54 protein-coding genes and 1 tRNA gene (2 of these 55 only partly in view) are annotated in these 57,671 nt (G+C 57.7%); 35 read left to right on the top strand and 20 right to left on the bottom strand.

Annotated features, from left to right (window positions below):
* Positions 1-589, top strand: partial view of a hypothetical protein gene (locus tag LC334_RS00820; protein WP_085798336.1) — the 3' portion only. Its footprint begins 26 nt before the window's first position; only the last 589 of its 615 coding nucleotides appear in the window; its start codon lies beyond the left edge, outside the window; the stop codon is at positions 587-589.
* A gap of 110 nt (positions 590-699) precedes the next feature.
* On the opposite strand, the gene LC334_RS00815 is transcribed toward LC334_RS00820, so the two are convergent.
* Genes LC334_RS00815 through LC334_RS00785 form a run of 7 tightly spaced genes read right to left on the bottom strand, consistent with a single transcriptional unit; the run spans position 700 to position 8,718 of the window.
* Positions 700-1,485: a carnitinyl-CoA dehydratase gene (locus LC334_RS00815; RefSeq protein ID WP_085798335.1), complete on the bottom strand. Its 786-nt coding sequence runs from the start codon at positions 1,483-1,485 to the stop codon at positions 700-702.
* Positions 1,482-3,569: an acetate--CoA ligase family protein gene (locus tag LC334_RS00810; RefSeq protein ID WP_223412833.1), complete on the bottom strand. Its 2,088-nt coding sequence runs from the start codon at positions 3,567-3,569 to the stop codon at positions 1,482-1,484. Before LC334_RS00810 ends, LC334_RS00815 begins: the two co-directional genes overlap by 4 nt.
* On the bottom strand, positions 3,569-4,468 hold the full coding sequence (locus LC334_RS00805; protein WP_085798334.1) for an alpha/beta hydrolase fold domain-containing protein: 900 nt from the start codon (positions 4,466-4,468) through the stop codon (positions 3,569-3,571). Before LC334_RS00805 ends, LC334_RS00810 begins: the two co-directional genes overlap by 1 nt.
* Before the next feature lie 3 nt (positions 4,469-4,471).
* Positions 4,472-5,635 (bottom strand): acyl-CoA dehydrogenase family protein, encoded by a 1,164-nt coding sequence (locus LC334_RS00800; protein WP_085798333.1) that lies wholly within the window; start codon positions 5,633-5,635, stop codon positions 4,472-4,474.
* A gap of 1 nt (position 5,636) precedes the next feature.
* Positions 5,637-7,046: a carnitine 3-dehydrogenase gene (locus LC334_RS00795; RefSeq protein WP_085798332.1), complete on the bottom strand. Its 1,410-nt coding sequence runs from the start codon at positions 7,044-7,046 to the stop codon at positions 5,637-5,639.
* Positions 7,046-7,810, bottom strand: coding sequence for an SDR family oxidoreductase (locus LC334_RS00790; RefSeq protein WP_085798331.1), 765 nt, complete (start codon positions 7,808-7,810; stop codon positions 7,046-7,048). The genes LC334_RS00795 and LC334_RS00790 overlap by 1 nt, the downstream gene beginning before the upstream one ends.
* Positions 7,807-8,718, bottom strand: a complete 912-nt coding sequence (locus LC334_RS00785) for a BKACE family enzyme (protein ID WP_085798330.1) — start codon at positions 8,716-8,718, stop codon at positions 7,807-7,809. Before LC334_RS00785 ends, LC334_RS00790 begins: the two co-directional genes overlap by 4 nt.
* A 79-nt stretch (positions 8,719-8,797) precedes the next feature.
* Here LC334_RS00785 and LC334_RS00780 point away from each other — a divergent pair, with 79 nt between their 5' ends.
* Positions 8,798-9,748: a GlxA family transcriptional regulator gene (locus LC334_RS00780; RefSeq protein WP_085798329.1), complete on the top strand. Its 951-nt coding sequence runs from the start codon at positions 8,798-8,800 to the stop codon at positions 9,746-9,748.
* Positions 9,749-9,891: 143 nt separating this feature from the next.
* Positions 9,892-10,719 (top strand): bifunctional allantoicase/(S)-ureidoglycine aminohydrolase, encoded by an 828-nt coding sequence (locus tag LC334_RS00775; RefSeq protein ID WP_085798328.1) that lies wholly within the window; start codon positions 9,892-9,894, stop codon positions 10,717-10,719.
* Here LC334_RS00775 and bhcR read toward each other — a convergent pair whose 3' ends face one another.
* Positions 10,720-11,544: an HTH-type transcriptional regulator BhcR gene (bhcR, locus tag LC334_RS00770; RefSeq protein ID WP_085798758.1), complete on the bottom strand. Its 825-nt coding sequence runs from the start codon at positions 11,542-11,544 to the stop codon at positions 10,720-10,722.
* Between the two features lie 197 nt (positions 11,545-11,741).
* Between bhcR and bhcA the strand changes: the two genes are divergently transcribed.
* Genes bhcA through bhcD form a run of 4 tightly spaced genes read left to right on the top strand, consistent with a single transcriptional unit; the run spans position 11,742 to position 16,100 of the window.
* Positions 11,742-12,932, top strand: a complete 1,191-nt coding sequence (gene bhcA, locus LC334_RS00765; protein WP_085798327.1) for an L-aspartate--glyoxylate aminotransferase BhcA — start codon at positions 11,742-11,744, stop codon at positions 12,930-12,932.
* Entirely contained in the window at positions 12,932-13,900 is a 969-nt protein-coding gene (bhcB, locus tag LC334_RS00760; RefSeq protein ID WP_085798326.1) for a beta-hydroxyaspartate dehydratase BhcB, read from the top strand. The genes bhcA and bhcB overlap by 1 nt, the downstream gene beginning before the upstream one ends.
* A gap of 12 nt (positions 13,901-13,912) precedes the next feature.
* Positions 13,913-15,076, top strand: coding sequence for a 3-hydroxy-D-aspartate aldolase BhcC (bhcC, locus tag LC334_RS00755; RefSeq protein ID WP_085798325.1), 1,164 nt, complete (start codon positions 13,913-13,915; stop codon positions 15,074-15,076).
* Between the two features lie 58 nt (positions 15,077-15,134).
* Positions 15,135-16,100 (top strand): iminosuccinate reductase BhcD, encoded by a 966-nt coding sequence (gene bhcD / locus LC334_RS00750; RefSeq protein ID WP_085798324.1) that lies wholly within the window; start codon positions 15,135-15,137, stop codon positions 16,098-16,100.
* Here bhcD and LC334_RS00745 read toward each other — a convergent pair.
* Positions 16,097-17,008 (bottom strand): LysR family transcriptional regulator, encoded by a 912-nt coding sequence (locus LC334_RS00745; RefSeq protein ID WP_085798757.1) that lies wholly within the window; start codon positions 17,006-17,008, stop codon positions 16,097-16,099. The two genes, bhcD and LC334_RS00745, sit on opposite strands and share 4 nt — an antisense overlap.
* A 159-nt stretch (positions 17,009-17,167) precedes the next feature.
* On the opposite strand from LC334_RS00745, the gene xdhA reads away from it, so the two are divergent.
* The 4 genes from xdhA to LC334_RS00725 all read left to right on the top strand — a co-directional run bounded on the left by xdhA (position 17,168) and on the right by LC334_RS00725 (position 23,465).
* Positions 17,168-18,628 carry a xanthine dehydrogenase small subunit gene (gene xdhA, locus LC334_RS00740; protein WP_085798323.1) on the top strand — a complete coding sequence of 487 codons (1,461 nt, stop codon included), beginning with the start codon at positions 17,168-17,170 and terminating at the stop codon, positions 18,626-18,628.
* Positions 18,629-18,639: 11 nt separating this feature from the next.
* Positions 18,640-20,964: a xanthine dehydrogenase molybdopterin binding subunit gene (gene xdhB / locus LC334_RS00735; protein WP_085798756.1), complete on the top strand. Its 2,325-nt coding sequence runs from the start codon at positions 18,640-18,642 to the stop codon at positions 20,962-20,964.
* Positions 20,961-21,809, top strand: a complete 849-nt coding sequence (gene xdhC, locus LC334_RS00730) for a xanthine dehydrogenase accessory protein XdhC (RefSeq protein ID WP_085798322.1) — start codon at positions 20,961-20,963, stop codon at positions 21,807-21,809. Before xdhB ends, xdhC begins: the two co-directional genes overlap by 4 nt.
* Before the next feature lie 72 nt (positions 21,810-21,881).
* Positions 21,882-23,465 carry a xanthine/uracil/vitamin C permease gene (locus tag LC334_RS00725; RefSeq protein ID WP_085798321.1) on the top strand — a complete coding sequence of 528 codons (1,584 nt, stop codon included), beginning with the start codon at positions 21,882-21,884 and terminating at the stop codon, positions 23,463-23,465.
* Between the two features lie 319 nt (positions 23,466-23,784).
* On the opposite strand, the gene LC334_RS00720 is transcribed toward LC334_RS00725, so the two are convergent.
* On the bottom strand, positions 23,785-24,666 hold the full coding sequence (locus tag LC334_RS00720; protein WP_085798320.1) for a DMT family transporter: 882 nt from the start codon (positions 24,664-24,666) through the stop codon (positions 23,785-23,787).
* 148 nt (positions 24,667-24,814) lie between these two features.
* Positions 24,815-25,471 carry an EamA family transporter gene (locus tag LC334_RS00715; protein WP_223412832.1) on the bottom strand — a complete coding sequence of 219 codons (657 nt, stop codon included), beginning with the start codon at positions 25,469-25,471 and terminating at the stop codon, positions 24,815-24,817.
* A 425-nt stretch (positions 25,472-25,896) separates the two neighbouring features.
* Between LC334_RS00715 and LC334_RS00710 the strand changes: the two genes are divergently transcribed.
* A complete protein-coding gene (locus tag LC334_RS00710; protein ID WP_244900020.1) occupies positions 25,897-26,319 on the top strand; it encodes an Lrp/AsnC family transcriptional regulator in 423 nt (140 codons plus the stop codon).
* 67 nt (positions 26,320-26,386) lie between these two features.
* Here LC334_RS00710 and LC334_RS00705 read toward each other — a convergent pair whose 3' ends face one another.
* Both LC334_RS00705 and LC334_RS00700 read right to left on the bottom strand, forming a co-directional pair.
* On the bottom strand, positions 26,387-29,092 hold the full coding sequence (locus LC334_RS00705) for an HAD-IC family P-type ATPase (RefSeq protein WP_085798755.1): 2,706 nt from the start codon (positions 29,090-29,092) through the stop codon (positions 26,387-26,389).
* A 147-nt stretch (positions 29,093-29,239) separates the two neighbouring features.
* A complete protein-coding gene (locus LC334_RS00700) occupies positions 29,240-29,677 on the bottom strand; it encodes a hypothetical protein (protein ID WP_085798317.1) in 438 nt (145 codons plus the stop codon).
* A 219-nt stretch (positions 29,678-29,896) separates the two neighbouring features.
* On the opposite strand from LC334_RS00700, the gene LC334_RS00695 reads away from it, so the two are divergent.
* Complete coding sequence (locus LC334_RS00695) at positions 29,897-31,651, top strand: PHA/PHB synthase family protein (RefSeq protein ID WP_085798316.1); 1,755 nt, start codon at positions 29,897-29,899, stop codon at positions 31,649-31,651.
* 268 nt (positions 31,652-31,919) lie between these two features.
* On the opposite strand, the gene LC334_RS00690 is transcribed toward LC334_RS00695, so the two are convergent.
* Entirely contained in the window at positions 31,920-32,417 is a 498-nt protein-coding gene (locus LC334_RS00690; protein ID WP_085798315.1) for an ureidoglycolate lyase, read from the bottom strand.
* Positions 32,414-33,829 carry an allantoinase PuuE gene (gene puuE, locus LC334_RS00685; protein ID WP_085798314.1) on the bottom strand — a complete coding sequence of 472 codons (1,416 nt, stop codon included), beginning with the start codon at positions 33,827-33,829 and terminating at the stop codon, positions 32,414-32,416. The genes LC334_RS00690 and puuE overlap by 4 nt, the downstream gene beginning before the upstream one ends.
* Before the next feature lie 213 nt (positions 33,830-34,042).
* On the opposite strand from puuE, the gene uraH reads away from it, so the two are divergent.
* From uraH to LC334_RS00665, 4 genes are all read left to right on the top strand, one after another.
* Positions 34,043-34,396, top strand: coding sequence for a hydroxyisourate hydrolase (gene uraH / locus LC334_RS00680; protein WP_085798313.1), 354 nt, complete (start codon positions 34,043-34,045; stop codon positions 34,394-34,396).
* A gap of 138 nt (positions 34,397-34,534) precedes the next feature.
* Positions 34,535-35,134 (top strand): superoxide dismutase, encoded by a 600-nt coding sequence (locus LC334_RS00675; protein ID WP_085798312.1) that lies wholly within the window; start codon positions 34,535-34,537, stop codon positions 35,132-35,134.
* A 141-nt stretch (positions 35,135-35,275) separates the two neighbouring features.
* A complete protein-coding gene (locus LC334_RS00670) occupies positions 35,276-36,256 on the top strand; it encodes an Ldh family oxidoreductase (protein WP_085798311.1) in 981 nt (326 codons plus the stop codon).
* A 79-nt stretch (positions 36,257-36,335) separates the two neighbouring features.
* Positions 36,336-36,554: a hypothetical protein gene (locus LC334_RS00665; protein ID WP_223412831.1), complete on the top strand. Its 219-nt coding sequence runs from the start codon at positions 36,336-36,338 to the stop codon at positions 36,552-36,554.
* A gap of 134 nt (positions 36,555-36,688) precedes the next feature.
* Here LC334_RS00665 and LC334_RS00660 read toward each other — a convergent pair whose 3' ends face one another.
* Positions 36,689-37,132: a DMT family transporter gene (locus LC334_RS00660; RefSeq protein ID WP_085798754.1), complete on the bottom strand. Its 444-nt coding sequence runs from the start codon at positions 37,130-37,132 to the stop codon at positions 36,689-36,691.
* A gap of 189 nt (positions 37,133-37,321) precedes the next feature.
* Between LC334_RS00660 and LC334_RS00655 the strand changes: the two genes are divergently transcribed.
* Both LC334_RS00655 and LC334_RS00650 read left to right on the top strand, forming a co-directional pair.
* The gene (locus LC334_RS00655; RefSeq protein ID WP_223412830.1) at positions 37,322-37,669 is read left to right on the top strand and encodes a c-type cytochrome; all 348 of its coding nucleotides are present in this window, start codon (positions 37,322-37,324) and stop codon (positions 37,667-37,669) included.
* 56 nt (positions 37,670-37,725) lie between these two features.
* Complete coding sequence (locus LC334_RS00650; RefSeq protein ID WP_085798308.1) at positions 37,726-38,127, top strand: DUF4864 domain-containing protein; 402 nt, start codon at positions 37,726-37,728, stop codon at positions 38,125-38,127.
* Positions 38,128-38,146: 19 nt separating this feature from the next.
* Here the strand turns inward: LC334_RS00650 and LC334_RS00645 are convergent, their stop codons facing one another.
* Positions 38,147-38,749 (bottom strand): hypothetical protein, encoded by a 603-nt coding sequence (locus LC334_RS00645; protein WP_085798307.1) that lies wholly within the window; start codon positions 38,747-38,749, stop codon positions 38,147-38,149.
* Between the two features lie 187 nt (positions 38,750-38,936).
* Here LC334_RS00645 and LC334_RS00640 point away from each other — a divergent pair, with 187 nt between their 5' ends.
* The 3 genes from LC334_RS00640 (at position 38,937) to LC334_RS00630 (ending at position 40,536) form a co-directional block, all read left to right on the top strand.
* Positions 38,937-39,257 carry an antibiotic biosynthesis monooxygenase family protein gene (locus LC334_RS00640; RefSeq protein ID WP_085798306.1) on the top strand — a complete coding sequence of 107 codons (321 nt, stop codon included), beginning with the start codon at positions 38,937-38,939 and terminating at the stop codon, positions 39,255-39,257.
* A 67-nt stretch (positions 39,258-39,324) separates the two neighbouring features.
* Positions 39,325-39,732, top strand: a complete 408-nt coding sequence (locus LC334_RS00635; RefSeq protein WP_085798305.1) for a universal stress protein — start codon at positions 39,325-39,327, stop codon at positions 39,730-39,732.
* Between the two features lie 45 nt (positions 39,733-39,777).
* Positions 39,778-40,536 carry a sulfotransferase-like domain-containing protein gene (locus LC334_RS00630; RefSeq protein ID WP_085798304.1) on the top strand — a complete coding sequence of 253 codons (759 nt, stop codon included), beginning with the start codon at positions 39,778-39,780 and terminating at the stop codon, positions 40,534-40,536.
* 5 nt (positions 40,537-40,541) lie between these two features.
* On the opposite strand, the gene LC334_RS00625 is transcribed toward LC334_RS00630, so the two are convergent.
* Both LC334_RS00625 and LC334_RS00620 read right to left on the bottom strand, forming a co-directional pair.
* Positions 40,542-40,877 (bottom strand): hypothetical protein, encoded by a 336-nt coding sequence (locus tag LC334_RS00625; protein WP_085798303.1) that lies wholly within the window; start codon positions 40,875-40,877, stop codon positions 40,542-40,544.
* Between the two features lie 217 nt (positions 40,878-41,094).
* Complete coding sequence (locus LC334_RS00620) at positions 41,095-43,140, bottom strand: putative bifunctional diguanylate cyclase/phosphodiesterase (RefSeq protein WP_085798302.1); 2,046 nt, start codon at positions 43,138-43,140, stop codon at positions 41,095-41,097.
* A 633-nt stretch (positions 43,141-43,773) separates the two neighbouring features.
* Between LC334_RS00620 and LC334_RS00615 the strand changes: the two genes are divergently transcribed.
* From LC334_RS00615 to LC334_RS00580, 8 genes are all read left to right on the top strand, one after another.
* Positions 43,774-44,994: a tyrosine-type recombinase/integrase gene (locus LC334_RS00615; protein ID WP_085798301.1), complete on the top strand. Its 1,221-nt coding sequence runs from the start codon at positions 43,774-43,776 to the stop codon at positions 44,992-44,994.
* Positions 44,991-45,656: a hypothetical protein gene (locus LC334_RS00610; RefSeq protein ID WP_085798300.1), complete on the top strand. Its 666-nt coding sequence runs from the start codon at positions 44,991-44,993 to the stop codon at positions 45,654-45,656. The genes LC334_RS00615 and LC334_RS00610 overlap by 4 nt, the downstream gene beginning before the upstream one ends.
* Before the next feature lie 134 nt (positions 45,657-45,790).
* Positions 45,791-45,976 carry a helix-turn-helix domain-containing protein gene (locus tag LC334_RS00605; protein WP_085798299.1) on the top strand — a complete coding sequence of 62 codons (186 nt, stop codon included), beginning with the start codon at positions 45,791-45,793 and terminating at the stop codon, positions 45,974-45,976.
* Between the two features lie 559 nt (positions 45,977-46,535).
* The gene (locus tag LC334_RS00600) at positions 46,536-47,663 is read left to right on the top strand and encodes a bifunctional DNA primase/polymerase (protein WP_085798298.1); all 1,128 of its coding nucleotides are present in this window, start codon (positions 46,536-46,538) and stop codon (positions 47,661-47,663) included.
* A 253-nt stretch (positions 47,664-47,916) separates the two neighbouring features.
* Positions 47,917-48,303 (top strand): hypothetical protein, encoded by a 387-nt coding sequence (locus LC334_RS00595; RefSeq protein ID WP_085798297.1) that lies wholly within the window; start codon positions 47,917-47,919, stop codon positions 48,301-48,303.
* 239 nt (positions 48,304-48,542) lie between these two features.
* A complete protein-coding gene (locus LC334_RS00590; RefSeq protein ID WP_085798296.1) occupies positions 48,543-49,112 on the top strand; it encodes a terminase small subunit in 570 nt (189 codons plus the stop codon).
* Positions 49,113-49,463: 351 nt separating this feature from the next.
* Complete coding sequence (locus LC334_RS00585) at positions 49,464-51,086, top strand: DUF262 domain-containing protein (protein WP_085798295.1); 1,623 nt, start codon at positions 49,464-49,466, stop codon at positions 51,084-51,086.
* Positions 51,043-51,903, top strand: coding sequence for a PIN-like domain-containing protein (locus LC334_RS00580; protein WP_176237586.1), 861 nt, complete (start codon positions 51,043-51,045; stop codon positions 51,901-51,903). Before LC334_RS00585 ends, LC334_RS00580 begins: the two co-directional genes overlap by 44 nt.
* A 331-nt stretch (positions 51,904-52,234) precedes the next feature.
* Here the strand turns inward: LC334_RS00580 and LC334_RS00575 are convergent, their stop codons facing one another.
* On the bottom strand, positions 52,235-53,158 hold the full coding sequence (locus LC334_RS00575; protein ID WP_176237585.1) for a LysR substrate-binding domain-containing protein: 924 nt from the start codon (positions 53,156-53,158) through the stop codon (positions 52,235-52,237).
* A 133-nt stretch (positions 53,159-53,291) separates the two neighbouring features.
* Here LC334_RS00575 and gcvH point away from each other — a divergent pair, with 133 nt between their 5' ends.
* The 5 genes from gcvH to selD form a co-directional block, all read left to right on the top strand.
* A complete protein-coding gene (gcvH, locus tag LC334_RS00570) occupies positions 53,292-53,651 on the top strand; it encodes a glycine cleavage system protein GcvH (protein WP_085798753.1) in 360 nt (119 codons plus the stop codon).
* A 36-nt stretch (positions 53,652-53,687) separates the two neighbouring features.
* Entirely contained in the window at positions 53,688-55,082 is a 1,395-nt protein-coding gene (gene selA / locus LC334_RS00565; RefSeq protein ID WP_176237584.1) for an L-seryl-tRNA(Sec) selenium transferase, read from the top strand.
* On the top strand, positions 55,079-57,016 hold the full coding sequence (selB, locus tag LC334_RS00560; RefSeq protein WP_085798292.1) for a selenocysteine-specific translation elongation factor: 1,938 nt from the start codon (positions 55,079-55,081) through the stop codon (positions 57,014-57,016). Before selA ends, selB begins: the two co-directional genes overlap by 4 nt.
* 3 nt (positions 57,017-57,019) lie before the next feature.
* Positions 57,020-57,115: transfer RNA gene (locus tag LC334_RS00555), tRNA-Sec, on the top strand.
* Between the two features lie 33 nt (positions 57,116-57,148).
* Positions 57,149-57,671 carry the 5' portion of a selenide, water dikinase SelD gene (selD, locus tag LC334_RS00550; RefSeq protein ID WP_085798291.1) on the top strand. The gene runs 1,694 nt beyond the window's last position, so 523 of the gene's 2,217 nt are visible here — the first part of the coding sequence; its start codon is at positions 57,149-57,151; its stop codon lies beyond the right edge, outside the window.

Genomic DNA, 57,671 nt, shown 5'->3' with positions numbered 1-57,671 from the left:
TCTGCTGACCTTCATTTTTAATGCAAATGCCGTTCTGGCGCGGTCAGGTCCTCCTGCACCCGGAACAGAGCAGGACATGGCGGTATTGGCACAGGCTATTCTGGCACTCGGCCCCGAGGTGAGTCCGGAAGAGGCCATGCGTGCGGCGCGCGTGACTTATTCCTATACCTATCAGCTGGCGCAGGAATACGAGATCACTGACCATCCGCTTGTTCACAATACCAAGGTGAACATGGGCAAGAAGAAACGTGGATTGTGCTGGCACTGGGCGCATGACATCGAAGCCCGCCTGAAACAGGAAAATTTCCAGACACTCGATCTGCATCGGGCGATCGCCAATTCGTTTAACATCCGGTTGGAGCACAGCACGGCCATTATCAGTCGCAAGGGCGACACTTTCCAGCACGGCATTGTGCTGGACCCGTGGCGCAAGGGGGGGGTGCTCTTCTGGTCGCCAACTCTTGAAGATCGGCGTTATACATGGCTGCCCCGCAAAGAGGTGTTGGTAAAAAAGCGTGAGCTGAAGCGCAACAAGGTAAAGAGCGCCGGTAACACTCGCACCGGTGGGCTGCAAAGTAGTAATAGATAAATGCCTCAGTATCACCTTTGATTTTAGAAGCATAATCAGTGCGCTAACGGCTCAACTTAATGCAATGTGCGGGCGAAGACAATCGCCGATTTTCGCACAATCGCCTTAGCTTATTTTCCCTTCCATACAGGGTCGCGTTTTTCAGCAAATGCGCGGGCGCCTTCCATTTGATCCTCGGACGCATAGAGCGCATCAACCGTGCCGAATTGCCGCTGGGTGATCCGGTTCATCGCGTCCTGAAACGTCATCGCCTCGGCCTCGCGGACGATTTCCTTGATCGCGGCATAAACCAGTGGCGGACCCGAGGCGAGGTGATCTGCCAGCGCGCGGGTTTCGTCCATCAGTTGCGGCCCGGGAATAATGCGGTTGATCATCCCCCAGCGAGCAGCTTCTTCGGCGTTGATCCACCGGCCCGTCAGCAGCATCTCCATCGCGACATGATAGGGAATGCGCTTCGGCAATTTGACCGAAGCCGCATCTGCCACGGTGCCCGAGCGGATTTCGGGCAGGGCGAAGCTGGCATGATCTGCCGCCAGAATGATATCGGCGCTGAGCGCCAGTTCCAGCCCGCCGCCACAGCAGATCCCATTGACGGCGGCAATGATCGGTTTGTTCATCGCCCGCATTTCCTGAATGCCGCCAAAACCGCCGACGCCATAATCGCCGTCTACTGCGTCCCCATCGGCGGCGGCTTTCAGATCCCAGCCCGGGCAAAAGAACTTCTCTCCGCCACCGGTAATGATCGCAACGCGCAACTCGGGATCGTCGCGGAATTCCTGAAAGACATCCCCCATGATCCGGCTGGTCTTCAGGTCGATCGCATTGGCCTTGGGCCGGTCAAGCGTTACTTCAAAAACAGCACCGCGCCGGGTGGTCTTAATGGGGTTGTCTGTCATGTGTTGTCTCCGATCCTGATCAGGGCATCTGCGGCCACTGCCGACGTGGGCGTACAGATAAGAGGGTTAATTTCCACCTCGTCGAGCACCGAGGCATTGGCAGTAACATAGGCCTGTACCGCCAGCACCACAGCAACTATCGCCGGCCGATCTGCGGCGGGTTTGCCGCGATAACCCGCGAGCAGCGGCGCGATGCGCAGCGTGTCGAGAGCCGCCAGGATATCGGCCTCGGTCACCGGCAACAAAAGCGAGGTGTTGTCGCGCAAAATCTCGGTCAGTGTGCCGCCTGCGGCCAGTGTCAGGACAAAACCATGCGCCGGGTCACGCACCACACCGACCAGTAATTCGACGACCCCTTCGGCGATCATTTCCTCCACCAGAAAGCTTCGGGCTTTCATTGCACGGGCCGCGTCGATCACCGCGTTGATACTCTCCAAGTCAAGGGCGACGCCCCCGGCTTCGGTCTTGTGGGCCAAACCCTCGGCCTTCAGCACGACGGGCAGGGCTAGGCCGCCTAGGGCCTGGGCAATATCCTCGGGCGATGCCGCACGCGCCGACGCAGGAACCGGGATACCAAATCCCGCTAAAGCTTTCTTGGCCTGTGCTTCGCTCAACACATTGGTTGTGCGCGGCTCTCCAGCGATCAAAACCGGGGCAACCGGGGGGGATCCCTGTCCCAGAAATGCTGCGGCCTCGATGGCCGTCAGCGTATCGTCAAGCCCGTGCATCGGGATCAGGCCCGCCTTAGCGATGCGGGTGGCCATCGCCTCGGAAAGCGCCTCGGGCAGGGTGGAGACAATCGCGAGTGGTTTGCCTGCGGACGCGCTGGCGCGTGCCCCGGCCGTGATGGTGCAATCCCAGAAGGATGTGTCGCAACGATCTTCGCGCGGGTAGTCGGTGATCAGGCAACCAAGAGAGATATCGCCCGACAGCGCGGCAGCAAAAGTGTCAGCCATAGCCTCGGTGTCGTTCCAGATAAAAGTGTGATAATCCAACGGATTAGCCAGTGCTACCATCGGTCCCAGGGTGGATCTCAAGCCCTGATGCTGAGCCTCGGAGAGCGGGGGAAAGCTGACCTTTCGACCCAGGGCGCTATCGGCCATCAGGCTTGCCTCGCCGCCCGAACAGGACATTGATACGATCCGGGATGAGGGCAACGGCCCCGCGAAATGCAACAGTTTGAGCGTCTCGAGAAGCGCGGTCAGACTGTCAACCTGTGCAATGCCGAGCCGCGCAAAAAGTGCCCTGGCGCCCGCGTCACTGCCCGATAACGATGCCGTGTGAGAGATCGCCGCCGCGCGCGCCTGTGCGGATTTTCCGGCCTTCAGTGCGACCAACGGTTTGCCAAGGCGCCGGGCGTCATCGGCAAACGCCTCGAACGCCCGCAGATCGCCCACTCCCTCGATATGCATACCAAGGGCAGTGACGCGGTCGTCCGCCAAGAGGGCGCGACCGATCTGCGAGAGTCCGATTTGCGCCTGGTTGCCCGCAGTGACGACATAGGCCAGCGGCAAGCCTCGCGCCTGCATGGTCAGGTTAATCGCCATGTTCGAGCTTTGCGTCAGGATCGCGACACCCTGCGCGCTGCGTACGCCACCGTGTTGATCCGGCCAGAGAAGCGCACCATCGAGATAGTTGATGAAACCATAGCAATTAGGTCCAATGATCGGCATCTCGCCCGCGGCTTCAAGCAGGGTGGCTTGCAGGCTATTGCCATCGCCGGTCTCGGCCTGCGCTTCGCGAAAACCGCTGGCGAAACAAACGGCGCCCCCGGCGCCCATCTCGCGAAGGGTGCGTACGGTTTCGATCGTCAGGTGGCGATTGACGCCGATGAACGTGGCGTCGGGTACGCCGGGTAGATCGGCCAGCGCTGGATACGTCGCGACGCCTCCCACCTCCGACCGTTTGGGGTGCACCGGCCAGACCGGGCCGTCAAATCCCATCTTTTGGCATTGGGTGACCACTGAGTTACACCACGCGCCGCCGCCAATCACCGCGATCGATCGTGGACTAAGAAGGCGCGACAATCTGGGCGTTGCGGTCCCTGCCTGTGTGGTGACGTCATGTTCATTCATCTGGTTCATTAGCAGGTTCCGACATGCGCATTGAGAAAATCTGCTATTTCCGCCAGCGACGCCGCCGCCTCGGGAATGGCCTCGTAATATTCAAACACATGCCACATCCCGTCCCAAAGGCGCAGATCTGCATAACCGCCAGACGCGCGCATCGCACGAGCCAGTTGGGCGCAGATCCCGACAAACCTGTCGCGCGTACCTGTCGTAATCAGGCAGGGCGGCCATTCGGGACCAAAACTGCCATAGAGCGGGGACAGCCGTGGATCGAAAGGATCGGTGCCCGGCGCATAGATGCCCGGCATTTCCTCTACCAGTGGAATGTGCAGCGTGGGATCGTCCGGTGCGTCACTCGGGTCAAATTGGGGCGACATGTCAGCGGCTGGTGACAACAAGGCAACCCCCCTCAAGTCGATGCCTTTTGCCAGCAGCTCCCGCGTGACCGACAGCGCCAGATTTCCGCCTGCGGATTCCCCCGCTATGGCGCATGGACGGAGTGCCAGCGCGACCGAGAGCGCATTATTCAGACCAGCCGGAAAGGGGTATTCGGGAGCGAGCGCATAGGCGGGCGAAACCACCTGCAGGCCGGTTCGAGCCGCCAGAGTGGAACTGATGAACAGATCTTCCAGCGGGCTGCCCATAATGAAACTGCCGCCATAGAGATAAAGTAGCTGTGCTTTGCCATCCCAGCTTTCTGGCGTAATCAACAAGCTACGAATCCCAGCTACATCTTCCCAGTCCAGCGTCACACCGTGTCTCGCCGCCAGGGCCGGGGCACATGCTTCGGCTTCGGTCAGCGCATCGGCCCGCATTGTTGGCAATTCGGATGCGTTGAATTCCCAGCAATTGCGATTGGCCGGATCGGCCAGAAACGCGCGTGCTTCGGCGCTAGGCGAAAGCGGGACGGGCATGGGTCAGGCCCCGTGAGGCCGCAGCATCTCGCGGCTAATGATGTGGCGCTGGATTTCCGATGTGCCTTCCCAGATGCGTTCGACGCGGGCGTCGCGCCATATCCGTTCCAGCGGTAGTTCATCCATCAGTCCCATGCCACCGTGGATCTGAATGGCCTCGTCCGCGACCATCGCCAGCATCTCGGTCGCCTTCAGCTTGGCCATCGACATGTCGGTTTCCGTAACCGTGCCCTGATCGAATTTCCAGCCGCCATGCCAGGTCAGCAGCTCCGCCGCCTTCAGCTCGGTCGCCATATCGGCCAGTTTGAACGAAATGCCTTGGAATTTTCCAATCAACTGGCCGAACTGTTTGCGCTCGGCCGCGTATCCCACCGCATGTTGCAATGCCCGTTCCGCCCGGCCCAGACAGGTGGCGGCCACCTGCAACCGGGTTGCGCCCAGCCAGTCGTTGGCCACCTGAAACCCCTTGTGCACCTCGCCCAGCACCGCCGATTTCGGCAGGCGGCAATCATCAAATTCCAGCACGGCGTTGGTGTACCCGCGATGGCTGACATTGCGATAGCCCTCGCGCACGGTAAAACCTGGCGTTCCCTTATCAACGAAAAACGCTGTGATCAGTTTCTTGGGGCCCCGCGGTGTCTCCTCTTCGCCGGTCGCCATGAACACGATCGAAAAGTTTGCGATATCGGCATGGCTGATGAAATGCTTGGTGCCGTTGAGGATGAAATCGTCGCCGTCCTCGCGGGCTGTCGCCCGCATACCGCGCAGATCCGACCCGGCACCCGGCTCAGTCATCGCCAGGCAATCCCATTTCTCGCCCCGGATACAAGGATAAAGGTATTTCTCCTTCTGCTCGTCCGTTCCTGCCAGCAGGATATTCGAGGGCCGCGCGACGCAGGTCCAGTGCAGTGCGTAATTGGCGCGGCCCAGTTCCTTTTCGTACATCAGCCAGGTCAGCGTATCGAGGCCCGCGCCGCCGACCTCTTCAGGCATGTTGGCGGCGTAAAGCCCGGCCTCGATCGCCTTGGCCTGCACCTCCTTGATGATCTCCATCGGTAGATGGCCAGTGCGCTCGACTTCCAATTCATGCGGATAAAGCTCGTTCTCGACAAAGCTGCGCACGGTCGACGTGATCATTTCCTGTTCTTCGGTCAGCCCGAACTGCATCTCAATTCTCCTCATGAAGCGCGGCCAGCGCCTCGACTTTCTGGCGTACGTGGTCTGCAGGCTCACAGGTGCGGCGGGTTTCCAGGCTCACATGCAGCATGAACTGGTCGCAGGTCGCCATCAACTCACCATCGCTGGCGCGTTTCATCTCGTGGAAACAACGCAGTTTCTTGCCCTTACCCTCGGTGATGCGGGTATGCACCTCAATCTCTTCACCGGCATGCGTTTCGGCCAGATATTTCACCGTGGTTTCAACGGTAAAGTAGCTGAGACCATTGGCGATATAGTCATCATCCGCGCCTACATGGGCCATGATCTCTTCAGCCGCGTCCGAGAAAAGTTGACCGTAGCGCCCTTCATTCATATGACCATTCACGTCGGTCCAGTCCACGGGCACTGTGCGGCGCATAGAGACAATCGGATTGGCATCGGTGAGCACTGGACGCAGAGATTTCTGGTGGTCCTTGATCAACTGCCCCGCCGCATTGCCCTGCTGCTTCAGCGCCCGCATCATCGCAATCAGGTTATTGTCGCGCTTGCGTTCCAGCTCGCGGATACTCAGATGGCCGGACTGATCATCCGATTGCCCGGCGATCAGATCGACCAGCTCATCGGTGAACTCGGGCACGTCCATTAGTTTGGTCCAAGGCCATTTCAGGGCGGGACCGAACTGTGCCATGAAGTGTTTCATGCCCGCTTCACCCCCGGCCACGCGGTAGGTTTCAAAGAGGCCCATCTGCGCCCAACGGATACCAAATCCATAGCGGATCGCGTTGTCGATCTCTTCGGTGGTGGCAATGCCGTCCTTGACCAGCCACAGGGCCTCGCGCCAGACCGCCTCAAGAAAACGGTCGGCGATGTGGGCGTCGATCTCCTTGCGGACAAGTAGCGGATAGAGACCAAGGACGGACAGTATTTCCTTTGTTCTATCAATCGTTTCCGGCGTGTTCTTGTCGGTGGGGACAACTTCGATCAGGGGCAGCAAATAAACCGGGTTGAATGGGTGGGTCACCAGGATTTGCCCGGGCTGAGTTGCGCCGTCCTGAAGCTCTGATGGTTTAAACCCCGAGGTGGAAGACCCGATGACAGAAGAAGTTGAGCAGTGCGCCTGAACTTCCTGAAATACCTTGTGTTTTATCTCAAGCCGTTCCGGCACACTTTCCTGAATCCACGCAGCCCCTGCCACGGCGTCTTCGATCGTGTCATGAAAGCTCAACGCACCTTCATCCGGCAGTGCGTAATCGTAAAGCATGGGCAGGGCGTGGCGGGCATTGACCATGACTTCGTTGATTTTGCGTTCGGCTTCGGGATCAGGGTCATAAACCCGCACGTTCCAGCCATTCAGCAGGAACCGCGCGGCCCATCCGCCGCCGATCACGCCACCGCCAATGATAGTTGCAGTATTGGTCATCAGTTGATGCTCTCCGTATGTCCGTCCACGGCCAGAATCTGGCCCGAAACTTTGCTGGCTGCGGGTGAGGCGAGGAAAAGCGCCATATCCGCCAGATCATCGACGCTGACCCAGCTTTTGAGCGACGTGCAATCGACATAGGCCGCGCGCAGGTCTTCGATGGGTGTGCCGGTGGCGGCGCTTTCATTGGCCAGCACCCGCTCCATCCGGTCGCCTTCGACCGCGCCGGGGCAGATGCAATTGACCCGCACATTTGCGCCGCCCAACTCCATTGCCAGCGTTTTGGTCAACCCCACAATACCCCATTTGGCGGCGGCATAAGGGGAGCGTAGCGGATAGCCGAACAGCCCTGCGGTGGATGAGGTAAGGATAATCAGACCTGACTTTTGCGCCCGCATTACCCGTGCCGCCCAGCGGCAGGTCAGGAAGGCACCAAAGAGGTTCACGCCCACGCAATCGCGCCAGGCACCATAATCCAGATCCTCGATCCGGCCTGCTGGGCCGCCAATGCCTGCATTGGCACAGACCACATCGACCCCGCCCCATACGTCCTCAACCTGGGCCAGAAAGGCGTCCATCTGCGCTTCGTCTGTCACATCGGCGTGGTGGGCGATGAAATCGGGGTGACCTGCTTTGACCTGAGCGATTGCATCGCCATCTGCGTCGCAGATGGCCAGTTGGTCGCCTTCGGCGGCAAATCGTTTGGCCAATCCCAGCCCGATGCCCGAGGCGCCAGCCGTGATTAGTACCCGGCGACCGCTCATCCCCGTGCGGCCTGTTTGGTCAGCCGTAGTTTCTGGCGCACTTCGTCGGGACCGATGACCCGTGCGCCGAGGCGTTCGATGATCTCGCGGGCGCGCTCCACCAGTTGCCAGTTCTCGGCCAGAACGCCACGATCCAGCATCAGGTTATCTTCAAGCCCCACGCGCACATTGCCGCCCGCCAGCACCGAGGTCGCTACATAGGCCATCTGATCGCGACCCAGTGAAAAGGCCGACCAGTTCCAATCAAAGGGCACATTATTGACCATCGCCATGAAGGTATTGAGATCATTCGGTGCCCCCCACGGCACCCCCATACAAAGCTGCACCAGCGCGTCGGGTTCCAGTACGCCGTCGCTAACCAATTGTTTTGCATACCAGAGATGGCCAGTGTCGAACGCCTCGATCTCGGGTTTCACGCCCAGATCGGTCATCATCTTGCCCATCGCGGTCAGCATGCCGGGCGTGTTGGTCATCACGTAATCTGCTTCGGCAAAGTTCATCGTGCCGCAATCAAGCGTGCAGATTTCCGGCAGGCACTCAGCGATATGGACCATCCGTTCGGTGGCACCGACCATGTCAGTGCCGTCCACGGGGGGCAGAGGGGTTTCGACGCCGCCAAAGACCATGTCGCCGCCCATCCCGGCGGTCAGGTTCAGAACCACATCAATTTCGGCGTCACGCACGCGGTCGGTCAGTTCACGATACAGCTTGGGATCACGCGAGGGTTCGCCGGTTTCCGGATTGCGTACATGGCAATGCACCACGGCGGCCCCGGCCTTGGCGGCGGCGATGGCGCTGTCGGCGATCTGTTGTGGTGAGCGCGGCACATGCGGGCTTCGATCCTGGGTGGAGCCCGAGCCGGTCACGGCGCAGGTGATAAAAACCTCTCGGTTCATGGCAAGCGGCATCTGAATCTCCCGGTTTGTAGGTTTGCGAAATCGTATCGCCGTGCTAGGGAAATAGAGTTTGCAGGAATGGACAAAAAGAATGCCGAAATGGACAAAAACGCCTGCGTCGCCTGTTCGCATCGCATTTCTGCTGTTTGATCAGTTTTCGAACCTCTGTCTGGCCAATTGTCTGGAGCCGTTGCGGGCGGCGAATACCCAGACAACGTTACAACATTTCGAGTGGCAGATATTCACGCCCGACGGTGCGCCGGTTCTGTCGTCGAGCGGGATGCAGATTTTGCCGCATGCGCCGCTGAAGGATTTGGGGCGCTGCGATTATCTTTTTGTCACCGCTAGTTATCATCATGAAAGGCACAACACGTCCGAGAAGCGTCGGGCCTTGCGACGTGCTGCGGGGCTGGCCCGCGTTACTGTCGGGCTGGATGCCGGGCCTTGGCTCATGGCGTCGGCGGGCTTGCTGGATCGCAAGCGGGCAACCGTGCACTGGGATCTGCTTGATGCCTTTACCGAACAGTTTTTGGAAGTTGAGGCCGAACAGGCGCGGGTTGTCCGAGATGGCAACCTGATGACCTGCGCCGGGGCGATGTCGGCGCTGGATCTCACGCTTGACCTGATCAGCGATCATTTGGGCATTGCTGCGCGGCTTGCGGTTGAGGCGCTTTTTATCCACCGCGACCCGCCCATCGGGGCCGACCGCGACCGCAATGCAGATCGCGACCCGCTTGTCAGTCGCGCTCTGGGGCTGATGCGCGAAAACCTGGAAGGGCCATTGCCGCTCGAGGTTCTGGCGCGTCGGTTATCATGTCAGCCCCGCACCCTGGATCGGAGGTTTCGGGCCCGTCTTGGCGCGCCGCCGGGGACCGTCTACCGGCATCTGCGGTTGGCATCGGCGCGCAAGTTGCTGGAAGGTACACCGCTCGGGGTGGCTGAAATCGCGGTGCGCTGCGGGTACGAGTCCCCGGCGGCGCTGACCCGAGCAATCCGCAAGCAGTTTGGCGTCACGCCAACCGATCTCAGAGCGGCGGGCTAGCCCGAGGTTTTCCTGAAATTTCTTAGGGTTTTCAAAAATTCCCATAGAAACCTTCAGTCAATGCAAGTCATGAATTCGGTTGGAAGACGGCACAAGCTGGGGTCTGATGGGCGTAGCAACAGAAACTTGAGACGGGCCGCCCAATGAGCAAGAAGAGTTACTACGCACCGCAAGGCGGTTTGCCGCCCCAGACGCAGCTATTGACCGACCGGGCGGTTTTCACCGAGGCTTATGCGGTAATCCCCAAGGGGACGCTAAGCGACATCGTGACCAGCTACCTGCCGTTCTGGAAAGGCGCGCGGTTTTGGGTGCTGTCGCGACCGTTGTCGGGCTTTGCTGAGACCTTTTCGCAATATATCGCCGAGGTGCAACCGGGCGGCGGCAGCGACACGCCAGAGGCTGAACCAGATGTCGAGGCGGTACTGTTTGTGGTTGAAGGGGAGGTAAGCCTGACGGTCGACGGGGACGAACACGTTTTGACATCCGGCGGTTATGCCTACTTGCCGCCAGAGACCCGGTGGATCTTGCATAACCATGGGCCGGAAGCCGCGAAGTTCCACTGGATTCGCAAGAAATATCATAGGGTTGAAGGGCTTGACGCGCCAGACTTAATGATCGCGAACGAAAACGACGTCGCGCCCACCCCGATGCCGGATACCGACGGCGTCTGGGCAACGACGCGGTTTGTCGATCCCGAGGACCTGCGGCACGACATGCACGTGACCATCGTGACCTTTCAGCCTGGCGGGGTGATCCCCTTTGCCGAAACCCATGTCATGGAACACGGGCTTTACGTGCTGGAGGGCAAGGCGGTTTACCGGCTCAATCAGGATTGGGTCGAGGTCGAGGCGGGCGACTATATGTGGCTGCGCGCCTTCTGCCCGCAGGCCTGCTACGCGGGCGGGCCGGGACCTTTCCGCTACCTGCTTTACAAGGATGTGAACCGGCATATGGTGTTGGGCGCCCGGTAATCAGCAGGTGGGAGCCTCGGGCGCGCCCATCCCGCGCGAAATCTCCAGCGCGGCGGCCCGGACCAGTGTGCCGATGCCGCCGATCCGGTCCGTGCCCAAGCGATGAGTCGGACCCGAAACTGAAATGCCCGCAATGGCGTCACCATAGATATCCAGGATCGGGGCGGCGACACAGCGCATGCCGGTTGTCTTTTCCTCGTCGTCAAAGGCCCAGCCTTGCTGCCTTGCAAGGCGCAGGTCCTCCTTCAGCGCCCCCGGCGAGGTAACCGTTTTTTCAGTAAAGCTCTCCAATGTCCGTCCGGTCAGAAATTGCGTCATGCGATCCTCTGCGTAATGGCTCAGCAGCGCTTTGCCGATACCGGATGCATGCATCGGTGAAATCGTGCCCGGCGGGAAAAACGCGCGAATGGTCTCGCTGGTCTCGATCTGGCTGATGAACATCACGTTGCCATGCATTTCGATCCCGAGGTTCGAGGTCTCGCCGGTTTGTTCCATCAGCCTGCGCATCGCCGGGCGGCTGCGTTCGACCACACCGCTACGGTGCAAAAAGGCTGATCCCAAGCGATAGGCCGCGGCACCGATATGCCAGCTTTGGGTCTGGGCATCCATCTCGACCACATCGCGCGCTTCAAGGGTGGCCAGAACGCGGTGCATGGTTGCCGGGGACTGGTCAAGTTTCGTTGCGATCTCGGACAGGGTCAGCCCGGTATGGGCCGCCAGCAGGTCGAGCACGTCCAGAGCGCGGTCCAGTGACTGGATCGTGGATTGTGCGGGCTTTGAATAGAAGCTTTTCGGGCGCCCTTTGCGGCGGGGTTGCTGGGCCAAATCTGCGTGCTCCGGGAAATTCGAAAACACTTACTGAATACTATTGAAAATATATTTTGACCACTGAAAAAATACAAACTACTGAAACAAATATATTAAACGTGAAAACTTTGAAAATGAAAAACGTTTTCAAAAAAATTTAATGCTCACCTTCCTTGGTTTATGGTTCCATCGACTCGCCACAGGAGCGCACGACCATGAGCTTTCAGAACCCCGTTTTCATTCCCGGTCCGACCAACATGCCCGAGGAGCTGCGCAAAGCGGTCTACATGCCGACGATCGACCACCGTTCGCCGGTTTTCGGCGACATCCTGCACCCTGCGCTGGCGGGCGTGAAGGAGATATTGAAAAGCACGAGCGCCGAGGTTTTCGTCTTTCCGTCCACCGGTACAGGCGGGTGGGAAACCGCCCTGACCAACACGCTCAGCCTCGGTGACACGGTGCTGGCCGCGCGCAATGGTATGTTCTCGCACCGCTGGATCGACATGTGCCAGCGCCACGGGCTGGATGTGCAGATCGTCGAAACCGCGTGGGGGCAGGGCATTCTGGCGGATCGCTACGAAGAGATCCTGACAGCGGACACGTCGCACAAGATCAAGGTGGTTCTGGCCACTCATAACGAGACCGCCACGGGCGTGAAATCCGATATCGCCGCCGTGCGCCTCGCGCTGGATGCGGCCGGTCATCCGGCGCTTCTGTTCGTCGATGGGGTTTCCTCCATCGCGTCGATGGATTTCCGCATGGACGAATGGGGTGTCGATATCGCCGTGACCGGCAGCCAGAAGGGCTTCATGCTGCCCGCGGGCCTGGCCATTGTCGGCGTCTCGCCCAAGGCGATGGCGGCGGTCGAGACCGCGCAACTGCCGCGCACCTTCTTCGATATCCGCGATATGGCCAACGGTTATGCCAACAATGCCTATCCCTACACGCCCGCTGTCGGCCTGCTGAACGGGCTGAAACTGGCGACCGAGATGTTGCTGGCGGAGGGGCTGGAAAATGTCTTTGCCCGCCATCACCGGATCGCCGAAGGTGTGCGCGTCGCCACCCGTGCCTGGGGATTGGAGCTTTGTGCGCAAAACCCCGAGACCTATTCCGAAACGGTCAGCGCCATTCGTACGCCCGACGGCTTCAACGCCACCGATATCGTTACACATGCCGACCGCAAATATGGCGTCGCCTTCGGTGTCGGGCTGGGTGAGGTTGCGGGCAAGGTGTTCCGCATCGGGCATCTGGGGCAGCTCACCGACGTGCTGGCGCTTTCGGGCATCGCCACAGCTGAAATGGTCATGGCCGATCTGGGTCTCGAAATCCGGTTGGGCTCGGGCGTTGCCGCGGCGCAGGACTATTACCGCAACAATAACGGCACCAGTTTGCAGGCCGCCGCGTGATGAAGGATACACCGATGTATATCCCGACCTACGACGACATGCTGGCGGCTCATGAGCGGATCAAGCCGCATATCCGGCGCACGCCGGTGCGCACGTCAGACTATCTGAACGAGCTGACCGGCGCGCAGCTCTACTTCAAATGCGAGAACTTTCAGGAGCCGGGCGCCTTCAAGTTGCGCGGCGCCACCAACGCGGTGTTCGGACTGGACGAAGAGCAGGCCGGGAAAGGCGTTGCCACCCATTCCTCGGGCAACCACGCCTCGTGCCTGAGCTACGCAGCGATGCTGCGCGGTATCCCGTGCAACGTGGTCATGCCGCACACCGCCCCGCAGGCCAAGAAGGATACGGTGCGCCGCTATGGCGGCAAGATCACCGAATGCGAACCCTCGACCACCTCGCGCGAGTCGACCTTCGCCAAGGTGCAGGCCGAGACCGGAGGTGATTTCGTGCATCCCTACAATGATCCCCGGGTGATCGCGGGGCAGGGAACCTGCGCGAAAGAACTGAGGGAACAAACTGACGGGCTGCACTACGTTGTGGCCCCGATCGGCGGCGGCGGCATGATCTCGGGCACCTGCCTGACGCTCTCGACGCTCGCCCCGGAAACCCGGGTGGTCGCTGCCGAACCTGAGCAGGCCGATGATGCCTATCGCAGCTTCAAGGCCGGTCACATCATTGCCGACGATGCGCCGAAAACCATCGCCGACGGTCTGCTGGTGCCCTTGAAGGACCTGACCTGGCACTTCGTGTCGAACCATGTGCACGACATCCTGACGGCCTCGGACCCCGAGATCATCGAGGCGATGAAACTCACCTGGAAACACCTGCGCGTGGTGATGGAGCCGTCATCGGCGGTGCCGCTCGCCACGATCCTCAAGAACCGTGACCGTTTCGCGGGCAAACGCGTGGGCATCATTATCACCGGCGGCAATGTCGATCTGGACAAGCTGCCCTGGCTGAACCGCTGAAAGGATAGGAAAATGAACGCACAAACCGATATTTCGCAACTCGACGTGGGCTTTGACGTACCGGCCGTGCCGGGCATGGACGAGGCCGATATCCAGACCCCGGCGCTGGTGCTGGACCTTGATGCGCTGGAGCGCAACATCAGGAAAATGGGTGATTACGCCAAGGCCCACGGCATGCGCCACCGGGTGCATGGCAAGATGCACAAATCCGTGGATATCGCGAAATTGCAGGAGAAGCTGGGCGGCGCCGTCGGTGTCTGCTGTCAGAAAGTTTCCGAGGCCGAGGTCTTCGTTCGAGGTGGTATCAAGGATGTACTGATCTCGAACCAGGTCCGCGACGCGGCCAAGATTGACCGTCTGGCGCAACTGCCGAAACTGGGCAGCCGCATTATCGTCTGCGTCGACGATCTGGCCAATGTCGCTGATCTGTCGGTGGCGGCCGAGAGGCATGACACCGAGCTTGAGGTTTTCGTGGAAGTCGACTGCGGCGCCGGGCGTTGCGGTGTGACGACGACCCCTGCGGTGATCGAGATCGCCAAGGCTGTCGAGGCCGCCGATGGCCTGAAATTCAGTGGCATTCAGGCCTATCAGGGCGCGATGCAGCATCTGGATACCTACGAAGCCCGGCAGGAAAAACTGGATATCGCCATCGCGCAGGTGAAGGATGCCGTGGAGGGTCTCAAGGCGGAAGGTCTGACATGCGATCTGGTCTCGGGCGGCGGCACCGGGTCGTATTATTTCGAAGCTAATTCAGGTGTTTACAACGAATTGCAATGTGGCTCCTACGCCTTCATGGACGCGGATTATGGCCGTATCCTCGACAAGGATGGCAAGCGTATCGACCAGGGCGAATGGGAAAATGCGTTCTTCCTGCTGACGCAAGTCATGAGCCATGCCAAGGCCGACAAGGCGATCTGTGATGCGGGCCTCAAAGCGCAATCGGTCGATAGTGGCCTGCCTTTCATCTTCGGCCGCGATGATGTGGAATACATCAAGTGCTCGGACGAGCACGGGGTCATCGCGGACCCGGCTGGCGCGTTGAAAGTGGGCGAAAAACTGCGCCTCGTGCCCGGCCATTGCGACCCCACCGCCAATGTCCACGACTGGTACGTGGGTGTTCGGGGCGGCAAGGTTGAAACCCTCTGGCCGGTTTCGGCCCGGGGCAAGGCCTATTGAATTCTTCCTGAGACTGGCGGGGTGCGCCCCGCCGCTTTTTCCCGAATTGAGGTGACCCATGTATATCGTGCCTGAAAGCGCCATTGCCGATTTGGTCTCGCGAAAGGACAGTTTCGACGCCGTCGAACAGGTCTTCGCGTCCATGTCGAAACGCTCGGCCTATAATTTCCCGGTGATCCGCGAGTCGATCGGTCATGCCGACGCTCTCTACGGGTTCAAATCCGGCTTCGACCGCGACGCGCTCAATCTGGGCTTGAAATCAGGCGGCTACTGGCCGGGGAACGAGGTCAAAGGGTTGACCAATCACCAGTCAACCGTGTTCCTTTTTGACGCCGATACCGGCAAATGCCGTGCCGTGGTGGGGGGCAATCTGCTGACCGCGCTGCGGACGGCAGCGGCCTCGTCGGTCTCGATTGCCCATCTCGCGCCGAAAGACGCCCGTGTCATCGGCATGATCGGGGCCGGGCACCAGTCGGCGTTTCAATTGCGTGCGGCTCTGGAGCAGCGCGACTTCGAAAAGGTCATCGGCTGGAACTACCACCCCGAGATGCTGAGCCGCCTGGAGGAGGTGGCGCAGGAGGCCGGGCTTCCCTTTGAAAAGGTCGAACTGGATCAACTGGGGGCCGAGGCGGATGTGATCATCTCGATCACCTCCAGTTTCGATCCCATCCTGATGGACGCGCATGTCTCAGGCGGCACCCATATCGCCTGTATGGGCACCGACACCAAAGGCAAGCAGGAGGTTGGGGCCACGCTGATCGCACGGGCGACGGTATTCACCGATGAGTTAGCGCAGTCGGTCAGCATCGGGGAATGTCAGCATGCCATCGCCGCCGGGCTGATCAATCAGGGCCAGATCAGTGAGCTTGGCGCGGTCATCAATGGCACCCATCCGGGCAGGACGTCGGACGATGAAGTCACTCTTTTTGACGGCACCGGTGTTGGGCTGCAGGATCTGGCTGTTGCAGACGCGGTGGTGAAGCGTGCGGTCGAACAGGGTATCGCGATTGAGGTGGAGTTTTAACCCGCCGCTTCCATCGCCTTGCGGCTGTTTTTCGATATGAAATCAACGAAGTGCCTGATCTTCGGGTCCTGCAGTTTCCGATGTGGATAGAGGCACCCGAAAAGCGACGGGCTGGGCGGGGTCTGCGACAGCACCTCGACCAGCCGGCCCGTTTTCAGGTGAGGGGCCACGTCGAAACGCGGCTTGTTGGCAATCCCCTCGCCCGCCAGCGCCCATTCGGTCAGCACGTCCGAATCGTCCGCATCGAATTTTCCCATGACATCGAATTTGCGTGGGCCGGTTTCCGTCTCGAGCATCCAGAAATATTCCGGTGAGCGGGGGTAGCGCAGCAACAGGCAGCTATGACCGTTGCCCAGCAGATCATCGGGGGACTTCGGCGTCCCAAAGCGTTCCAGATAGGACGGCGCGGCGCAAAGCACCCGATCGCATTCGGCGATTTTCCTGAGTTTCAGGTTTGATTCCTTCGGCGTTCCGACGAAAAACGCCACGTCCAGCCGCTCGGCCAGCAGATCGACGATCCGGTCAGACAGGCGCATCTGCACCCGCGTATCCGGGAATTGCTCGATAAACCGCGGTACTAGCGGCGCGATGATCCGCCGCCCGACGCCCAGAGGGGCAGTCACCCGGATCACTCCGCGCGGCGTGTCCGAGAAATTGGCTACCGCCGCCTCGGCCTCATCCAGCGATTCCAGCACTTTTCTGGCCTCGTCATAGAACACGCGCCCGACCTCGGTTGGCGTGATCGAGCGCGTGGTGCGATTGAACAGCCGTACGCCAAGGCGTTTCTCAAGCTCCTTGATGCGCTTGCTGGCCACCGCCGGGGTCAGCCGCAAATCGCGCCCTCCCGAGGTGATCGAGCCCAGTTCGATCACGCGAGCAAACACCCGCAGGCTTTCGATGTAAGGCATGAGACGCTCCCGTTTGCGTGCGTCTCCCATTTGAACCCAATTCTGGGTTATTTTCAACGTTTCGTATAAAGTATTTGCCGACTCCGCCCGTATTCATTGATAGTCAAATCGGCTATTCTTCCTGAAACTTCGCACAATCATCACGCAGGAGGAGGCCTGATGGAGCAGCGTCAAGAGATCCGTTTTGTTTTGAATGGCCGGGATATCTCGGTGCCCGATGTCGGGGCATCGCAGACTTTGCTGGACTATCTGCGGCTCGATCAGCGCCTGACCGGCACGAAGGAAGGCTGTGCCGAGGGGGATTGTGGCGCCTGCACCGTGCTGGTGGGCCGTCTGCAAGCGGGCACGCTGACCTATGAGCCCGTCAATGCCTGCATCCGCTTTCTGGCCTCGGTCAATGGTTGTCACGTTGTTACCGTCGAATACCTATCCGGTCCCGATGGCCGTCTGCATCCGGTCCAGCAGGCCATGGTCGAACAACACGGCAGCCAGTGCGGCTTCTGCACGCCGGGCTTCGTGATGTCGCTCTATGCGCTCTGGATGGCCGTGCCGGACCCGTCGGAAAACCAGATCGAAACCGCGCTCCAGGGCAACCTGTGCCGCTGCACCGGTTACGAGCCGATCATTCGAGCCGCGAAAGCCGTCAGCAGTCACGGCTCGCCCGCCGCCGATCATCTGACCCGCGAACGCGATGCCGTAACCCGCCGCCTCGAATCGCTGCGTGATGGCAGACGCGTTGTTACGGGCCCCGAGGATGATCGCAGCATTCTGCCCGCGGATGTGGATGATTTCGCTGAGCTTCTGGCCGACCACCCCGAAGCCACGATCGTGGCCGGGGCGACGGATGTGGGGCTATGGGTGACGAAATTCCTGCGCCCGATCAGCCCGGCGATTTTCATCGGTCATCTGGACGGGTTGAAGGCGGTCGAGGCGACCGATCAGGACGTCACCATCGGCGCCAATGTCACCTATTCCGAGTTCGGCCCGTTGGTCGAGGACCATTTCCCCTATCTCGCGGAGTACTGGAACCGTATCGCTGGCTGGCAGGTGCGCAGCATGGGTACGATCGGCGGCAATATCGCCAACGGCTCCCCCATCGGGGACACGCCGCCGGTGCTGATTGCGCTCGGGGCCGAAGTAACCCTGCGCAAGGGCGCTGACCGCCGGACCTTGCCGCTTGAGGATTTTTTCATCGACTACGGCAAGCAGGACCGGGCGACAGGTGAATTCGTGGAATCCATCCGCATTCCGCGGCCCGAAGACGGCCAGCGCCATGCGGCCTATAAGATTTCAAAACGCAGGGATGAGGATATCTCGTCGGTTGCCGTGGGTATCTGCGTTAGCGTGTCCGAGGAGCGGATTACGGATGCCCGCATTGCTTTCGGTGGCATGGCCGCGACGCCAAAACGGGCAAAAAGCGCCGAGGCCGCACTGATTGACCAGCCCTGGGGTGAAGCGGTGTTCGACGCTGCGGCCAGCGCCTTGCCGCAGGATTTTCAACCGCTGACCGATTGGCGGGCCTCGTCTGGCTACCGGATGCTTTCGGCCCAGAACCTGTTGCGCCGCTTCTATCTGGAACACGACCGGGCCGCTGACCTGCCCGTCCGGCTCAGCGCGTGACGGAGGGCATGATGAAAGACGACACCACAATCAGGGGCGCGGTCCATACCGATCTGCAGCATGACAGCGCGATCAAGCATGCGACCGGCAGCGCCACCTATACCGACGATATCGCCGAGCCCGTCGGCACGCTTCACGCCTACCTTGGGGTCTCGACCGAGACTCACGCCCGGATCCACAACATGGATCTCTCCGCCGTCTGCGCGACGCCGGGCGTCGTCGGGGTGCTGACCGCTGATGACATTCCCGGCCATAACGATATCAGCCCGACAGGGCGCGAGGATGAACCGGTATTTCCCACCGAGAAGGTGGAATTCAACGGCCAGCCGCTTTTCGCAGTGATTGCCGAGACCCGCGATGCGGCGCGGCGCGCGGCGGAACTCGCCGAGATCGACTATGAGCGTCTGCCCCACGCGCTCGATCCGATCGCGGCGCAGGAGGCTGGATACCCCCATGTCACCGACCCGCTGACGCTCCAGCGCGGCGAGGCCGGACCGGCGCTTGAGGCTGCCCCGCACCGGATCAGCGCGCGCATGTCTGTGGGCGGGCAGGATCATATGTATCTGGAAGGTCATATCGCCTTTGCGATCCCGGGTGAGGATGACGACGTGGCCGTGCATTGCTCCACCCAGCACCCCAGCGAGGCCCAGCATATGGTGGCCCATGTCCTCGGCGTGCCGTCGAACGCGGTCGCGGTCAACGTGCGGCGCATGGGCGGCGGGTTTGGCGGCAAGGAAAGCCAGATGAACCTCTTCTGCGCGGTCGCGGCGATTGCAGCCAAGAAATGGAATCGCGCCGTCAAGATCCGTCCCGACCGCGATCAGGACATGACTGCCACCGGCAAGCGGCATGATTTTGTCATCGACTATGATGTCGGCTTTGACGACGAAGGCCGCATTCAGGCGGTTGACGGCCAGTTTGCCGCGCGCTGCGGGTTCTCGTCCGATCTCTCCGGCCCGGTGACGGACCGCGCGCTGTTTCATGCGGATAACGCCTATTTCTACCCAAATGTGCGGCTGGAAAGCCACCCGATGAAGACCAACACCGTCTCCAACACCGCCTTTCGCGGTTTCGGCGGCCCGCAGGGGGTGATTGCCGCCGAACGGATCATTGAAGAGATCGCTTACGCGCTCGGCAAGGATACGCTGGAGATACGCAAGGCCAATTTCTACGGGCCGGACGGGCGTGATTTGACGCCCTATCACCAGAAGATCGAGGATAATATCATCGCCCGCCTGGTCGAGGAACTTGAGACAAGCGCCGACTATCAGGCGCGGCGTCGGGCTGTGCTGGATCACAATGCCCTGGGCGGCATCATCCGCCGCGGCATTGCGCTGACACCGGTGAAATTCGGCATCTCGTTCACCGCCACCTGGTACAATCAGGCCGGCGCGCTGGTGCATATCTATAACGATGGCTCGATCCATCTGAACCATGGCGGCACCGAGATGGGGCAGGGGCTCAACACCAAGGTCGCGCAGGTTGTGGCTGACACGTTCCAGGTGGATTTCGACCGGATCAAGATCACCCGCACCACCACTGAAAAAGTGCCGAACACCTCCGCCACCGCGGCCTCCAGCGGGTCGGACCTGAACGGGATGGCGGCGCTCGATGCAGCCGAACAGATCAAGGCCCGGCTTATCGATTTCGCGGTCGAGCGCTGGCAGGCGGAACCCGACGACATTCGCTTCCTGCCCAATCGCGTTGAAATCCGTGACGAGGTGATCACCTTCAACGATTTCATTAAACAGGCCTATATGGCGCGAGTGCATCTGTCGGCGGCGGGGTTCTACAAGACGCCCAAGATCCACTGGGATCGCGCTTCGGGCAAGGGTCGCCCGTTCTACTACTACGCCTATGGCGCCGCCTGTTCCGAAGTCGAGATCGACACGCTGACCGGCGAATACCGGGTGCTGCGCACGGATATCCTGCATGATGTGGGCCGCTCATTGAACCCGGTGATCGACAAGGGGCAGGTTGAAGGCGCGTTCATTCAGGGCATGGGATGGCTGACAACCGAGGAACTCTGGTGGGATGATGCCGGACGGCTCAGAACTCACGCGCCCTCGACCTACAAGATCCCGCTGGCCTCGGACCGGCCGCGCATTTTCAACGTCAATCTGGCCGACTGGTCGGAGAACCGAGAAATGACGATCAAACGCTCCAAGGCCGTGGGCGAGCCGCCTTTCATGCTGGGCATTTCAGTCTTCGAGGCGCTGTCGATGGCCGTGGCCAGTGTGGCCGACTACCGCGAATGCCCGCGGCTCGACGCACCCGCCACGCCAGAATGCGTGCTTATGGCGGTTGAGCGTCTTAAAGCCGGGAGGGCAGCATGAGCAAACAACTCCGCCTCATCGCCTTTCTGGAGCGCAACGATCACGTCGCGCAGGTCGTTTTGACCCGGGTACGCGGCTCATCCCCGCGCAATGCGGGCGCAGAGATGTTCGTGGCGCCGGGCGAAACGCTAGGCACGATTGGCGGCGGCCAACTGGAATACATGATGATCGACGAGGTCCGAGCGCTTCTGGCGCGGGGAGATGATCACGCGGTGAAAGACGTGCCGCTCGGACCCGAGATCGGCCAATGCTGCGGGGGGCGGGTAGATGTTGATATTCGCCGGATGGATCAAACCGCCCGCGATCAAGCGATTCTGGACGCGCAGCGCGAGGTCGTTGCCTTGCCGCATGTCTACATCATGGGCGCGGGCCATGTGGGCCGGGCTCTGGCGGGGCTTTTCTCGCAGCTTCCCGTGCGACCTATTCTGGTGGATACCCGCGCGGCAGAGCTGGCGCTTTGCACGGCGCAGGTCGAGCATCGTCATACGGCGCTTCCCGAGGCCGAGATCACTTCTGCGCCAGCGGGCAGCGCATTTATCGTGCTGACCCACGACCATGCGCTTGATTTCCTGCTGACGGCTCATGCGTTGGACCGCAATGATGTCGCCTATGTCGGCATGATCGGCTCAACCACGAAACGCACGAAGTTCCGCAACTGGTGCCGCGATCATTGCGACGGTCAGAGCATCGAGGCGCTGACCTGCCCGATCGGCTCTGGCGGCAGCACTGACAAACGGCCCGAGATCATCGCCGCCTTCGTGGTGGCCGAGGTTATGGCGGCGCTCACAACCGAACGACAGGATACCGCCGGACAGGCGGCAACGGCCTTGCGCGACGCAAGGTAGGGACCCGGCCGGGGTCGATCGGCGACGTGAGGTCGCTAAACGCCCGGCCAACTCAAGCAAAGGAGGCCTGCCATGCAGGGAGGAAGTTATTCCTACAGACTATTTGCGCGCAACGACTTCAGCGCGTTCTGGGCGCTTTTTACCGACAACCTGATCAATCTGATCGTGCTCTCGGGGATTTGCCAGTTCGTGTTCCAGATGCCCGCCGAGATCGTCTTTGGCCGGATCGTGCCGGGGGCAGCGGTAGCCATACTGGCGGGCGTCATTGTCTATACCTGGCTGGCCAAGCGCGTGGCCGAGAAAGAGGGCAGGGACGTCACCGCCATGCCCTACGGCATCTCGACCCCGGTGATGTTTGTCTATCTGTTTGGCGTCATCGGGCCGATTTACTGGTCGACCCAGGACGCGATGCTGGCCTGGCAGGTGGGTATTGGCGCGGGCTTCATGGGTGGTATCGTTGCGGGTCTAGGTGCCATTATCGGACCGTTCCTCAAGCGGGTTACGCCGCGTGCCGGCATGCTCGGGACACTCTGCGGCATCGCGCTGGTGTTTATCGGCACCGTGCCGCTGGCCACGATTTTCGAAGACCCGTTCGTGGGCTTCGCCTCGATGATCATCATCCTCTGGGGTCTCGTTGGCCGTTTCCGGCTGCCCTACAACATCCCTGCAGGTCTGCTGGCGCTGGGCGTGGGCACGTTGGTTGCGTTGGTCATCGGGCAGGCGTCGATCAGTTTCGATGGTGTGGGATTTTACCCGCCTGTGCCCTATTTCGGCGACCTGATCGCGGGTATTCAGCACCTCTTTGCCAATCCCGAGTTGTTCCTCGTACTGGTGCCGGTGCAGATTTATAACTTCATCGAAACCATGAACAACGTCGAAAGCGCCGAGTCCGCGGGGGATCATTACCCGGTGGCGCTGTGTCAGGTGACCGATGGTGCTGGTACGATGATCGGTGCGCTCTTTGGCTCGCCTTTCCCGACCACTGCCTATATCGGCCATCCGGCTTATAAGCGTATGGGGGCGCATTCGGGTTATGTGATCGGCGTCGGTGTGATCATTCCGCTGGCGGCGTTCTTCGGGTTACTGGCCTTTCTCAACAATCTGATCCCGGTGGCCGCCGCCGCGCCGGTGCTGGTTTTCGTGGCGCTTAGCCTGATCACCAATACGGCACATTCGGTCAAGCCCGATCACATGGCCGCCGTCACGTTGGCGATGATGCCGCATGTGTCTGCCTTCCTGATGGTCAAATGGGGATCATTGATGGGCGCGCTCGGAGGCTTTGGCGTTGAGGGCCTGCCGCAGCTTGGCGATCCGGCACTGACCGCCGCACTGCTGCAGCAGGGCGCGCATTATAGCGGCCATCTGGCGCTGTCTCAGGGCGCCATCCTGACCGGTCTGATCTGGGGCGCGATCGTCGCCAGTATCATCGACGGTGATTTCCGGAATGCGGGTGGCTTTGCGCTGGCGGCCTCGGTCATGTCCATGTTCGGTATCATCCACGGCGCCAGCCTGCACTGGCCAGATCTCAGTGCGATCAGCGCGGGGTATCTTATCGCAGCCGCCTTCCTGTTCATCTACCCGATTTTCCACAAGGATGACGCGCTGGAAAACAAGAACCTGCCGACGGATGAGCCAAGACCCCTAGGCGATACTTAAGATCAGTGAAAAGGGCGGGTTTACCGCCCTTTTCAATCCTGCTGGTGGGCACGGCATCAATCGACAGTTGCCTTTTCCAACGCATTGTTTCCGTGGATATGTCTTCGGTTGATTGGCGGGACTGCTCTGTTACGGCTCGGGCGCGTTATTGGGGTCAATCTGGCCGGTAATCGCGATGACCATGTTGGCCCGGCGGGGCACTATTATTTGCTTGGCCTCGGTCTGATTGTAAGGGGCGTCGCCGCACTTATGGCCATGCGAAATACCTGACGATGATGTTGCCCATATTGATCAAAGCATGCGGAGAGAATGACAAATCTCAGCTTTGGGTTTTCAGGCACACGATCATCGCCGCAAAAACGATGATTGCACAGGTGATTGCCGTGGCGGTGATGTCTTCACCCAGAAGCAGTGCCGACCAACCTAAAGCCGCCAGTGGCAGCAGAAGGTTGATCTGGCCGATGCGGGCGATACCGCCCAGAGCAAGGCCGCGATACCAGAGCACCGATGCCAGAAACATGCTTATGATTCCGAGGTAGAGCAGCGAGGCCCAGCTTTCTGGGGCAATCGCCGACGGGTCGATGTCGCCCAGCCGCACGACCAGCGCAAGAGCGGCAATCGGCGTGAGAAACAACATGGCCCAGCTCAAGGTCAAGGCGCCACCCAGTTCACGTGAGACCCGACCGCCTTCGACATAGGCGAACCCAAGGCTCAGCATTCCGAGAAACAACCAGCCATCGGAGAGGCTTAGATGCCCGTCACCTGCGTCATAGGCAAAATACAGGACTGCGAAGAACCCGACGCCGCAGGCGATCCAGAACTGCAGGGAAGGGTGCTCGCCGGTTCGCAATACAGCGATCATCGCTGTTGCTGCAGGCGCCAGCCCTGTCACGACCGCACCATGGACGGCAGGCACAGTTTCCAGTGCCTTGGCCAGGAAAAACGGATACCCCACGGACAGCCCCAGACCCATGAAAAGCATGGGCATCAGAAACCGGCGTGGCGGCAGGGTGCGTTGATTGGTGAAGAACAGGAAGGCGGCACCCAGCATCCCGGCCATGATAATCCGGGCGCATGTGATCTCCAACGGGGTGAAGTCGGCCACGGCTATGCGCGTCGTCACCAGCGTTCCGCTGAAACCCAACATCCCGAGGGTGCCCAGAATGACGCCGGCGGATCGGTCCGACACCGAGGTCTTCATGACAGGTCCTTGCGGGGCAAGTTTGTCGCCTCAATCCGGTTTGCATTGAGATCGCAGATAGAAGTCCCGAAATAGGCGACGTTAGCCCCTTGCCGCTCTGCCGGTGCGTCCGCGCCCGGATCAGTTACTGCTATGGATATGCAATTGATCATGTGCGGGCCTCGGTTATTGTCGGCAGTGGCGCAGGCCTGTGAAGGGCCACCCCGATCATGACCAGGACGACGCCAAGAACGTCTGGCCCGCTTGGAATCTGCTGAAGAACAATGACACCGATGATCGTCGCGGTCGCGGGTAGCAATGCCAGAAGGAACGCGAAGCTGGCGCGCGGCAGTCGGGACATGGCAAGCTGGTCGCAGACATATGGAATGACTGATGAGCAAACCCCAACGCCGATACCGGCCAACACCAGCAAAGGCGCGCCAAAGACGTCAAGCGCCTGCAAGAACCCAATGGGCATGACAAAGACAAAGGCGGCTGCCATCGCCGCTCCAAGGCGCTCCACGCCACGGGATGCGTCGCCTTCGGAAATCTTGTGCCCAAGTATGATGTAGAGGACGAACAGCGCGCCATTCAGAACGGCCCAGAGCAGGCCCAGCAGATCAGAAGTAAGCGCAGCCCCGTCCATAACAAGCAGGGAGGGTACGTTGATCAAAAAAGCAACACCGGTAACCGCCACACCAAGCGCCAGATAGTTGCGACCGGTCCGTAGCCCCCAAAGCGCCAGGCCAATGGTTCCGATGAATTCAATGGCCGCGACAAGCGCGATGGGAAGCCGGTCTAACGCAAGGTAGAAAGCACTGTTCATGATCGCAAGGCAGCCTCCGAGGGCGAGAAGTAGTAAGCGTTCCCGATTGGTGGCGTTTTTGAACGTGCGCCACGGTTTCGTGACTGGCGCAAACACCAAAGCTGCCGAAGCGATGCGAAACCAGGCGATACCGAGCACACCTACGACCGGGAACAGCAACACAGCAAATGCTGGTCCGAGATAGTGAAATACTGCTGATACACCAAACCAAGCATGGGGCGGAATCGTCGCCGATATACGAGACATGACTCCAGAGGCGTTTGTTGAGGCAAGGTTTGCTTTGGCTTGATCTGTCATTATGTCATAATACAAGGTAAAAATGGTATATAATATGGGGTGAAAGCATGAATGACCCAGGAACTACACATCAAATGAAGGAAAAGTCATCGTCTAACCTTCGATCAGAAGGTTTGCGATTTGATAGCATGGATGCTGCCATTCTCCGCGAGTTATGCGCGGATGCGCGGATACCCCGTGCGGAACTTTCCCGCCGTGTTGGTCTGTCAGCGCCCAGTGTCGCCGATCGAGTGCGACGACTTGAAGACATTGGTATCATCAAGGGCTATGGCGCACGGATTGATCCGGCACGTCTTGGTTACGGTCTGACGGTTCTCATCCGTGTACGACCATTGCCCGGTGAGATGAGCAACATGATCCGGGCGATCCGTGAGACACCGCAGATTACCGCCTGTGACCGCGTATCCGGCGAGGACTGTTTCGTAGCGCGTGCACATGTTCGCGATGTCGCGGAAATGGAAGCCGTCATCGACAGGATTGTTCCCTTTGGCGCGACGAACTCGTCCATCGTGCAATCCTCACCCGTCGAGGAGCGGCTGATCGAGCTTTGAAGGCGTGCCATTCTGACGTGGTATTTCTCGCATGCGGTCACAGTTCAAGATTTTGAAATATAACAATTTATCTTGTCATGTGACGGGGCGCCCTCGCATTGGCCTGATCACTGGTGCTTGTGAGGGTCAAGCGCAGCTGTTTTTCCGCCTCGAGGACGGCAAAGAACATGATGCCTATGAAGATGATCAACAGACCGTCGAACAAGCTGACGGCGTGCGTGCCGAAAATCGCTTGTGCAGCCGGTACATATGTCACGATGAATTGCGCCGCAGTGGCGACGATAACGCTGGCCCAAACAGCGGGTGTTCCTTTTACTGCGGATAGCGTGAGTGACGTGCCGCTGATGTTTCGGATATAGAACAGGTGAAAGATCTCGAGGACAACAAGCATGTTCATTGACATCGTTTGCGCGAGTGCCAGCGGATACCCCAATTCGGTTGCATAGAGGAACAGCCCGAAAATGACTGCCAGAAACAACGCGGTCACAAAGATCACATGCCATACTAGGCCACCGGTCAGCAGCCCTGCATTGCGCTGGCGCGGCGGGCGGCGCATGGTGCCCGGCTCTGCGGGTTCATATGCCAACGCCAGACCAAGCGTTACCGCGGTGATCATGTTGACCCAAAGGATCTGAATCGGAGAGATTGGCAGCGCCAGTCCGAACACAAGCGCTGCTGCAATCGTTGCGGCCTCACCGGCGCTGGTTGGCAGAACCCAACTGATGACCTTTCGGATATTGTCCCAAACAGTGCGACCCTCGCGCACCGCGGCGGTGATCGAAGCAAAGTTGTCATCCGCCAGAACAAGAGCAGCAGCCTCTTTGGTCGCTTCGGTTCCGGTGAGGCCCATCGCCACGCCGATATCCGCGCGTTTCAGGGCGGGCGCGTCATTCACGCCATCGCCGGTCATCGCGACGATCAAATCATTTGCTTGCAAGGCTTTGACCAGTCGCAGCTTGTGCTCGGGCGAGGTGCGGGCGAAGATATTCGTTCCAAGGGCCTCGACGGCAAGCAACGCGTCGTCCATCCGCTCGATTTCTGCGCCAGTCAGGATCGCACCGGGGTTTTTCAAACCAATCTGCCGGCCGATCGCGGCCGCTGTTCCGGCGTGATCACCGGTAATCATTTTAACCGAAATCCCGGCTGTGTGGCACTCGGCGACAGCGGCAATCGCTTCAGCCCGAGGGGGGTCGATCAATCCCACGAGCCCTGTCAAACTCAGATCTTTGTCGATACCGGTCAGCGCTGTGTCCGTGCCGGTGGCCGGGCGCTGAGCAAAGGCCAGAACCCGTTGTCCGCGTGCCGCGATACGGTCCGCCTGGGCCTGCCAGAACCCTGTGTCGAGCGGTTCTTGTCCGGTATGACCGACCTGGCTGGTACACATCTCAAGCAAGCGTTCCGGTGCACCTTTTACAAACATCTGTTGAACGCCATCCGGGGCTTCGGCCAGTACCGCCATGTAGCGGGATTGTGCGTCAAAGGGGATCTCGTGATGGCGCGTCCAGCCCTCACGGGTTTCTCCGGCCTTCGCGGCAAAGCTCAGAAGCGCCCCTTCCATCGGATCGCCCTCGACGCGCCAGGTATCGTCCGCTTGATGCAGGACGGCGTCGTTGCACAGCAAAGCCGCGCGGGCAATGTCAGCCAAGGCACTCTCCGCCGATCCACCATCCTCACGCGTGAGGTCTCCCTGAGGAACGTAGCCATCGCCGGAGATCGTGAAACGAGCGCCTGCGGTAACAGCCGAGGCGACCATCATCTCGTTGCGGGTCAGCGTGCCGGTTTTGTCGGTGCAGATCACCGAGACCGCGCCGATGGTCTCAATCGCGGGCAAACGGCGCACGATAGCGTTTCGCCGCGCCATGGCTTGAACACCAACGGCCAGTGTGATGGTCATGACGGCGGGCAGTGCCTCGGGGATGGCCGCGACAGCAAGGCTGACCACGGACATGAATATCGCCTCGAACTCGATATGCCGGACATAGTGCCCGAACGTCAAGAGCCCCCCGGACGTCAGTAGAATTATTACTGTCAGCCAGCGCGCGAACCTGTCCATCTGAAGGACAAGCGGCGTTTGCAACCCCTCGACGCCGACCAGCATACCGCTGATCCGGCCAATCTCGGTGGCCGCTCCGGTTGCCGTGACAATGCCGCGGCCTGTGCCTGCCGTCACTAGTGTGCCACTGAAAGCCATCGAGGTGCGATCGCCCAGAACCGCGTCGGCAGTGACGGGCGCAGTAGCCTTTTCCGCTGGCAGGGATTCGCCTGTCAGAATGGCTTCCTGAATGAATAAGCCATGGGCCTCTAGCAACCGTAGATCCGCTGCGACGCGATCGCCGGGTTCAATCAGGACGATGTCGCCGGGAACCAGATCGCCCGCTTCGATGCTGATCCGTTGGCCGGCGCGCAAGACCGATGCGTGTGGAGCCAGCATCTGCCGGATCGCGGCCATGGCGTTTTCAGCGCGACCCTCCTGGACAAAACCCATAACCGCATTGACCAGCACCACGGCCAGAATGACCCAGGTGTCGACCATATGCCCGAGCATCGCCGTCACGGCGGCGCCACCAAGCAGGACATACATCAGAACGTTATGAAAATGCAGAAGAAAACGCAGGATCAACGGGCGCCGACGCGGTCGCGGTAACATGTTAGGTCCGTGTTCGGCTCGTCGGCGGTTCACGTCATCCGAGGTCAGGCCCTGCGCAGTTGTCTTGAACGCGTGCAGGCAATCTTCACCGCTTTGCGCATGGGGGTGTGAGATTGTCAAAGGCATGTTGGTTTCGACATCCGGTCGCTCACGATGGCGCCCCGTCACTGGGGCCGGTATCGCATGAGGGTGAGAGGCCAGCGGTGGCCGACCTCATTTGTCCGCCGCCTTTGGTTACAAGGCGGTGGTTTGGAACTGCAATGGCCCCCGGATCTATACTGGTTCAGACTTTGCCGCTTTGGTCGTCTTCTGTGCCTCTTGCATAACATCTTCGGCGGCCTCGATTTCGCTAACCGCCGCAATTCCGGCACAACGCGAGACCATTTCCAGCCACTCGCGAGCGTCCTCGACCATACGCTCCATCGAATGGCGTTGCCACTCGGCAATGGTCTGAAACGCCTCGGCAGGGTTTGCGCGCTCTTTCTCTGCCGATTCCCGTGCTGCGATCATCGCGGTTCGGGTGGCTTCGTGGCGGCGTTGAAACCAGCTACGGGTGAACGTCTCGGCCGTATCAAGCAGTTGTTCCTGCGTTTTCCAGAAATGTTCGGCCTGTGGCGCGATCAACGGATTTGCCGTTATCGCGCTTTGCATGGACTTGACGATATTTGAGAAGTTTTCGGGCATTTCGGATGTCGATTTCTTCTTGGTCATCAGAGTATCTCCCAACTGAGGATTATGTCCCGACCCGATTCTGCCAGATATTTGGCCGATGCTCTTTAACAGAGATCAAGAAGTTGGCGGGCAGACAGATTATTTCACCTGTCGTGCCCGAGCCGGCGCCGGTGTCTTCAAACTGATTTGCATCAAAGCCAGCCCGGTCAAAATGAACTAGTTGGGGCACACCCCTTTGACATCCGGTACAGGTATCAGATGCTACACCCCGCGCAATGCGACCCATCCGAAAACACGATCCTGCAAAGCTATGACAAGGCATTGCGGGCTATGGCATCGCATTACACGGCGGGTATTTCGCCCATCGCGCTTGCTTCGGCTTATGCGGACTGGGCGCTGCATCTGGCAACGGCGCCGGGCAAGCAACTGGAGCTGATTGAGAAAGCCGCAAGAAAGGCCATGCGGCTGACAACCCATGCTGCGCTTTGCTCAGGTGCAGCAAAAGCCGAAACACCCTGTATCCACCCGCTGCGGCAAGACAAGCGGTTCAAGGGAGAGGCCTGGCAGAAATGGCCCTACAACCTGATCTACCAGTCTTTCCTGCTTAATCAGCAGTGGTGGCACAACGCTACGACCGGTGTTCGCGGAGTAACCAGACAACACGAAGAGGTGGTGGAATTCGTTGCGCGCCAGATACTCGATCTCTATTCACCCTCGAATTTCGCCCTGACAAATCCCGAGGTGCGCGACAGGACCATTGCCGAAGGTGGAAAGAACCTGATGCGTGGCTGGCAGAATTTCATCGACGACGGGACGCGGCTGGCCAGTGGTCGGAACCCGGCGGGTAGCGATAATTTCAAGGTCGGTGAAAACATCGCCGTCAGCCCAGGCAAGGTGGTCTATCGCAACCGCCTGATCGAACTGATCCAATACACACCGACGACCGAAAAAGTCCGGCCCGAGCCGATCCTGATCGTGCCTGCCTGGATTATGAAATACTACATTCTCGATCTCAGTCCGGACAACTCTCTGGTTCGGTATCTGACCGGGCAGGGCTATACCGTCTTCATGATCTCTTGGAAGAACCCCGACGCAGATGATCGTGATCTGGGGATGGAGGATTATCGCAGGCTCGGCATCATGGAGGCGCTTGATGCAATCGGCAACATCAACGGCCCCGCGAAGGTGCACGCGACAGGTTATTGCCTGGGCGGTACCCTATTGGCAATTGCCGCCGCCGCAATGGCGCGGGATGGTGACAAGCGGCTGAAAAGCCTGACTTTCCTGGCGACACAGACCGATTTTACCGAGGCCGGAGAGTTGATGATGTTTATCAATGAAAGCCAGCTAAGCTTTCTTGAGGATATGATGTGGGAACAGGGTTATCTGGATACCCACCAGATGTCCGGCACGTTTCAGATTCTGCGGTCGAATGATCTGATCTGGTCGCGCATCGTGCACGATTACCTTATGGGCGAGCGTGCGCAGATGACCGACTTGATGGCCTGGAACGCTGATGCGACCCGCATGCCTTACCGTATGCATTCTGAATATCTGCGCAGGCTATTTCTTCAGAACGCGCTGGCCGAAGGGCGCTATCTGATTGGCGACCGCCCCGTGGCCCTATCAGACATTCGCGTACCGGTCTTTCTTGTGGGCACAGAACGCGACCACGTGGCGCCGTGGCGCTCAGTCTATAAATTCCATCTGCTGGCAGATACCGAGGTCACCTTTTTGCTGACGAGCGGAGGACATAATGCCGGCATCGTATCAGAACCGGATCATCCGCGCCGTCACTACCGGATAGCGGCGCGTGCGCATGACGATTGCTATATCGGCCCAAACGTCTGGTTCGACCAGACGCCAGTGGTTGAGGGGTCCTGGTGGCCTGCACTTGTCACTTGGCTGGATGCGCGTTCGGGAAAATGGAGGGCGCCGCCCTCGATGGGTGCGGCTGAAAAGGGGCTGAACCCGCTAGACAATGCGCCCGGAACCTATGTGATGCGGGAGTAACAACAGGGCGTTCTTTGAAAACAGTTTCGGAAATCGTCTGTCCGGCGAGCAACACCGTTGCGCTCAGGTTCGTGTGCCGCTAACGCAGCTTCGGCTTTGGTCTTATCCAGGCTGGAAGGTGCTGCGGTAAAGGTCTCGCCGGGTCTCTGAGGTTCGCAAAGACGTTCCGGCTAACTCAAATGCGCGCGGTGATACCTCATCCTGAAAATTCCAACTTTATCATTAGATTAAAGTGTTTCGACGATCCGTTAAATCCGTAGGGGAGAGCCTACATCTCGATCGTTTTGACGATGTAAGGTTCGTCAAACCAGTGTTCTTCCAGGTTGGGCCCGTCGCCTATCCGATCCACCACGGCGAACTGGCCCGGGGCGTTGATCGGGGCCAGCACACCGTGCCAGACACCGCGATGCAGGTTGATACTCTGCCCCGGCGCGGTCACGAAGGCTGTCGGATTGACCGGCGTGCCATTGTCGTCATCGGCCACGACCACCAGAAAGCGGGTCTGCGAGACCGGCATGAAGGCTTGGCTGCCCTCGGGGTGGCGCTCGACCATGTCCACCATATGCGGTAGGTGACGTGCCTTGGCATCAAACAGGCTGATACCCGCACGACCATCGGCAAAATCCAGTTGTGCCAGATCGTGGTGCCGCCCGCACATGCCCTGATTGATCATCTTGGTGGGTGCGCCCCGGGCTTCGATCACATCGCCATAGGGGGTAAAGGCCTCGGCGGTCAGCGGAGCTACGGTCAGGGTACGGTCAGTCATGGCAGCATATCCATCAACCGGAATTGCGCGATACGCTCGACCTGGCGGCAGGCCTCGGCAAACTCGGTTTCGGTGTCGTTGCCAATCCGCCGCTCGAACGCCGCTCGGATCGAAGCTTTGTCATGGTCGCGCACCGCGATGATGAAGGGAAACGCGTGCTTGGCGACATAGGTGCTGTTCAGCCTCTGGAACGTTTCGCGTTCGGCGTCGGTCAGCATATCAAGGCCCGCACCAGTTTGTTCCGATGTGCTTTCTGTCGTCAGTTTCCCTGCGGCCGCCAGTTTCCCGGCCAGATCGGGGTGAGCGGTCAACACACCTAGCCGCTCGGTCATGTCGGAACTGCGGAAGATGCGGCAAAGTGCATTGTGCATCCCCGTCGAACAGTCATGCGCGGGGCCAAGCTCCAGATCGAAAGCGCGCTCGGCAATCCACGGTGAATGTTCGAATATCCCGCCGAATTGTTCAACGAAGTCAGCTCTTGCCATCTGGCTCGGGCGATTGATCCGGACGGGTGGATGGGTCGCGGCCCAATGTTCGGCAATATCAATCCGGCGCGGGCACCACACGCCGGCAAAACCTTGGATGTAGTCGATAAATCTCTTGAGGCCCGCAATCTTGCCGGGCCGCCCGATCAGGCGGCAGTGCAAGCCGATCGACATCATTTTGGCCTGACCCTCGACCCCTTCTGCATAGAGCGTGTCAAAGGCGTCTTTCAGATACTGAAAAAACTGCTCGCCAGTGATCCAGCCGGGGCTGGTGGCAAAGCGCATGTCGTTGGCTTCCAGCGTGTAGGGGATGATCAACTGGTCGCGCTCTTCGATCTTGATCCAATAGGGTAAATCATCGTCGTAAGTATCAGAGATATAATCAAAACCACCAGTCTCCGCCACGAGACGTACGGTGTTTTCACTGCATCGGCCGGTGTACCAGCCGCGAGGCGCGGCGCCGACAACCTCGGTGTGCAGATGCACCGCCTCGGCGATGGCGGCTTGTTCTTCGGCCTCGGCCATGTCTTTGTGATCGACCCATTTGAGACCGTGGCTGGCAATCTCCCAACCCGCATCCTTCATCGCCTGAACCTGTTCCGGGCTACGTGCAAGAGCTGTCGCAACACCGTAGATGGTCAGCGGAATACCGGCCCCAGTAAACAGACGGTGCAGGCGCCAGAACCCCGCACGGGCGCCATATTCATAGAGCGATTCCATGTTCCAGTGACGCTGGCCGGGCCACGGGGCGGTGCCCGGAATGTCCGACAGGAACGCCTCGGAGGCGGCATCACCATGCAGGATGCAATTCTCGCCGCCTTCTTCGTAGTTCAGCACGAATTGCACGGCGATGTTGGCCTTACCCGGCCATTTCGGATCAGGGGCGTTAGGGCCATATCCGCGCATGTCGCGGGGATAGCGTTTCATGGGTGCATCTCCGGTGTCTTGGCCCGCAAATAAGGGCGAAATAGCCCCGTGGCCCGGTTGATCTTTGATTTCTTTCTAGAGCAAAAGAATGCGAATGGCTTTCTAAAATTACTTGAAAGAGCTATTTGAAGGAGCCCCATGTTCCCGTGCCTCAAAACGCGCAATAAGGGCTTGAATTCTTTGTTCCGTCGGGAAAATTGCAAGGAGATGCGAATGACCGGTTATCTGACGACACATGTGCTGGATACTGCGCGGGGGTGTCCGGCGGCGGGGATCAAGATTGAGCTTTATCGGATCATCGGCGAGACGCGCGAGCATCTCAAAACATTGCATACCAATGATGACGGGCGCACCGATGAGCAGATTCTGCCCGAAAGTGAATTTGCGTCAGGCACCTACGAGCTGGTGTTTTACGCAGGCGCCTATCTGGACGCGACAGGCGTGGCGAAAGAGGAGCCGCGGTTTCTGGATGTGGTGCCGCTGCAATTTGGAATGTCGGAAGCCGCGCATTACCACGTGCCGCTGCTGCTGTCGCCCTTCGGATATTCCACCTATCGCGGAAGCTGAGCGCGGCCCGAAGCGTGACGGATTGCGGCGCTACGCATCTTTGTGCGCACCGGAACCTGAAGATCGGACTTGACGTTAACCCCCCGGGCCTACCATGTAAGGCCATGAGATTTTGAACCAATGAACAGGGGGCCCAAAATGGCTTTTGAACTTCCCGATCTTCCTTATGCTCATGACGCGCTGGCCGATAACGGCATGTCGAAAGAGACGCTGGAATATCACCACGATCTGCACCACAACGCCTATGTCACCAATGGCAACGCCGCGATTGCGGGTACCGAGTGGGAAGGCAAATCGCTGGAAGAGATCATTACCGGTACCTACGATGCAAGTGCCGTCGCGCAATCGGGCATCTTCAACAACATCAGCCAGCTCTGGAACCACAACCAGTTCTGGGAGATGATGGGGCCGGGGGCCTCTTCCATGCCATCGGAGCTGGAAAGTGCACTGAAGGACAGCTTTGGCTCGGTCGATGAATTCAAATCGCAATTCTCTGCCGCAGGTGCGGGCCAGTTCGGCTCTGGATGGTGCTGGCTGGTGAAGAACGCCGATGGCGGGCTGGCGGTGACCAAGACCGAGAATGGCGTCAACCCACTCTGCTTCGGCCAGACTGCGCTTCTCGGCTGCGACGTGTGGGAGCATTCTTACTACATCGACTTCCGCAACAAACGCCCTGCCTACCTGACCAACTTCCTCGACAATCTGGTCAACTGGGAAAACGTCGCTTCGCGGATGTGACCGCGTTTCGAAGATTGAAAATGTCCCGTCAGCCCACAGGCTGGCGGGATTTTTCCTGAGATGGTCGAACATTTCCGCTGGTCCGGACATTGACCCCGCCCGGCACAATCGACAAAGTCCCAGCGGACAAACGGAGGCCGCATGCCAAAAATTTCACTGACTGAGATCGAAACCCTGACCAAGGCCGCGCTGGAACGGCACGGGGCCGAGCCTTGGATCGCCGCCGAGGTGGCACGGGCAGTCCGCAAAGCGGAATCCGTGGGCAATAAGATTTGCGGTCTTTATTATCTGGAAAGCTACTGCATGCAGTTGAGGTCGGGCCGAGTGAAGGGTGATGTCGAGCCAGTGGTGACACGGCCGAAACCGGGCACGGTGATGGTGGATGCAAAATTCGGCTTTGCGCAATCCGCCTTTGCCCGCGCACTGCCCGAAGCGATTGCAGCGGCGCGGGAGAACGGCGTGGCAAGCCTCGCAGTGGGGCACGCGCATACCTGCACCTCGCTGGGCTATTTCACCGAGCAGATCGCGGCCGAAGGGTTTGTGGCGCTAGGGATGACCAATGCCTCGCCCATCGTGGCGCCACCCGGTGGCAAGACACGGGTGATCGGCACCAACCCGATCGCCTTTTCTGTGCCTGACGGCAAGGGCGGGATTGCCATGCAGTTCGATCAGTCGACCACCACCGTGGCGCTTGGCAAGATCACCATGGCCAAGGCGGCGGGTGAAAGCATCCCCAAGGGCTGGGCCGTGGATGCTGACGGTAATCCTACCACCGACCCCGAAGCGGCACTTGGCGGCTCTCTGGTCAGCATGGGCGGCTATAAGGGCTGGGGCTTTGGCCTGATGGCGGAAATGCTGGCGGCAGGTATGACCGGTGGCGTTGTCAGCCGGGACGTAAAACCGCTGAAAGCGCCCGAAGGCCCGCCGCATGATCTGGGGCAGTATTACCTGATCATGGATCCCGGAACCTCGGGCGATTTTCAGGATCGTCTGGCCCGGGTGGCGGCGGGAGTTGCGATGGACGAAGGCGCGCGGATGCCAGGCCAAACCAAGCGGCATATGGATCCGGTTGATCTGGAAGATCACGTCTGGGCGCAATTACAGGAGCTGGCGGGAGCATAAGCCCCGCACCATGTTCGCGAGCGGGTGGTTTAGGGCCGTCAACGCAGCAATTTTTGACGCGTGGCCGGCCAGTCGGCAAGTGCCTCGCGCAGGATTTGCGGGTTTCCGAGGGCGTGAAATTACCGATGGTGATCTGACGTCCGAACCGCGCGGCGTGGTCAAGCCGGTATACTTCTTCGCGGCTGAAGGACGTGAACTTCCTGAGCGTGTAGTGGCGCGGTATCCGGTCGATCGGGTCAGCGCCGCCTCGTCTGTAACCCGCCAGCGATGGCGTTGCCATGCCCGCAAGGGCGGCTGACACAAGCCCCGTGGTAAAACTGCGTCGGGAGGGGTTTGGTAATTTGTACATGTCGGGTCTCCTTTTCATGCGGAACACATGGTACGGGCCACGAACACGATCAAAACATTAATCGGCGACGACTATGTGACCGGTCAGACCTGTTGTGTCACGAAAACGCCCGCGGCCATCAAGGCGATACCGCTGACGCGGGTAAGCGATAGCGGTGAGATCTGCGCGCCGAAAAGGCCGAAATGGTCGATTGCTGCGGCGCTGATCAACTGGCCCAGCAGAACGAAGAACACAGCGTTGCCGACCCCGAATTTCGGGGCCACCCAGGTAATGGTAAGAACGTAGAAAGCCACCAGGCAGCCCGCCAGCAGCAGGTGTTTGGGCGCCGTCACCACGCCCAACACCGCACGCGGCTGCCCCATCGCCAGGATCATTAGCGTGCTGAGTAAGGCCACGCAGAACAGGATGCTGGCTGCCGCCACCGGCGAGCCCAGTCGCGTGCCGAGCGCCGCGTTCAGGGCGGCCAAAACCGGGATGCCGATCCCGGCAATAAGCATGATCAGCGCATAGGACACGGTAGGTGGCATCTGTTCTTCTCCGGCAGGTTTCTCAACCGAAGGTATACACATGGTATCAGTGTGATCCAGATCAATGTGAGGGACGCCGGTTCGGGTTGAAATGGGGCGCGGGCCAGACAAGTCCCGGTCACGAGGAGAAGCGCGATGAAGGCGGTTTGGATATTTATAGTGGCTTTGTTTCTACCAGGTTTGCCGGCGATGGCGCAGGACATTAGGGCAGGGGAAGAGACTTATCTGCGCTATTGCGCAACCTGCCATGGATTGGATGCCTCGGGTCACGGTCCGATGCGGTCGGTGCTGACGGTCCAGCCCGCTGATCTGACACGGCTCACGGCCGAGAACGGCGGGGTTTTCCCATTGTTTCGTGTGGTACAGAGGATCGACGGGCGTGATCCATTGGTCGCACATGGCAGTCCGATGCCGATCTATGGCGATCTGTTCGAGGGCCGGGATACCAGTCTCAAAACCGATGCAGGCCAACCGGTGATGACCAGTAGGCCGGTGGCCGATCTGGTGGCTTATATCCGGACGTTGCAGGTTGAATGAGGCGGTGTAATTGATCCGGGCGCCTGCCGTGCTATGTCTTTGCACGGAGGTATCCTATGCGACATTTTTTGTTTTCCCTGCTGGCGACCCTCGCCCTGTGCGCGCCCGTCCGCGCGGATGAGGCGGCGATAAGAGGGATAATCGCCTCCCAGATCGAAGCGTTTCAGGCGGATGATTTCGCCACCGCCTTCGGCTTTGCCAGCCCGACGATCCGGCAGATTTTCCGCACGCCCGAGAATTTTGGCACTATGGTGCGGCAGGGCTATCCGATGGTCTGGCGGCCTGCCGATGTAGAGTTCCTGTCGACAGACATGATCGACGGCCAGCTATGGCAAAACGTCATGATCCGCAATCAGCAGGGTGAATTGTTTATTCTGGAATACGAGATGATCCCACTGGGTGATGGCTGGAAGATCAACGCGGTGCGTATGCGCGAGGCGCCGGGTGGCACCGTCTGAAAGGTGTCCGTCGCCGATGTCAGAATTCGCGCCAGATACCGACTTTTGCGGCGTAGGCATCGTAATTCAAGATGCCGGTGGTAACGCCGATTTCGATAAACCTTTTTGATTTTCGGCGGCTTTTGTGCCGCTTGCGCTGCTTTCGTTCGAACACCACCGATGGCGCGAATTTCAGATAATCCGAGCCGGTGCTCGGCATTCCGCCCTGCAGCTGCAGGATTGCCTTGATGCGTTTTGAGACGTTGAGGCCAACGGTGAAATCTGCCTCGATCCGATTGGTGCCGGTGCCGCCAATCAGAAGGGCGCGGGTATCGAGCGTTATCCAGCCGTCACGATCCCAGAGCCGGTAACCTCGACCGATGGAAAAGCCGGGCCTGATGGTGGTTTCGCTATCGACCAGCCCGATGCCGATTTCTGCGGCCAGCAGCCACGGGCGACCTTTGTTGGCGATCGGTACGCGCAGAAACGCGATGGCCTTGTCGGTGCGGATATCGCTGCCACTGTAATCGATCCCAAGGGTGAATGTGTCACTCAGCCCGTATTCGCCGTAAAGCGAGCCGAACTGACTGATCTGGCCGGTGTCTTCGCTGTATTCGCCATTCGCATGGGCGGAATAGAACAACTTTCCCTGCCACGCGGCCAGGGCCCGGCTTGGGCCTGTGTCCCGAGCAGCAGAAAAAGAACGAGAATGCGCAGCATGGTTTCCTCCGCGTTAACCCTCCTTAAAATTAGTAAAGCGAGTGTTAAGGCAGCTAGGAATTGCCGTTGCCGCCCAACCTGCTAGGCTGAGGGCAATGAGGAGGAGTGCCATGCCCGTTATCGCAAAATCCGACAGCCATCAGACCGTGATCACCACCTTTGAAATGACCCCCGGCACCTGCCAGGACCTGCTGGATATGCTGACCTCGGCCTATGAGGAGTTCATCTCGAAGCAACCCGGGTTCATCGCGGCGGGGCTACATGTGAACGACGCGCAGACGCGGATCGCAAATTATTCACAATGGCAGCGGCGCGAAGATTTCCAGGCCATGTTGCGCAGCGACGAGATGCGTAGGCGCAACCGCGCGATCAACGAGCTGTGCAAAAGCTTCGAGCCGGTCATGTACGAGGTCGCCGCGACCTTCGACTGACCTGCATCAAGGCGCGCAGCCGGTTCTTGTGCCACGATCATCGGAAGCAACTCAATGGAGGATTCCGATGTACAACAACATATTGGTGCCAATCTCGTTTGATCAGGAAAGGGATACGGCCGGCGCCGTCGATGTGGCCCGCACGCTTGCCGAGGAGGGGGCGCAGCTTACCCTGCTGCATGTGATCGAACATATTCCCGACTACGCGGCAGTGCATCTGCCGGATAAGCTGCTGGCAAACCGGCGGGCAGAGGTGAATGCAGCGATGGAAAACGCCGTGGCCGACGTGCCGCATTCAAAGGGCGAGGTCGTCTCGGGTCATGCCGGACGTACGATCCTGGACTGGGCCAGGGAACATGATGTGGATTGCATTGTTATCGCCAGTCATCGCCCGGGCATGCAGGATCTGCTGCTTGGGTCGACCGCTGCCAAGGTGGTGCGCCACGCACCCTGCGCGGTGCATGTTCTTCGGTGAAATTTGGTCTGGCGTGATCGCGGCTTGCTGTGCTAGCGCTGATGCATGAACAAGATCATTGCCCTCTGGTCGCATCCGCGATCAATGTCTACCGCGACCGAGCGCGTGATGCGCGAGCGCGGTGATCTTTGGTGCGCGCATGAGCCCTTCATGTATGACTATTACGTGCATCGCGGGGTGGCGCGGATGCCGCATTTCGAGGTGCAGCCGGATCATCCGGTGCGCTACGAGGATATCCGCGACATGCTTGTCGCGCGGGCTGAGGATGAGCCGGTGTTTTTCAAGGATATGGCCTATTACGTGATGCCGCGCATTCTGTCCGATCCGGAGTTTATCCAGCGGCTGACCCACGTATTTCTGATCCGCAGCCCGGTGGCCTCTATCCTGTCCTACTACAAGCTTGATCCTGGCGTGACAGCAGAAGAGGTGGGTGTCGAGGCGCAGTGGCAGCTTTATGAGGCGCTGAGCGGCATGGGCGCCGACCCGGTCGTGATCGAGGCAGAGGCCGTACAAAGCGACGCACACGGCGTTATGTCCGCCCTTTGGCAACGTATCGGTTTGCCGTTCCGGGCCGAGGCGTTCGAGTGGCAGGAAGCGGTGCCCGAGGACTGGGAGCAGGTCGGGAACTGGCATGGCGAGGCCAGCAACTCGACCGGTATTCGCCCGATAGACAGTGGCGAGACGGCGCGCAAAGAGCGAGAATTCGAAGTGCTTCGTCAGTCCGTACCGCAACTGGGCGCGTTTCTGGAGCAGCATGAGCCCTGCTACCGCCGACTGAAGGCCGTGGCCCTACCCGGCGGATAGGGACGTCACGCTATCCGCACCATCAACACCATCGATACGAGAGCGCAGGCGATACCTAGATATTCGCGCGTATAAAGTTGCTCGTCGAAGTAGAGCGCGCCAATGGCGCAGAGCGCCAGCAGCGAAAACATCGAGAATGCCACGCCCGCCTGCGCCAGCGTCACATGATGAAGTGCAAAGAACCACAGCACCGCTGACGAGGCGTAAAGCGCGCAGCCGGTGAGAACTAATGACGAATGCACCGGTTGTCCGCCATCCGCTGCCAGTTTGATCAGATAGTCGCCCAAAATGACGATCAGGGCAGTGAACAGGGAAAAGGCGAAGCCGAAGATAAGAGCCATGAGCTAAAAATACTCCTGATGTAGGAGGGAAAAATGATCCGGTAAGACCGGTCGGGAAAAGTCGCGCCCCGAGTAAAATGCTGGCCCCGGGGCGCTGGTACAAATCAACAAATCAATAGTTAATAACCGCCATGATCGTGCATGGGGCGGTACTTCACAAGTCAGGAGAACCTTACCTCGGATGGGTTTTCATCGTGTACTGCGATACCGAACCGGTTCAGGATGCACTTCTTTGCTCTTCTGCGCTGATGGTTTCACGCAATTCATCCAGGCTTAGGGGATATCCGAAATAGAAACCTTGAACCGCGTTGCATTTCTCTGATCTTAGGAAAGCCAGCTCTTCTTCTATTTCAACGCCCTCGGCCAGTACCGGGATGTTCAAAGCAGCACCCAGCAGCAACGTCGAGCGGACAATTGCTGCTCGCTGTTCGTCGTTGTGGACATCCCGGACAAAACTTCGGTCAATCTTGATTTTGTCGAAAGGAAAGGCACGAAGCGTCGCAAGTGACGAATACCCTGTGCCGAAATCATCCATAGCAATCCGGACACCCATATCCTTCAGCCGATGCATCACCTTCAGGGTATGTGCCTGGTCGTCAATGATGCTGGCTTCGGTTACTTCCAGTTCAAGCCGCTCAGCCGGTAAACGGCTTTCCATAAGGATGTCAGCGACATGCTCGACAAAGGACGGCTGAACAAGCTGCTGAGGCGCCACGTTGACCGCGATACCAAAGGGACGCTGCCAGCTCGCCGCCTCAAAACAAGCGCTTCGAAGAACCCAAAGCCCGATTTCGCGAATCAATCCGGTTTCTTCAGCGATGGGGATAAACTCATCTGGTGGGATACGACCACGGGTCGGATGGTTCCAGCGCAGGAGCACTTCGAAGCCGGTGGGTTCCAATGATGTGATGCTGTTCTGTAACTGATAGACAAGTTCGAACTGATCGTTGGAAAGCGCATTTCGCAGATCACTGATCATGACCAGGCGATCACGGCTCTGCTGATCGATTTCGGAATTGAACACGCAGATGCGGCATTCGGGTTCGGATTTGGCCCGACACATGGCCAGATCCGATTTGTGCAGCAATTCATTCAACTCCTGGCCATCTTGGATCGTCGTGGCTATTCCGATGGACCCTCCAACCGCAATCGTAAAGCTGGCCGTCTCGATCGGCTCCACAATCAAGGCATGCAGCCGTTCGGCAAATGCGACAACCTGCTCTACACGGCGAAAATTTCTGGTCAGCGCGATGAATTCATCCCCGCCTGCGCGGGCGATAAACTCATCAGTCTCCAAGGTTTGCGAGAGGCGCCCCGCAACCGTGGTGAGAACGGCATCACCCACTGCATGTCCATAAAGATCGTTCACCTGCTTGAACAGATCGAGATCGATGGTCAGGACAGCAACTTTTTCGGTTTCGTCTTCGCGAAGCCGGTCGGCAAGGTCTGCCATGGTTTTCATCATATGCATACGGTTGGGCAAACCGGTCAGCGGGTCGTGCAAGGCCGCATGTTTCAACTGCCCACGGGTTTCACTCTCAAGGTTGATCTCAATGCTGAAAGACGCGAAGCCGACCAGGAAAAGGATGCCGGTGACAGCCATGACCAGTAAACTAAAGCCCGAATCCGCAATGATTTCTGGCGGTACCTCGATGGACATGTCTAATCTTGTGGTAAATGCGCTCATGGCGGTGAAATGCATCGAGCAAATTGCCAGGACGATCAGTACCGCCGCTCCCATCCAGCAGTAGCGCGTATAGGGGCGCGCAATCCGGTGATAGGCCACGGTGCCCAGAGCGCCGCCCAGGCCAACGGACATCAGAACTCGATCCGCTTCCCAGATGATCTCACCGGGCAAAAGATATGCTGACATGCCAAGATAATGCATTGCCGAGACAGTCAATCCAAAGAGGGCGCCGCCGATAAGATGCCTGGCGCGTGGCTTCGCGAATGCCAGAATTGTGTTTGAAATTAGCAGCCCTGCCGTCGCAACAGCAAACGATAACCCGGTGAAGACTGGTTCGTAACCGTGATCAAGCCCCGGATCGTAGGCCAGCATCGCGATGAAATGCGTGGACCAGATCGTTGTACCACCAATGATGCTGGCTAGCGCCAGTTGAAACAGTTTGCGCCTGCCGGTCGTACGGATCATCCGCCGCGACAACAGAACCGAAAGGCACGACCCGGTCACGCATACCAGCACTGCCAGCGCGAGCAGTCCATAGTCGTGTTCTTGTGTAATACATGCGAAAACGCGATACATGGAAGCTACCGGATACAGATTACGAAGACTCCGGTGAATGGCATGCCCGCGGTTAAGTCTTTGCTACCCGAATGATCTGAAAAACATACAACTTCTCTCTCTTTGGAAAGATATTGATTGTTGTTTGGGTGTAGGAGTGCCAGTCAAACGACACGCGGATAGGCTCTTTTCTTTTGCGCTAATCCGTCGGTTTCTCCGTCCCTGCCTGTTGAGCACCGCCAAACTGCACTGCTAGTTCGGTGGTGCGCGTGAACCTTGCCGCCCTGAATCGTGTGTTTTTCTGGCATTTAGCCACCTTACCGAAAACTGTATCGTTTTGGGTAAACAATAAGTTAGGGATTTTGCGGGAATGGGTTTGACGCGAAAACGTTATACCTTTTTAATATTTATGGTAATTTTGGTAGCGGAGGAGGGACTTGAACCCCCGACACGCGGATTATGATTCCGTTTCATTCTGTTTTGGCGGGTGTTTCCGAGACAATCCACAGACGTCCAAACCCGTACAGAATTAGGCTGTAAACCTTTATAAATTAAAGCACTTATGAATTGTCCCCCGGATAACTATTGTCTATACTTGTCCATGAGCATCCATGTATAGCCAGGCAATTTTGTCCCCCAGGAGTCCCCCAAAAAATGAAAGTCAAACTGACCGACAGATTTCTGAAGAGTCTCAAGCCTCCAGAGTTCGGTCGCCTGGAGGTGTCGGACACGGAGAGGAAGGGCCTAAGGTTTCGGCTGTCATCCAGCGGTAAGGCCGTCTGGATGTACGAGAAGCGAGTGAAGGGTGGGCCAAAGCGCAAACACACCCTCGGAGCCTGGCCTAAACCAGTGAGCCTTTCTGATGCTCGGTCAAGGGCTCTGGAAATCGAAGCCGAAGCAGGGCAGGGCATAGACCGCATTGCAATTGCGGAAGAGCAACTCCGCGCGAGTAAACATCGCCAAGCCAGCCTGATGACGGTGCGGGAAGTCATAGAGGTCTACGACAATCTACATTTATCGAGCTTGCGAACGCGCAACGAGCGGCTTCGCCAGTTAAACCAATCACTGGCCGCCCATCTCGATAACTCAGTTTTGGAGTTGTCACGCAAGGATATTCAGAAGGCTGTGGATGACAAAGCCGCTACTGGCCATAAGGCTTATGCCAACAGAATTCGCGCTGCACTGATCGCTTTTTCTAAGTGGGCATGGGTCAGGGGCTATATTCCAGAAGATATCGGGGCAGGGGTGGCGAAGGCTGCGAAAGAAAAGGCTCGCGAACGTGTTCTGAGCATTCATGAGATTCGAGAAATCTGGGTAGTTACGTTTGAGACAGGTGCAATCTGGGGTCCGCTATTCCGCTTGATGCTGCTTACCTGCCAACGGCGCGGTGAGATACTCAATCTACATTGGGATGAAGTGGATTTGGAAAAAAGGCGAATTGTTAAGCCTGGTTCTCGCACGAAGAACGGCAAGCCCCACACTACCCACCTTTCCCAGCCAGCACTTGAAGAGCTAAAAGAGCTTCGTGAAGTAAGCTCAGGGCAAGACTTAGTTTTTACGACAACTGGCATCACACCAGTATCTGGCATTGGCAAAGCTAAGGCTCGACTAGATGGATTGCTGTCAAACGGTTTCGAGCAATGGCGGCTTCACGACATTCGGACTGGATTTGCTACAGCAATGGCGGAAGCCGGGGAGACGGAATCTGTTGTGGATCGCATATTGAACCATTCGGCGAGCGGATCAGCTCCATCAACGGTGGCGCGGGTTTACAATCAAGCTGAACAGCTGCCCCAACGCGCTGCTGCGTTGGATCGCTGGGCCGAGATGGTGACGCAAGAAAGTGCACTGGTAGTGGAAATGGTGACGCCGTGACCCAAACACGAGGAAGGCGATTTGCGCAGGCGCTGCGTAGTGGATCAGGTAAAGGTAGGGGAATACGCATCGCGGTAGATGAAAAAAACCTGAAAGAGATATGGGAATCTAAGGGCAAAAAGGCACCTGAAGGTTTAGTAGAAAAAATCATAGATCTGGCTGCCGGACAAGATGCTCTTGAAGCAACGGAAATGAAAGTCCTTGAGTCTGGTTCTGAGCTTCTAAATGCGATCAGAGACGTTGAGAAATCCGCAACTCAGCTGCGAAAGAAATTGAGGGCAATGCAGGGCTTGGAAGATGGCAATCTTCATTTGTTCAAGTGGCTACTCAAGTACGCAAACAAGTTACCCGCAAAATATTCCAGCTATCCGGAGAGCTTCTTGGTTGAAATGCTCGGCGAACTGGCGAACGCGCAAGCTCGACATTATCAAAAAGTTTCACCGGCGGGCCATTGGTATGAATTTATCAATGAGCTGCGCAGAGCGTTTGAGGAATTTGGAGAGAAGGTCTGCGCTACCGACAAATCCATTTTTGGCGGTACGTTGATAGAGCTTGATAGGCAATTTCCTGGCTTAGTTTTCCCGCCACAGTCTGTTGGGAACGAAGAGCGGCGAAGCTACGTGCGTCGCGCTTTCAATAATCGCAATCGCTCCCAAGACTAAAAAGTGGTCGAAGTAGCCTAATTTAGACCGTGAGTTCGCCCAGCGATTTCACCGAAATACCCCCTTACGTTCACATGTGCACACATTTGAAGCAGGGGAAACGGTCCTCTGCATAGAGCGGAAGTGGAGGGACCATGACCAAGCGTTTCTACAAAATCACCGAGGCCGTCGACTACAGCGGCCACAGCCGCAGCACTCTGTATGAGGCGCACAAGCGCGGTGATCTGATCTTCACCAAATTCGGTGGAGCCACCCGCATCGAGAAGGCCGACCTTGACGCCTATCTCGACGCTACGGGTGTCAAAGTTGAAGCCGCCTAGATGAAAACCCCCATCCGACGAGCGAACAGGGGCGTTTTCTTAGGGTGTGTGGTGCACCGAGAGTACTGTTTCTGCGCATGTCCTGCAAGAAGGATTGAGCGGGATGAAAAGTACCAAGTCATCGAACAATTCGGCCAAAACCATACCCTTCAACAGTTTGGCAAACACAACAGGCTCCCAAACTCACCAACCTATCTTCCAGACCAGCGACTCTGCTACAACGCACGGCATTGTTCGCCTCCCATTCGGTGAGGCCCGCAATGTCTGAGCAGCATGAAACATCGGACAGCTATCACGGCGAAATCGTTCGACGCGGATCACACCGAGTCATCATCTGCCGTGATGGCATCCAGTACATCATCCAAAGCCAGAGAATTTCTGGTGGAGGAAGATGGGATGCGTTTGGGTACTGCGCCACCCGAGAAGGTCTGATCCACCTGTGGCGAGGCTCTGAAAGCGTCGTACCGCCCGAATTGGAGGCCTTGCCCGACCAGGCGCGGCTGTATTCGCCAAATTGGCAGACTGGATCCCTTGAGCACTCATCTCAGGAGGGCGCAGAATGACGACAACCAGAAAACCAAACAGTCCACTTATACCGAACGATGAGATTGCACGTTTGTATGTGTTGGGTTTTAGCCTTATCCCTCTTGGAGGAGGGCGAGATGGCAAATCGCCCTTGGTAAAATTCGCGGGTAAGCCGCGCTTGCCACTAAATCGCGTTCTCGCCCCAATGCACCGCGCAGGTTCAACGTGCTATGGCATTCTTCTCGACGGATTGGCAGTCGTTGACTGCGATGACGACTCCCCTTCGTTGGTCCAAGAAATGGAAGAGCGCTTCGGCGTTTCTCCTGTTCATGTTCGCACGGCCAGGGGGCACCATCTCTACTACCGATCAACTGATCGCAGTATTCCCAACCTGCGGGCCGAAGGCTTGCTTGTCGATATTAAGCGCGGTCCGTCGAGTTACATCGTGGGGCCCGGGTCTGTTAGGTCCGATGGTGGCCATTACATACCTGTCGAAGGTACGCTCGGCACAAATGAGCTTCCTGAATTGAGATTGTTGGTAAGGACGGAAGCCAATTCAATCCGGGTGGCGAAAAATCGCGGTTCTAATCGCACCCAAGACGGCAGCCGGAACAATTTCCTAACCACCAACGCCATTAAGATGGTCGAATATGTGATTAACCAAGACGAATTGGTCAGCAACCTCAACTACATTCGGGATGAGGAATGCGAGCACCCTGAAACTGTGTCAGATGCCGAGGTTGAGAAAATTGCGGCTTGGGCATGGTCGAAGAGATTGGAGAATAAAGTGTACCACGGGCGCAACAGTGAGTTTCGAGTGCATCGCGAGGCTTTGGATGCCTTGCGTCCCCTCCCGAAGGCATCAGACGCCATTGCATTGCTCGTGACATTGCAGGATCAGCACGGGCACATCCCCGCTCGGACATTTCCGCTGCAATGGGAGAAAATGAAATGCGCCGGGTACACTGATTTGTCCCGCGATCGTTTTTACAAAGCTCGGAACGCACTTGAGAGCGTTGGTCTCTTAGAAGTGGCTACAAAGCATCGTGCGGGCAATAAACCCCGTACATATAGATTGAAGCGGTTGAGAACTTCGTTGACGGAAAATGTTTCTGAATTGCACGTTGCTAAGGGAGAGGGGGGAAGGAAGGAGGGGGTTTAAAGTTACTTATGTTGACCAGTTCTGGTCGAACAGGAATTTGCATACTGAGGAAGCCCAGCTATCTAAAAAGGGCCCGGAGCAACTAAAACACTGCATGGCGTTCTTGTAGGCCCAATGACCGCTCTGCGGACATAGCTGCCGTTCAAAACTGTTGGAAACGATGGTCTAATTTCCCCGAGAACTAATTGTCTGGGAGTTTCAATTCTAGCCGACAGTGTGCATGTTCAAATTGTGGTAAACGAAAGGACGTAACATGAAACTGACCTCGGTCGCGCTATCCGCCGCACTGATCGCAGGATCGGCCTCTGGAGAAACCTATCTTTGTACGGCTACCGAAGCTGTAGGCATCGACATCAGTGAAACAGGAATGGAACCTTCCAGTTTTAAGCTTGAACCCGATCAAGTGATCTATTCGGCAGATGATGGTTCAGAATTTGAATACGCGATTAGAGATATTGGGGAAGAAGGTGGAAGCTATTGCAAGCCACAAGGACAAACACTTCTGTGCGGTGATGTCGTGAACGGGATGACATGGGTATCCCTACACACCCTTGCTTTCCAAACAACGATTTTCACCGGCTCAGTTATAGGCGTGCCCAGTGATGCAGTGATAAAAGTCGGCACCTGTCAAAAGCTATGATTGATCATGAGTTGAGGAAACAGCTGACGGCCTTCGGCTGCAGTGGGAAAGTGGTGCTACGGCGTCATTAAACCAAAACGGTGTCGGCTTCGGGCTCAAAGCAGTCATCTGACGAATTTTCTCAGACTCTGAATTCGTAATGATGCGCTTCATGCCAGCTACGCTAACTTTGCAGAAATGGCTTTTCTACGATAGCGTATTGCAACCGTTTTTCTATAAGCATAGGAGCTTAGGCAACGATGCCAGATGCAATAGCTCAACCGAGTTGCCGAAGTCCCGATGGCCGCTTTGGTGAGGGTAATCGCTTCTGGCAAGCACGCGAAGCCCATGGGCGACCGCCACTGTTCAACGACCCCGAGCAGCTCTGGAATGCCTGCTGCGCGTACTTCCATTGGGTCGAAGACAATCCGCTGCGCAAACACAAAACATTCGTCATCAAAGGCAAGGTCGTCACGGTGGAAATTGCAAAGATGCGGGCAATGACCATTCTTGGGCTTTGCAACTTTCTTGGAATTACAAACGGCACCTGGGTTGAATGGCGGAAGAAGCGCACCGATTTATCGGAGATCATCGCGCGCGTGGAAACTGTTATATGGTGCCAGAAGTTCGAAGGTGCAGCGGCCGGTTTGCTCAACGCGAGAATTATCAATCGTGAGCTCGGAAATTCGGCAAAGAGGAGGCACGCAAATTTGGATGAGCAGTCATTTAAGCCAAACCGTATAACGAATTCTGAAATCGTCGAGCGACTGAAGATTTTTTTGAATAAAGGAAAATCTGAGCTAGCAGAAAGTTGGTCGACTCCGACTTAACAATCAGGCACCGATGGTCCACTAAATAGGGCCAGAATTGCTGTTTTCGTTCTAAGTGCTCGTAACCAGTCTTCGACCCGAAGCGGGCATGGTGATCTGGTATCTCGGGCGGGAAGGAGCCATTCGCTGCGGGCGCAACAGCAAAGCTAGTATTTCATTAAACCAGCCATTCATCAGGCATTTTCTGTTAGGAAGCTTTATGGCAGCGCGAGGATTGCAGAACTTGTCGCTAGGTGAATTGTTGTCCATTCAGTGCTTTCGTCTGCCAAGAAAATTGGCAATAGTTAACCCGGCACGAGTAGTCAGGCTGCATTTAAAGAAGGGTCGCTACTTTATACAGGGAGTTTTGCCGTGACCAACCCATTGAACGCGGATGCAAGCTCAGTTGGAGCATTGTTTTCTAACACGACTTTTGAGATTCCTCAGTACCAACGTGAGTATTCGTGGCAAGACGACGAAGTTGCTGATTTTTGGCAGGACCTGAGCAAGAGCCTCGATGTGGAGTCCTATTTTTTGGGTCTCGTTATTCTCACAAATGAAGAACAGCGCAAGCACGTGGTCGACGGGCAACAACGCATTGTCACACTGACCTTGTTAGCGACAGCGCTGTACTTTGAAGCGGTTCATCGCGGGCGTTCTGCGCTTGCGGATAGAATTCAAGCTGAGTTTCTTAAGTCGATTGACTATGACACGGACGAAACGGCTCCTAGAGTTCACCTATCTGATCTTCAGGACAATGAGACGCTGCAGTTCATAATTGAAAATGGCGAAACGCCTGGAAATTTGATTGATGAAGAAACAGTCTCATTTCGCATTGCAAGTTCGTTTAAGTATCTCCGTGAGAAACTCGCAGCTGATCTAGCACCCGACCCGTTCAAAAGGCTGGGTAAGTGGGCGGAATTTCTGACTAACCGAGTTTATTTTGCGGTTTTTATCCACCCTGATGCAGCTACGGCCTATCAAGTCTTTGAGGTGATCAATACAAGGGGCAAGGATCTTACAACTGCCGATCTACTTAAGAACTTTGTATTGAGCCAAACTGCCCCAAACAAGCGTGTCAAAAGGTATGAGCAGTGGCGCACTATGGCGAAAAAGTTCTCGCCTGAGGGTTCCTCGAACACATTTGTGCAGTTCATTCGACATTCTGTAACGGTTGAAAATGGGCATATTCTGCCCAAAGACCTTTTCGAGTTTCTGGCCCAAAGGCAGAAAATGCAGGGGAAAATACCTCCAACCCCTGACCAGCTAATGGAACTACTTCAATCGCAGCTTCCTTTATACTTGCAGATGGTCGACCCTTCATCAGCGGGCCCGGCAAGTGAAGAAAATTTAAAAGTCTTTGGTGCGCTGAATGCTCTGAACGTCATTGCAGTAAGACCAATCCTGCTTGCAACTAGCCCACTGGAGAACAGTCAAGAGGGGCTTGAGAATACATTAAAGCTAGTTGTAAGACGTATTGTTGTTGGGAACTTGGGTACCGGCAATGTCGAAAGGCGATTGGCTGAAGTAGCCAAAAAAATACATGCAGGCCAAGACTGGAGTCCGTTGTTAGCGGACCTGAGAGACCTCAATCCCACAAGAGATGAATTCGTCGATAAGTTGCGCCAACGCTCATTAAACAAGAACACTTTGTCGTTCTTGCGTCGGTCAATAATTCAGCAGAGCATAACCCCAGAACCTGATGGTACTCTTCACCACATTTGGCCCAGAAACAATGCGGATGGATGGGACGGTATGCCTAACGAAGAGGGAGCTTTCTGGGCAGCAACCATCGGGAATACTCTTCTATCCGAGCTAAAGCGTCGCCCGCCGCAAGCTACCGAAAATTGGGAAGGTTTTAAGCAGAGCATGTTTGGTCAAGCTTGTGTGGGTGAATGGTTAAACCAACTAGCAGAGATCAATGATTGGACGCCAAACAATGTGGAACAGATTGGAAGAGATTTGGCCGAAGCTGCTGCAGAAATTTGGTATTGAGACTAGCGCTGGTTTGGTCAACGAAATGGATCTTGCTCTCCTAGAAGAAATCAAAGCTAAGCTGAATCGAGAGATTTCGATTGATGCCTTACCGGCGTTGATCGACGCCATTGATGGTGGAAACCAAAGCGACACATTTCAGAATGCAGCAATCGGGATTGACTCTAGCGCCTTCTTAAGGATCGCCAATCACCCCAAGGGTGAAGATTTGATCGACTACTTCGGTGCAACACATAGCTGCCCTCTCATTCTTCCAGGACAGACTATACAAGAGTTCTGGAACAACGAGTTAAGTGCAGTTGACACCGTTGCAAAGACCCTGGCTGGCAGCTTTGATCGCTTCAATAAGGACCTCGACAGACTCGACAGTGACTTTAGTGATCTGAGGAACTCGCTTCAGACTGCTCTGGATTCCTTTCGCGATGACCATGGGACAGTTTATAGTGAAGCCACAGTGAGGAAAACGCTGAGTCTTTTGAATGCGCTTCAGTCGAAAGCTCGCGTTCCCTTTGCCCCGAGAACGTCCTTCCGTCCTTTAGCTGAACAAAGGCAAATGACGAAAACCCCACCTGGATTCAGAGATCCGGGAGATGGTGACTTCTTTGTATGGGTCGACTTCCTCTTGGGGCTTAAGCAAGCTCAGAGTGCTGGGGAAGTTTTCGACAAAGCGATTCTTTTGACAAATGATTCCAAGCCTGACTGGGGTCGCCCGGGTTCGACGCATCCTATTCTCGTTGCAGAGGCCAATGCGATAGTTGGGGTTCCATTTGAGACATGGACCCTAAAGAAGTTCGCGGACAAGGTTCTGGAGGTTTAGGGCTGCAATGCTATTAACCCGCGACATCGCGGGCTGAAACCGCGCTTACGGCCTCGACTGCGCAGTAGCATTACGGGTGCCGTGAATGTCTGAGTTGCTGGCTGCTACCGCAGCATTGAGAAACTAGGCTGTGTGGCCGCTAAGGGCCGGCCTCATCTCCGCGATCTGGACCCGCCAGTATGATGCTGCGGTTGCTCCGACGACTGCTACGAGCCCAAACCGACCGATTCTGCAGAGTGCATGAATGGTAGAAATCCGCTTCAAAGCAGCCTTTTGGGGGTCGCTTATTCGTAGGGGCCGCAGCATCGACATCTCGCCCAAGTGCCGTCGCTTAAGGCGGTCGATTGAAAGCCGAGAGAACTTGTGCTGCAAGAGCTCTTGCGTTTTCGCCCGGATTGACGGCGGTTCGGAGCACGATTTGCGTGTATGGAAGCTTGGGCAGGTCCTCGTTCACACAAATGGGTTGGGTGCAATTGGTAATGCGGCTGAGCGGTAGTGCGGCCACTGCAAGATCCGCCCGGATCGCTGCGAGCTGCGATTCTGAAACATTTGAAAGATAGGCAATTCGATAGGGAATTCCAGCACGTTTCAGAGCATCGAGAGCCGCGAGACGCCATGGGCAACCAACGGATGCAACCGCCAAGCGCAAAGGACGTTCTTGGCTGCGCTGTCCGTTCTTATGTGCAGCCCAAACCAGAGGTTGCTCATGGAGCAGCCGATCTCTTTCGTCTGGTGGCGCGCCACCGCCGATGGTCAAAATCGCAACGTCAAGTTCCTCTTTCGCCAGCATCGCAGCCAAATCCTGTGCGTCACCCGAAATTATTTCAACGGTGACACGCGAGTGCGCTTTGGAAAACCCGGCCAATATCTCGGGCATGCGGGTCTCGGCATTCTCCAGGCATATGCCGACGCGCACCTCCCCTTCGATATCCGGGCTGTGCAGTTCGCTGACAGCTGTATCGTGCGCCTGCACAATACGGTGTGCATGAGGCACTAAACGTTCGCCGGCTGCAGATAGGCGCATGGCCCCGTCAGAGCGTTGGAAAACAGGGGCACCAATCAGCCGTTCCAGCTTTTTCATTTGCATAGACACAGCCGCAGACGACCGCGCAACACGTTCAGATGCGAGCTTGACCGAACCGGTATCAGCCACCGCGATGAACGTCTTCAACACGTCAATCTCAAATCGCATCGAGCCGGGGATCAAAGGAGCATTCATGTTGTCATCTTCAGCATTACTTAATCTACCTGTCAACAAGTTTTGCTTGCCTAAATGTTGAAGGCCGGGTCAATCTTGACTTTCGATACATGAATTTCGTGCCCTTGAGATGCTGGGCAGGTTGCCAAGACCTGTGCAACGCAAGTGCGCCCAACGGGAAAATAAGCTGATGAAATACACCGAAGAACATGACTGGCTTAGGGTTGAGGGCGATATCGTGGTTGTCGGAATCACAGAACACGCAACTGAACAATTGGGCGATGTTGTCTTTGTCGAATTGCCGGAACCGGGCACGCTTGTAAGTCGGGGAGACGAGATTGTTGTCATCGAAAGCGTCAAGGCAGCGAGTGAGATTTCGGCGATGTATGATGGTGAAATTGTCGCTGTGAACGAAGCGCTGGTGGAGGCGCCTAGTCTGGTGAACGAAGATCCGACCGGTGCGGCTTGGTTTTTCAAGATCAAACTGGCTGATATGGCGGTTCTGGATGCCCTGATGGACGAGGCAGCTTATAAAGATATGATCGCGTGAAATACTTTCGGATTGCAGCTGCTAAAAGGAGTAGAGATGACACGCATAGAGGCGCCACAACATCTGCCTTCGGTGGATCGCCTTGTGAACACGCCAGCTGTGCAGAAACTCGTGCGTGATCATGGCCTGGCCTTGGTCACACGCTGTACGCAGGGTATCTTGGCGCGGGTGCGCCTTAGGGTGCTGGCTGGTGAATCTACGGATATGGCTGCGCTGATCCAATCGCTGTCTGAAGAGATTGAACATATTTTGCTCCCCTCACTCCGACCGGTTTACAATCTGACAGGCACTGTGCTGCACACCAACCTTGGTCGCGCGCCCCTGCCTCAATCCGCGATACAGGCGATGGTGGATGTTTCGCGTGGCGCAAGTAACGTGGAATTTAATTTGGAAACGGGCAAACGCGGTGATCGGCATAGGCATGCCGAAGCTCTGCTGTGCCAGTTAACCGGGGCAGAAGGCGCGCTTGTTGTTAACAACAATGCAGCAGCCGTGTTGCTGACGCTCAACAGCCTGGCGCAGCGCAAAGAGGTGCCGGTGTCACGGGGTGAGCTGATCGAGATCGGCGGAGCCTTCCGCATGCCAGACATCATGGCCCGTGCAGGCTGCAAGCTGGTGGAAGTTGGCACCACCAATCGTACACATGACGTCGATTTTGAGGCTGCGATTGGCCCCAGAACTGCCTTGCTGATGAAGGTTCATACCAGCAATTTTGAAATGCAAGGCTTCACCAAGAACGTGTCGGAACAAGACCTTGCCGAGATCGCACATCGCCATGATCTGCCCCTTGTCACGGATCTGGGCAGCGGCACTCTGATTGATCTGGAACCCTACAATCTACCGCATGAAACAACCGTCACCGAGGCCTTGCAAGCCGGGGCCGATCTGGTGACCTTTAGCGGTGACAAGCTGCTTGGCGGACCGCAGGCAGGCATCATTGCCGGCCGTCGCGATCTGATCGACAGGCTCAAGCGCAACCCGATGACCCGGGCCATGCGGCCCGACAAACTCACCCTGGCCGCCCTGCAGGCCGTTCTGCAGCTCTACACCAACCCCGAGCGGCTGGTGGAAGAGCTGCCGGCACTGCGCCTTTTGATGCGTGACCCTGCAGAGATTGAACACTTGGCGATGCGTCTGGTCATCCCCGTTCAGGAGTGTTGCCAACCCTTCGACGTTGCGGTGGCGCAGACCTACGCCCAAGTGGGCAGCGGAGCCTTGCCCATTGATAGATTGGAAAGCACAGCGTTGAAGATAACGCGGCCTGATCTGCGCCGCCCCGGAGCCGTTCTGAACAGGCTCGCGAAGGCCTTTCGGGGCTTGCTGGTTCCGGTGATCGGGCGCATTTCCGATGATGCCCTGTGGTTTGATCTCAGATGCCTCGAAGATGAAGACGGTTTTGTTGAAAATCTGGCGGGCCTGACGGCACAATGATCATAGCAACGGCAGGACATGTGGACCACGGCAAGACCGAGCTGGTCAAGGCGCTGACCGGCGTGGATACAGACCGTCTGCCCGAGGAAAAGGCCCGTGGCTTGTCTGTGGACCTCGGGTTTGCCTATCACAGTCTGCCCGATGACGATGCGATTTTGGGGTTTGTCGATGTTCCGGGACATGAGAAGTTCATTCGCAACATGCTGGCCGGTGTCGCCGGCATCGATCTGGGTTTGCTTGTGGTCGCTGCCGACGATGGGGTGATGCCGCAAACACGCGAGCATCTGGCCATACTTGGCCTGTTGGGTATGCGCCACTACATCGTCGCACTGACCAAGATTGATCGCGTCTCACCTGCGCGCGTTCAGGAGGTTACGGATCAAGTGAGCGAACTCCTGGGGGAGGGAGGACATGAAGGCACTGCCATCTATCCCGTCTGCGCGCTCGATAACGAGGGAATCGACGCGCTGATGAAAGCACTTCGGGCGCGCAAAAAGGAGGCGCGCAGCCGGAATGTAAATCACCATTTCCGCATGGCCATTGATCGGGTGTTTACACTCAAAGGCATTGGCTTGGTTGCAACGGGTATGGTGTTTTCCGGCGCCATCCACACCGGCGACGAGCTGATACTCTCGGCTGATGGGTCCAGTGTCAGAGTGCGCGGGATCAGAGTGCACAATAGTGAAAGCAACTGTGCCAAAGCCGGTGAGAGATGCGCGATAAACATTGCTGGGCGCGGCCTAAGTGAACACCGGATCCGGCGGGGAAACTGGCTCATGCAGTCCAGCCTGTATGCCCCGACGCGGCGTATCGACGTCGAGTTGCAGGTGCTGGAGAGCGAAGATGGTCCGCTCAAACACTGGACCCCCACGCATCTGCATATCGGTGCGGACCACCTCTCGGCTCGAGTCGCGGTATTATCGGGCGGTGCCATTCCCGCAGGCGCGTGCGGATTGGCGCAACTGGTGGCATCGCGCGACGCCTTCGCCCTTCATGGTGACCATTTTGTGCTGCGCGATCAATCTGCGCAACGCACCATAGCCGGTGGTCGGGTGATTGATCCGTTTTCCCCCAAACGTGGCCGCGCCCGGCCCGCCCGGCTCGCAGCCCTGAACGCCCTGAGGCATTCATCAACCCTTGCTGCACTGCGTGCATGGACTGAGGTCAGTGAAACCGGCGTCCTGATCGCGCCGTTTTCTGTTGCGCACAATCTTCCCGCCCCCCGGATCGACACGCTTGTTGACGCGCTTGGCTTGCAGCGTGTGGGCCAAGGCCCTGATCAACGGGTTTTCTGCGAAACACAATGGCAAGCGTTACAGGCCAAAATTGTCCAAGCCGTTGAAACCTTTCACCTGTCCAGACCGACGTCGCCCGGTGCAAGCATCAAGGACATTCGATTGTCACTCGCCCCCCGGATCGAAGTCGCTGCTCTTGAAGATGCCTTGGCCGCCCTGACCAAGGATCAGCGGTTGTGCATGCGGGGCAATCGCTTTCATTTGCGGTCGCACAGTATCCAATTCTCCAAACGCGACCAGCAGCTATTGGCACGTGTGGCTCCCAAACTGGCACCACAGTCAGGTACGCCGCTCAGCCTGCATCATGCCGCAGAAGATCTGTGTGTTGATGTCAAAACGCTCGAAGCGGCATTGAAAACGGCCTGCAAATTTGGCGACATGGTTCTGATTGGCAAAAATCGCTATGTCCCGAAACCCTATCTGACCAAGCTCGGGGCCGTGGCCGAGCGGTTGGCGACACATTGCCCCGACGGCTATTTCACGACAGTTGACTATCGGGATCAGACTGAGCTGGGCCGAAATTTTATCATAGATGTTCTGGAGTATTTCGACCGGGTGGGCTTCACAGAAAGGAACGGTAATGTGCGGCGCATTCGGCGTTCCGCCGACGATGTTTTTAAGGTACCACATGATGGTTAGTATGGAAGAGGATCGCACCCTGGTGGGGCGCCTGGATTTCAAATCCAGTGAGGGGCGTACAACGTCTCTGGTGGGTTCGACTCCCACGCTCTTTCGCCAATCGCATTTCGTACCCGGTGCGGAGCGGGCAGAATGATGAATACCCCGCATCCTGTTGAGCACGATCTGGTGTTGGTCGGTGGTGGTCATAGCCATGTCGAAGTGCTACGCCAATTCGCTATGCACCGACCTGAAGGCGTAAGGCTGACGCTCATCTCGCGCGACATCGAGACGCCCTATTCAGGCATGTTACCGGGATATTTGGCCGGACATTACACATTTGAAGACTGTCATGTGGACCTTGCGCCGCTTGCGCTGGCGGCGGGTGCGCGATTGTATCAGTCCCGCGCAGTTGGTTTGGATCTACTGACTGGACGTGTGCTGTGCACTGATCGTCCGTCAGTGTCGTTTGATACAGCGTCTTTTGATATCGGCTCCACACCGAACCTAGCCTCGATAAAGGGGCACGAACACGCCCTTGCCATCAAGCCCGTTCATGCCTTTCTTGAACGCTGGGAACGCCTTGAACCTGATTTGCTTGCCCTTGATCGCGAGATTGAACTGGCGATCGTCGGCGGTGGCACGGGCGGCATCGAGGTCGCCTTGTGCCTGCATC

Origin of the sequence: Roseovarius aestuarii (assembly GCF_019966515.1) — a bacterium.
In the GTDB taxonomy this organism is placed as follows: Bacteria; Pseudomonadota; Alphaproteobacteria; order Rhodobacterales; family Rhodobacteraceae; genus Roseovarius; species Roseovarius aestuarii.
This window is presented reverse-complemented; position numbering and strand designations above follow the sequence as displayed.

Bases quoted from the DNA above. Each gene is read 5' to 3' on its own strand.
- LC334_RS00815 (WP_085798335.1), bottom strand. From the start codon at position 1,485: ATGACAGACAACCCCATTAAGACCACCCGGCGCGGTGCTGTTTTTGAA.
- LC334_RS00810 (WP_223412833.1), bottom strand. From the start codon at position 3,569: ATGAACCAGATGAATGAACATGACGTCACCACACAGGCAGGGACCGCA.
- LC334_RS00805 (WP_085798334.1), bottom strand. From the start codon at position 4,468: ATGCCCGTCCCGCTTTCGCCTAGCGCCGAAGCACGCGCGTTTCTGGCC.
- LC334_RS00800 (WP_085798333.1), bottom strand. From the start codon at position 5,635: ATGCAGTTCGGGCTGACCGAAGAACAGGAAATGATCACGTCGACCGTG.
- LC334_RS00795 (WP_085798332.1), bottom strand. From the start codon at position 7,046: ATGACCAATACTGCAACTATCATTGGCGGTGGCGTGATCGGCGGCGGA.
- LC334_RS00790 (WP_085798331.1), bottom strand. From the start codon at position 7,810: ATGAGCGGTCGCCGGGTACTAATCACGGCTGGCGCCTCGGGCATCGGG.
- LC334_RS00785 (WP_085798330.1), bottom strand. From the start codon at position 8,718: ATGCCGCTTGCCATGAACCGAGAGGTTTTTATCACCTGCGCCGTGACC.
- LC334_RS00780 (WP_085798329.1), top strand. From the start codon at position 8,798: ATGCCGAAATGGACAAAAACGCCTGCGTCGCCTGTTCGCATCGCATTT.
- LC334_RS00775 (WP_085798328.1), top strand. From the start codon at position 9,892: ATGAGCAAGAAGAGTTACTACGCACCGCAAGGCGGTTTGCCGCCCCAG.
- bhcA (WP_085798327.1), top strand. From the start codon at position 11,742: ATGAGCTTTCAGAACCCCGTTTTCATTCCCGGTCCGACCAACATGCCC.
- bhcB (WP_085798326.1), top strand. From the start codon at position 12,932: ATGAAGGATACACCGATGTATATCCCGACCTACGACGACATGCTGGCG.
- bhcC (WP_085798325.1), top strand. From the start codon at position 13,913: ATGAACGCACAAACCGATATTTCGCAACTCGACGTGGGCTTTGACGTA.
- bhcD (WP_085798324.1), top strand. From the start codon at position 15,135: ATGTATATCGTGCCTGAAAGCGCCATTGCCGATTTGGTCTCGCGAAAG.
- LC334_RS00745 (WP_085798757.1), bottom strand. From the start codon at position 17,008: ATGCCTTACATCGAAAGCCTGCGGGTGTTTGCTCGCGTGATCGAACTG.
- xdhA (WP_085798323.1), top strand. From the start codon at position 17,168: ATGGAGCAGCGTCAAGAGATCCGTTTTGTTTTGAATGGCCGGGATATC.
- xdhB (WP_085798756.1), top strand. From the start codon at position 18,640: ATGAAAGACGACACCACAATCAGGGGCGCGGTCCATACCGATCTGCAG.
- xdhC (WP_085798322.1), top strand. From the start codon at position 20,961: ATGAGCAAACAACTCCGCCTCATCGCCTTTCTGGAGCGCAACGATCAC.
- LC334_RS00725 (WP_085798321.1), top strand. From the start codon at position 21,882: ATGCAGGGAGGAAGTTATTCCTACAGACTATTTGCGCGCAACGACTTC.
- LC334_RS00720 (WP_085798320.1), bottom strand. From the start codon at position 24,666: ATGAAGACCTCGGTGTCGGACCGATCCGCCGGCGTCATTCTGGGCACC.
- LC334_RS00715 (WP_223412832.1), bottom strand. From the start codon at position 25,471: ATGAACAGTGCTTTCTACCTTGCGTTAGACCGGCTTCCCATCGCGCTT.
- LC334_RS00710 (WP_244900020.1), top strand. From the start codon at position 25,897: ATGGATGCTGCCATTCTCCGCGAGTTATGCGCGGATGCGCGGATACCC.
- LC334_RS00705 (WP_085798755.1), bottom strand. From the start codon at position 29,092: ATGCCTTTGACAATCTCACACCCCCATGCGCAAAGCGGTGAAGATTGC.
- LC334_RS00700 (WP_085798317.1), bottom strand. From the start codon at position 29,677: ATGACCAAGAAGAAATCGACATCCGAAATGCCCGAAAACTTCTCAAAT.
- LC334_RS00695 (WP_085798316.1), top strand. From the start codon at position 29,897: ATGCTACACCCCGCGCAATGCGACCCATCCGAAAACACGATCCTGCAA.
- LC334_RS00690 (WP_085798315.1), bottom strand. From the start codon at position 32,417: ATGACTGACCGTACCCTGACCGTAGCTCCGCTGACCGCCGAGGCCTTT.
- puuE (WP_085798314.1), bottom strand. From the start codon at position 33,829: ATGAAACGCTATCCCCGCGACATGCGCGGATATGGCCCTAACGCCCCT.
- uraH (WP_085798313.1), top strand. From the start codon at position 34,043: ATGACCGGTTATCTGACGACACATGTGCTGGATACTGCGCGGGGGTGT.
- LC334_RS00675 (WP_085798312.1), top strand. From the start codon at position 34,535: ATGGCTTTTGAACTTCCCGATCTTCCTTATGCTCATGACGCGCTGGCC.
- LC334_RS00670 (WP_085798311.1), top strand. From the start codon at position 35,276: ATGCCAAAAATTTCACTGACTGAGATCGAAACCCTGACCAAGGCCGCG.
- LC334_RS00660 (WP_085798754.1), bottom strand. From the start codon at position 37,132: ATGCCACCTACCGTGTCCTATGCGCTGATCATGCTTATTGCCGGGATC.
- LC334_RS00655 (WP_223412830.1), top strand. From the start codon at position 37,322: ATGGCGCAGGACATTAGGGCAGGGGAAGAGACTTATCTGCGCTATTGC.
- LC334_RS00650 (WP_085798308.1), top strand. From the start codon at position 37,726: ATGCGACATTTTTTGTTTTCCCTGCTGGCGACCCTCGCCCTGTGCGCG.
- LC334_RS00640 (WP_085798306.1), top strand. From the start codon at position 38,937: ATGCCCGTTATCGCAAAATCCGACAGCCATCAGACCGTGATCACCACC.
- LC334_RS00635 (WP_085798305.1), top strand. From the start codon at position 39,325: ATGTACAACAACATATTGGTGCCAATCTCGTTTGATCAGGAAAGGGAT.
- LC334_RS00630 (WP_085798304.1), top strand. From the start codon at position 39,778: ATGAACAAGATCATTGCCCTCTGGTCGCATCCGCGATCAATGTCTACC.
- LC334_RS00625 (WP_085798303.1), bottom strand. From the start codon at position 40,877: ATGGCTCTTATCTTCGGCTTCGCCTTTTCCCTGTTCACTGCCCTGATC.
- LC334_RS00620 (WP_085798302.1), bottom strand. From the start codon at position 43,140: ATGTATCGCGTTTTCGCATGTATTACACAAGAACACGACTATGGACTG.
- LC334_RS00615 (WP_085798301.1), top strand. From the start codon at position 43,774: ATGAAAGTCAAACTGACCGACAGATTTCTGAAGAGTCTCAAGCCTCCA.
- LC334_RS00605 (WP_085798299.1), top strand. From the start codon at position 45,791: ATGACCAAGCGTTTCTACAAAATCACCGAGGCCGTCGACTACAGCGGC.
- LC334_RS00600 (WP_085798298.1), top strand. From the start codon at position 46,536: ATGACGACAACCAGAAAACCAAACAGTCCACTTATACCGAACGATGAG.
- LC334_RS00595 (WP_085798297.1), top strand. From the start codon at position 47,917: ATGAAACTGACCTCGGTCGCGCTATCCGCCGCACTGATCGCAGGATCG.
- LC334_RS00590 (WP_085798296.1), top strand. From the start codon at position 48,543: ATGCCAGATGCAATAGCTCAACCGAGTTGCCGAAGTCCCGATGGCCGC.
- gcvH (WP_085798753.1), top strand. From the start codon at position 53,292: ATGAAATACACCGAAGAACATGACTGGCTTAGGGTTGAGGGCGATATC.
- selA (WP_176237584.1), top strand. From the start codon at position 53,688: ATGACACGCATAGAGGCGCCACAACATCTGCCTTCGGTGGATCGCCTT.
- selB (WP_085798292.1), top strand. From the start codon at position 55,079: ATGATCATAGCAACGGCAGGACATGTGGACCACGGCAAGACCGAGCTG.